This is a genomic window from Marivirga sericea (assembly GCF_900177665.1).
GTDB lineage: Bacteria > Bacteroidota > Bacteroidia > Cytophagales > Cyclobacteriaceae > Marivirga > Marivirga sericea.
In genome coordinates this window covers 1-57,671 of record NZ_FXAW01000011.1, presented here as the reverse complement: position 1 = coordinate 57,671, position 57,671 = coordinate 1, and the positions used below count along the sequence as shown (strand labels likewise).

Sequence of the window (57,671 nt, the reverse complement as noted above, 5' to 3'; positions counted from 1 at the left end):
ATCAATCTTTGAAGATCAGATTGAGGCCGTAGAAAAATCAAGTAAAAGCCGTGGTGACGAGCATGTAAATCTTGCCTTATTAACTGATGGCTTGAAAGCTGAGCGTGAGCAAGGCATCACTATTGACGTAGCCTACCGCTATTTTGCGACCCCAAAGAGAAAATTCATTATCGCCGATACTCCTGGCCATGTGCAATACACCCGGAATATGGTTACCGGTGCTTCTAATGTGAATTTGGCTATTATTTTAATCGATGCCAGAAAAGGAGTAATTGAGCAAACTAAAAGACACTCTTTTATTGCATCCCTTTTACAAATAAAGCATGTGATTGTTTGCATTAATAAAATGGATTTGGTCGACTACAAAGAAGAAGTATTCGAACAAATCAAAAAAGACTATCTAAGCTTTGATGCCAAATTAGAGATACCAGATATCAGATTTATTCCTATCTCAGCCTTAAATGGTGATAATGTAGTGGATAAATCTGAAAATATGGATTGGTATAAAGGCCCTTCTCTACTTTGGACCTTGGAAAATGTCCAAGTGGCGTCCGACAGAGACTTAATCGATGGAAGGTTTCCGGTTCAGTGGGTAATTCGTCCACAATCTAAAGAACATCCCGATTTCCGAGGATATGCTGGCTTAGTCAGTGGTGGAATTTTTAGAAAGGGAGAAGAAGTTGTAGTGCTGCCTTCTGGATTTACTAGCAGAATTAAGACCATAGAAACCATGGATGGTGAATTGCAAGAAGCATTTCCACCAATGTCTGTCGCTATGACTTTAGAAGACGAAATTGATATCAGCCGTGGCGATATGCTAGCGAAAATTAATAATCAACCAACGAAAGGTCAGGACATTGAATTGATGGTTTGTTGGTTAAATATTGATCCGTTAAAGCTTGGTGGTAAGTATACCATTAAGCACACTACTAATGAAACAAGAGCAATCATTAAAGAAGTGAAATACAAAGTGAATGTCAATACACTTGAAAAGCAAGAGCAAGACAAGGAAGTAGGAGCAAATGACATTGCCAGAATTACATTAAAAACCGCAAAACCGCTATTGTACGATGCTTACAGAAAAAACAGAAACACTGGATCATTAATTATAATCGATGAATTCAGTCAACAGACAGTAGGCGCTGGAATGATCATCTAAGTAGATCTAAACCCTTTTCCTAAGGCAACAGCTCGGGAAAGGGTTTCTCCTTTATTCCATCATGCTGTTAAAGATCTAAAGCATAATTACCATTTCTTCGAAATTTTGAGGTATTTAAGGTTATTCTTTTTCCTCCGTTCATATACCGATTCCTAGCCAGATGAAATAACTGCTTTATCACATCGGCCTCTGCACCATTTCCTTTCATTCTTTGACCCCAGTTGGAATCATTTACTTGGCCTTGATGGAGATTTTCAATCTGATGCCAGACTTTTTGAGATCGATTTGGATAATGATTCTCTAGCCATCCCTTGAAAATCTCTGCTACTCTCCCATTTAATCGAACTACCGAGTAACCCGCATCAATAGCTCCATGTTCAGATGCTATTTTTATGATTTCAGGAATCTCACTGTGATTTAGACCAGGTATAATAGGCGCAGTCATAATCGAAACAGGAACTCCCTTTTCACTCAGTATCTTAATAGCTTCTAATTTTTTCTTAGAAGAAGCTGTTCTTGGCTCCAATCTTGAACGTAATTTTTCATCTAAAGAAGTAATAGACAGGACTACTCGCACTAAATTATCTTTTGCTAAATCCTCCAATAGCTCTAAATCTTCCAAAAAACCTACATTTTTAGTGATGATGCCAACAGGATGACGGTATTTAGCCATCACCTTCAAAAGACCACGAGTAATTCTAAGCTTTTTTTCTAATGGCTGATAACAATCCGTATTACCCGAAAGAACAATAGGTTTTACCTTCCAATTCGAGTTTAATAACTCTCCTTCTAGTAAATTAGAGGCATTCTTTTTGACAATTATCTTTGATTCAAAATCTAATCCTGCATCCAGTCCCCAATATTCGTGTGAATTACGAGCATAGCAGTAAACGCAACCGTGCTCACAGCCCTGATAAGGATTGATAGAATATTCCATTCCCACATCTGGACTACTTATTTTATTGATGAGCTTTTTTGGGTTCTCATAAAATATCTGTGTAGTGGGTTTGTCTAAATGGGTATATTCGTCAATCCCTTCATCCCACTCCATTGTAAATTCTTGCTTAGAAAATGAATTAGGTAAATGTTTTTGTGCTCCACGGCCTCTTATAGTTTGTTCTGATTTCACAGTAGCTAAATTACTAACTTTTTTAGTTTTTTACTAAAAATAAAATCATAACTATTTTCTCAAAAAAAGAGAATAGCATCGTAACTTAAGGCATTAAATCATAGTAAACTTACCACATGAAAAACATATACTTTTCTATCCTTGCATTATTGTTGACCACTGGCCTTTTTGCACAGAATGAAATCCCTTCAAGGCCTAACCCTCCTAAGTTGGTCAATGACCTGACACAAACCTTAAGTAGTGGAGAACAGCAGCAACTGGAAAGAAAACTAGTAGCCTACAATGACAGCACTTCAACTCAAGTGGTGGTTTTGATTGTGCCTACTTACGGGCAGTATGATCCCAATCGGTTTGGAGTAGAGGTTTTTGACAGATGGAGAATAGGTCAGGCGGATAAAGACAATGGTCTATTAATAACCGTTGCTATGCAAGATAAAAAAATGTCGATCAATACCGGCTACGGATTAGAAGCAGTAGTGACAGACGGAGCAAGCAGCACTATCATCAACGAATACATGAAACCTGCTTTTAGAAACAACAACTATTATCAAGGCTTGGACGAGGCCACTACCATCATTTTTGAATTGGCAGCTGGAAAATATACCGCTGATAAAATAGCTAGCAATGACACAGGAAAAGGAATAGGCCTAGGCGCATTTTTAATTTTCTTTTTCATTATTATCACCATCATTTCTAGACTAAGAAGGGTTAGAAAGCACCATATGGGGGGCGGAAGTCTTGATATGATCACTTTGATGATGCTCTTAGGCAGTAGCGGAAGAAGCCATGGCGGAAGCTTTGGAGACTTCAATTCTGGCGGAGGAGGCTTCGGTGGAGGTGGAGGCTTTGGCGGCTTCGGTGGCGGAATGACTGGTGGTGGTGGTGCAAGTGGAAGTTGGTAAAATTATATTGTAAACTCTTTCTATTTTAAGCTGTTGTAAAAACTTAACAAAAGATCCCTAATATTCTGCATGTATAAATTTTTAGTCGTATTCTTCTGCTTTTTCAGTCTATCCAGTGAGACTATCGCTCAAGAAATCAAAAACGACTCTATTCTGAAAGTAGTCACGGTTACTGGTTTCAGCAAAGGAGAAAAAATTAATAAACAATCCGCTCCAATTGCTTACTTGAGCCCAGAAGAACTCAATAGCTTTTCGCCTAATGATCCAGTGATGGCATGGAATACCTTGCCAGGAGTCAACTTAGAGCAAAGAGCTGTAGCCAGCTACCGAGTAAGCATAAGGGGAAGCTCTATTCGCTCACCTTTTGGTGTTCGTGATGTAAAGGTATATTGGAATGGATTGCCATTCACAGAAGCGAATGGCTCTACGGCTTTAAATTTATTAAGCAACAGCCAAATGCAGGAGCTAGAAGTAGTTAAAGGCCCTGCAGGTAGTCTTTATGGAGCAGGTTTGGGAGGGGTTATGCAAATTAATAATTTCCCAAGTCAGAAAGAGAGTCCAGTGCAAGTACATTTGTCCGGTGGGAGTTTTAATCAATTTAACTTGGGCGTAAAAGGCCAGGTTGAACACGACAAGTGGAATACTTTTTATGCTATAGACCACCAGCAAAACGATGGCTACAGAGATCATAATAGTCTAAATCGACAGAACTACCAGCTTTCTTCTCGCTACCAGGTTAATGAAAATCATCAACTAGATTTTCATGTTTTATATAATGATTTGTTTTATGAAATTCCAGGTGGATTGACCGCAGAGCAATTTGCTGCGGATCCGACACAAGCCCGAAGCGGCAGCGCACCTCAAAACTCCTCTATTGACCAAAAGACTGTTTTTTATGGCCTTGGTTACACCAGTTTTTTTGGTGAAAATTTAAGTCAAAGCACGCATATCGCAGGAACTTATACTCAGTTTGAAAATCCTTTCATTCTCGATTACAAAGAAGACCAAAATAGAGAAGTGGCTTTACGGCATCAATGGACCTATGATATGGGATTGGAATCAATCGATTGGCAATGGGATGCCGGTTTAGAATGGCAATATGCTAATAATGCTGCCAATAATTACGGAAATGTAAACGGTAAAAAAGATAGCATTCGTTTCGCAGATGAATTGAATATCGATAGAAAATTGTTCTTTCTTCAAACTCAGATAGGTTTAGAAAATTGGCAGTTGACGCTGGGGTTGAGTAGTAATTTATTAAACTATACTGTCAACCGAAAGGTGAATGCATTTGCTGAACCATTCGAATTTAATAGAAATTTTGACAATGAAGTGATTCCGAGAGTGGCTGTAAAATATCAATGGACATCCCAAAATATGACTTTTGCCTCCTTGAGTGAAGGATTTTCAAGTCCTACTTTGGATGAAATAAGAACAAACGAAGGAAGTATTAATCGAAATCTACAGGCGGAAAAAGGAAGAACCTATGAATTAGGACATAAATACTATGGAAGTAGAATTCAATTGGATGCTACATTTTTCTACTCTTCATTAAGAGAAACGATTACAACTTACACCAATCCGGACGGGGTAGTTTTATTTCAAAATGCTGGAGCCACTAATCAGTTGGGTACAGAATGGGGCTTGAATGTAAATTGGTATGAAAACGAAAAAGGAATTCTAAATAATATCAATAGCAGAACGAGCTATAATTTTTATGAATTTACTTTTAATGATTACCAAAAGGAAGAAGAAGATTTTTCTGGCAATTTATTAACGGGAGTACCTCAGCATACTTTTAATCATGTCCTAAATTTATCTATAGCCAACAAAGTCAGTTTAAATCTCCACTATCGTTACGTCAGCGAAACCCCTCTAACGGATGATAATGTTATAGTTGCTGATCCTTATCACTTACTAAATGCCAATATTGATTTCAAAGTGCCTGGTTCATTGAAATTGAATCTTTTTGGCGGCATAGAAAATATTTTCAATACCACTTACAGTCTAGGTAATGACTTAAATGCCTTTGGTGGTAGATTTTTTCAACCAGCACCAGGAAGGAATTTCCATTTAGGGGCAAAATGGAGTCTTTGATAGTTTAAAAATTTTAGAGGGGTAACAAATTGATAAATCCCTTGATCTGATAGTGAATCAAGTAAAATGGCTTGGTTTACTTGGACTAAAATTTTTAAAGCAATGAAAAACTTAACACTAGCTGTAATCACACTACTTTCTTTAGGCTTCATGCTTCGCAGCCAACAAGAACGACTACAATCAATAAAACACATTGAGGCTAAAGACACCAAAACTGAAAACCAAAAGTCAGAGTACTCTGATTTTGAACGGATTGATATTGGTCCCAAACTTCCTGCAATTAAAGATCTAGTAAGAATACACCCAACCGGCCCTTGTGCAGATAGATATGAACAAAGTTTCCCGTTTAACCCTGTAGCAGAAACCAATATTCCATGTAGATTTCCTCATGGGGAAAGGTTCCAGAGTTATGATAATGGAAACCAGTTCGGCCAATATAAGGGGTACTCCTGCCACCTTTAGGGAAGGAGATATGGAATTTTAAAATCTCGCTAACTCAGACATAAATATTCTGAAAGAAGAGTAGGAATTAGAATATTCAGAGTGGCGTCCTGAAGGTTTTAAAAAAGCATTCCTAAAAACAATCAAAACCACTAACGCCTATTAGTGCTGGCTGTCAATTCAACCCTTAAATGAAAATTTAGACTTGATCATCGCGTTTTTATTTGTCATTTTCTATAATTAGTTCTACTTCGAATCATATAGAATGAAGAAATGTTACCTGTCTCCTATAAATTCCCTTAAATTTGTTCATTCAAATCAATGCGATATTTTTTTACCATAGCATATAAAGGGACTAACTACCACGGATGGCAAAAGCAGCCCAATGCCATTGGCGTGCAACAAAAAGTGGAGGAAGTCTTTTCTAGAATTTTAAATCGAGAAATAGAAATTGTAGGAAGTGGAAGAACAGACAGCGGAGTGCACGCTACTGCTCAAGTTTTTCATTGTGATGTATCAGAAACAATAAATCCTAAACAACTGTTATACAAAGCCAACAAAATGCTGCCGCATGACGTAGCTTTAAAGCATGTTCAGCATGTTAAAAACGATGCTCATTCTCGTTTTGATGCAACGTTAAGAGCTTATCAATATCACATTGTAACCGAAAAAAATCCCTTTGCAATTAATCAAGCTTACATTTTTACAAAAGAGTTGGACATTGTGAAAATGAATTTAGCATCTGAAAAATTGACGATCTATCAAGATTTTGAATGCTTTAGTAAGGTGAAAACAGATGTCTATACATTTAACTGCGATATATTTGAGGCATTTTGGAAACAAGAGCAAGACACTTTGGTTTTTCACATAAAAGCAAACCGATTTTTACGTGGAATGGTGAGAGCTATAGTAGGAACATTATTGGATGTGGGTCAAAATAGGTTAGATATTGAAGATTTTGAGCAGATTATAAGGAAAAGAAATAGAAAACTTGCAGGTAGAGCTGTACCTGCTAATGGGCTGTACCTAACTGAAGTCAAATACCCAGAAGAGATATATTTATAATAATAGGCAGTGAAGAAAGACAACATAAAAAGCGGAAATATCATAGATACCAACGTCCTCAAGCGTTTGTATAAATTTGTGAAACCTTACCAAGGTCGGTTCTACTTCCTGGTATTTCTAACTTTGGCTTTAGCTGTTTTAGCACCTACCAGACCTTTCATTATCCAAAAAGCAATTGACAACCCCATTGCTAACGGAGACTTTCAGGGTTTGATTAACATGACCCTTATTTTAGTAGGACTACTAATTATGCAAGCTATTGTGCAGTACGGACACACCTATTTGTCAGGATGGTTAGGACAATACATTATTCGAGACATCCGCTTAAAGCTTTATCGTCATCTGCTGAGCTTACGTTTAAAATTCTTTGATAAAACCCCTATTGGACGTTTGGTAACTAGAAACGTTTCTGACGTAGAGACGCTCTCAGATGTATTTAGTCAGGGTTTGGCAGCCATGATTGGCGACATCTTACAAATCCTTTTCATTTTAGGAATGATGCTAGCCATGAGCTGGAAACTTACCTTAGTTTCTCTTGCTACATTACCGCTGCTTTTTTTAAGTACTTATATCTTCAAAGAAAAGGTCAAAGTTGCCTTTAACCAGGTGAGAAATGCAGTATCCAATTTAAACTCATTCGTTCAGGAACATGTAACGGGCATGTCCATTGTCCAAATATTTACTGCTGAAAAAAGGGAGTACGATGAATTCAAAAAGATCAACAATGAACATAAAAAGGCAAACATACGATCTGTTTTGTATTATTCCATTTATTTCCCCGTAGCAGAAGTGATTCAAGCTACAGGAATTGGCCTATTAGTGTGGTATGGAGCCAGAGGAGTAGTAAATGAGGCGGAATCTGGCATCACCTTAGGTATGTTGATTGCTTTCATTCTTTATATTCAAATGTTCTTTCGTCCTATAAGACTCATCGCAGATCGCTTTAACACTTTGCAAATGGGAATTGTAAGTTCATCTAGAATACTCAATTTATTAGATAATAGTGAGCATATTCCAAATAACGGGAGCTTCAAACCTGAAAAGATAAAAGGAGACATTAGCTTTCAAAATGTGGAATTTTCTTATAATGAAGAAGAAGTGGTATTGAAGAACATCTCTTTTGAAGTCAAACAGGGACAATCTGTAGCCCTGGTGGGGGCAACTGGAGCTGGGAAATCATCTGTTATCAACCTCTTAAGTAGATTCTATGATATCCAAAAAGGTCAAATATCCCTTGATGGAAGAGACTTACAGGATTATGACTTATATTCATTACGCCAAAATATTGGGGTTGTATTACAGGATGTATTTCTTTTCTCGGACACCATACTTTATAATATAACACTGGGAAATCCCAACATTAGTTTACAACAAGTAAAAGATGCTGCTGAACTAGTTGGAGCCAGAAAGTTTATTGAACGACTTCCTGGAGCATATGAGTACAATGTAATGGAAAGAGGAGCAACACTTTCCGTAGGTCAGCGTCAGTTGATTTCATTCGTTAGGGCGGTCGTTTATAATCCTAAAATTATTGTTTTGGATGAGGCTACGTCCTCAGTCGATACTGAGACTGAAGAGTTGATACAGAACGCCATTGAAAAGATGATGAAAGGCAGAACCAGTATAGTGATTGCGCATAGACTATCGACCATTCAAGAAGCCGATAAAATCATCGTACTGGATAAAGGAGAGATCAAAGAAACGGGAACTCATCAAGAGTTATTAGACAAAGGCGGCTTTTATCATCAGCTACATAACATGCAATATAAAGAAGTTGCCTCTTAGGTAAGATCCTTTTTCTTGTCTAGATCTTCATAATAATCCCTTTCTCTGTACGGATGTTTTATTCCAAAAGCAGTGATTAATATGGTTTCAAACACAGGCCCCAACCATATTAAAACCAAGCCAGTTAACCCCAAAATAATAGATTCACCGTACAGTGTATCGAGATTTTGGATCCAAAATATTAGGTGCAATAGACTAGTCATAACCCTTAACCCTACCGTCCATTTCTTTCTCCAGGTTAACACAATTAGCATATTTTGTAAAAAAATTAGCAACCCAAATACAAGCACATAATCATTAAAAAACCAATCTAAAAATAAACTTTCAAAAACTGTTCGCTTCGCTTCTTCCCCAAAAAAAGCTTCAAATAAATATAGTAATTGGTATACACCATAAAACAATAACACTTGAGCTAAAGTAATGGCTAGACCTACAAAAATTCTTTTCTTGAGCATATTTTCCGATAATTAAAGTCAAAAGATACGAAAAGGCAAGAATATCACAAAGAAAAAATTAAGTGATAAATCTAGTTTTGATTATTAAAAGAGCAATAACTTACGACCACAAAATCACGTTAAAAATAGCATGGGAGCTAAAGAAACTAAAAAGTCAGAAAGTAAGAAGGATAATAAATCTATTCCAGTAGATACTAATAACGAAAAGGATCGTTCTGTGGATCAGGAACGAAATGGTGTTTTACCAGAAGGTATGGACTTCAAAAAGTTCTTAGGTTGTGGAGGTTGAAATAAACGGAACCTCTAAAACCAAAAAAGGCTTTCCCAATTCATGAGAAAGCCTTTTTCTATTATTTAAACGAATATCTATTACTTATTTCCTCCCGCTCTAATCATGGCACATCGGAAACCAATGGTCGCTGTAGAAGAATCTTGTTCTATAAATCTTCTAGTACCTGGTGATAACCAATACGCTACATCTGCCCATGAACCACCTTTATACACTCTAATATTATCATTAATTAAAGAGTTAATAGTATTTGGATCATTAGCACCATTATCGTAATCGCTTTGAGGATCTAAAGTTCCATCTCTTCTTACTGGATTTAAGTCTTCAAAATCTTGGAAAGAAAGCGGACGATACAAATCCCAAACCCACTCATTAACATTTCCAGCCATATTGTAAAGACCGTAATCGTTTGGTGGATAATTGTAAATGTAATCTGTTACGAAAGCACCGTCATTTAATTTTCCAGCTATACCACCGTAGTCACCTCTACCTCTTTTAAAGTTAGCCAAGAAGTAACCCATTTCTTTTCCGTAAGGGTTTCTTAAAGAATGACCATCCCATGGATAAATCCTTTTGTAAAGCTGAACTTCATCCACCCATTGAGTTCCAATAAGTGCAGTAGCTGCATATTCCCACTCAGCTTCAGTTGGTAATCTATAATCCGGTAACACAACACCAGTCTCCAATGGAATTCTACCACCTGATTCAGCAGGAACTTCAATTCCAGCCTCTTCAGCCAATTTGTAATTTACCATTACAGATCTCCATTTTGCGTATTCATTGGCTTGCTCCCAAGTTACCCCAACTACCGGGTGATACCTAAATCCTGGATACCTTAAATAATGATCTACATACGGATCATTATAAGCTAATTTCTTTGCCCAAACAGTAGTATCCGGCTTTACAGATTCATAATAATCTCTTGAGGAATCTAATTTTACATAATGTAAGAACTCCAACCAGTGAATATTAGCCACCTCTGTTTCATCCATGTAAAATGACGAAACTGTTACCGTTCTCTCAATATTATCTCTAGTATGAAGGATATCTTCTTCGAAAGAACCTAATACAGTTCTACCTCCTTCAATATAAACTAAGTTCGGTCCATCAGGTTGGCCGCGAAACTCAGCTACCTGAAAGCCTTCTTCGCTATTATACTCTAAACCTGTAGCCGTACTCAATACTCCCGGTCCTTTGGCTGTCGGGTTGCCACTGCCGCAAGCAAACAATAAAGCTACTGCTACTGCCAGCATGGCATTTTGGATTTTAAACACAAACTTTTTCATAACCTGTTATTGTATTCGTTTAATATACACTGTTTAATCACTTATATATCAATGCAATATATAAATAATTGGTAAATATAAGCTTACCAAACACTAAATTCAACTATTAAAATGAAATTTTAAAGTATTTTAGTACAAATTCGACCAATATGTAATAATTTTAAATCAGTTACAGTAAAACGTCTATCGGATTTGCTTTATTGTTTCACTCTTCAGTCCAAACTTTGGTGCCTTCTGTACAATTAGTACAAATATCGATTTCATTTCTAGATTTTAAAAGCTTATTTCTAAAATCCTCGTACGCACTACCTTCCCATATAGCCTTAAAACTATTCTGATTTAAATTACCCAATTGATGACTTGCATCCTTATCAAAACAACAAGGCACTACTCGGCCGTCCCATGTAACCACACAGCTGTGCCACATCTTCCAGCATTGATTTAATAATTTATTCTTAATGGCATAAAATCCATTTTGCATAAGTTGATAACGACTATATTTCGGGTTATCGGGTATCAGCGGAGACCCATTTTTATAATCATAGATCTGGGCTGTTTTTAATTTTACTTCATCTACTCCAAGTTCATCGGCCAATTCGTAAATCTGAGGAATATCTTGCTCATTAGGTTTTACTACTAAGAACTGGAAGATAATGTGGGGTGTATTAGATTTCAGTTTTTTCTTCCACTTAACAACATTCCTGGTTCCCTCCAACACTTTTTCAAGCTTACCTCCAATTCTGTAAGATTGATAAGTCTCTTGTGATGCTCCATCTATCGATATAATAAGTCTATCTAATCCACTTTCAACTGTTTTTTTTGCCGTTTCCTCATCTAAGAAATGTGCATTTGTTGAAGTCGCTGTATAAATGTTATGATTAGATGCGATTTTCACCAAGTCCAAGAAATTTTTATTTACATAAGGTTCTCCTTGAAAATAAAACAGCATGTAGATTAGATGTTCCTTCAATTGCAAGAGCATATTTTCGAATGTCTCTGCCTTTAACATCCCCACAGGTCTGGAAAAAGACCTCAGTCCACTGGGGCACTCCGGACATCTGAGATTACAGGATGTGGTAGGCTCAATTGCTATGGAAATTGGCTTCCCTTTAAGCTTAGAAACCCCTGCATTTTTTGATTGATGATAGCTCCACCACAGTGAAATTGTGTTCACTGCTTTTTTAAATGTCATCTTTTTCAGTAGATTAAGGCTATCTTTAAAATGCATAATTATTTTTAATGCTTAATGCAAAAACGAACTTAATAAATCCCCATGAACTTTAAAGCAATCCTTCGATTAATTCCGTGGATAATTGTATTAGTCCTATTAGCTTTTCTTTGGTTGAGAAGATTAGGAAATTATACTACTCCAGAACGCAGGCAGATTGAGAGCACTTTAGTGTTGCAAGAAATTGAAAAGCTGGGCAAATTGGAATTAGTAAAGTACAATTATAAGGAAGTAGTAGAGATGGAAAATGTAGCGAAGAGATATTTAGATTTGGGCTATTTCTACATTCCGGGAGGTCAAGACCAAAAAGCTATCTTAATAGCACAGGGCGAGGCCGTTGCATGTATTGATTTACAAAAGATTAAAAAAGAAGATATTGAATTAAGGCAAGATACTTTGATTGTTAATTTGCCTCAACCTGAAATTTGCTATTATAAAGTGAACTTGGAGAACAGTAAGTTCTATGATCTTAAGACCAGTTCAGATCACAAAAAAGCAGGCGCATTTGTGGATGAAGTATATGCCAAAGCTGAAGCGCAAGTAAAAGAAGCAGCCTTGCAATCGGGAATTTTGGCAGATGCTAAAATTATGAGTGGAAATGTACTCAAACCTTTTTTAGAAAATATTACCGGAGTAACTGTTATTCTTAATTTTTCTGAGAAGCCCGAAGCCATCCGATTCGAACTTGATTAATAACTAACTGTAAACTTTCTCTATAGCTTGGCAAAAGCCAGCAACTTCTTCTATGGTACCCGTGCTTATTCGTGCCCAGTCATACATGGGTGGAAAGGGTCGTCCGATAGCTACTCCTTCATTCAGCATTTCTGCGCTTAACTCATCGATATGTTTATTGGATTGAAAAAAGACAAAATTAGTATGAGATTCAATATATGAAAGTTTCAGTTTATCAAGGGTTTTATAAATCAAAGCTTTTCCTTCGTAATTTTTACTAATACTAAATTTATAAAACTCATCATCTTTTAATGCTTCATTTGCGGCAGCAATTGCCAAGACATTAGTCATAGCCATCACATTGCTCTTTAGCCTAGTGGCAATATCTGGTCTAGCTACTAAATACCCAATTCTAATTCCTGCCAATCCATAAACTTTAGAAAAAGTTTTAGACACTATGACATTTTTTCCCTCTTTTACCAATTCCACCATGGAAGGGTAATCAGGATCCGTTATATAATCGTAATAGGCTTCATCACTAAAGATCACTGCTTTGCTTTCAAGGGAATTACAGAAATCTCTCAATTTATCTTTATCCAGCAAGGTCCCGGTTGGATTATTGGGATTGCAAAGAAAGATTAGTCCAGTTTTGCTTGTTACTCTCATAGCCATCTCTTCCAAATCATGTTCCATTTTATCATTCACAGGAACTCGATGTACATAAGCACCAAAATTCTCGGCATATCTCAGCATGGCTTGGAAGGTCGGATCAGCTGCAATGATTTCCCTACCTCCGAGTCCGTAGGTTAATCCACTTGCTTTTAGTCCTTCTGTAGAACCTCCTGTTACAACAATACAATTTTCAGAAACCCCTTCTTTTTCGGCTATATTTTTTACTAGTTCTTTAAGATAGACAAAAGGATACCTACAAGTATGATCAAATGATGCAGTAATCGCTTTTCTAACCTTTTGTGAAGGACCGTAAGGATTTTCGTTTGAGGTTAAACTGATGAGATTGTTTTTTGATAGATATCCAGAATTTGTGGTATGATGTTTAGAGATCAATTCTGCTGGGTTCAGAAAAGCCATAGTGCTTACTAATCCAACTGATTTGAGCCACTGTCTTCTATCAATATTTTTCATTGCAAAGGAATTTAGTTTACCTAAGATAGGAATAAAAACTAATTAATTGACATTGAGAAAGATAGAATGTTTTTCTTTTAGAGATTTCACTAGAATCATCTCCAAAAGAAAAACAAATGAGCAATTACCTCTCTAGAAATTCACCTAACAATGACCCACCTTCTTTTCTGGAATTTTTACTGTAAGGAGCTATAGCTTGAATCAATTTTCTAATCGGCATGGACTGTAACCAAACTTTACCTGTTCCTTTTAGAGTGGCTAAAAATATGCCTTCTCCACCAAAAAGCATGGATTTAATTCCTCCACTGGTCTGAATATCAAAATCTAAAGATGACTCATATGCTACTACACAGCCTGTGTCCACCCTTAAAGTCTCATTATTCAACTCCTTTTCGATAACTGTTCCACCGGCATGGACAAAGGCTTTTCCATTTCCCTGGAGTTTTTGCATAATAAATCCTTCACCACCTAATAAGCCAGAACCAATCTTTCTATTTAAAGTAATTGACACCTTCGTACCCATAGCCGCGCATAAAAAGCCATCTTTTTGCACTATTACTTCATTGTTGTAATGGTTTTTTAAATCTAATGCAATGACAGTTCCAGGATAGGGCCCTGCGAAAGCTACATGGGCTTTACCTTGTCCTTGGTGGGTAAAATGCGTCATAAACAAGGATTCTCCAGTGAATATTCTACTTCCGGCAGACATTAATTTACCTAAAAAGCCTTCATTGGGGTTAGATCCATCTCCCATTTTAGTATCAAATTGAATGGAATCGTCCATATAAACCATAGCACCAGCTTCGGCAATGACGGTCTCTTGAGGATCTAGTTCAATTTCCACTAATTGAACGCCATCTCCTAAAATCTTGTAGTCTACTTCGTGTGATTGTGAATGCATAATTTTAAAGTTTAGAAGGCTAAAATAAGAAATTATTCATAATATATGAATGAGGTCATGCTAGCAATATTCTCGAAAGCAGCATTCCCATTTGTAAGGCGTATCTAAAAGCGCCAGAACCAGCTTCTTAGGCTTTGTACTTAAAAATGCTTAAATTGAGAATTACGCCTAGGCAAAATATATTTTTCCATTCAAAAAGTGCATTTTTTCTGCATGCTGTTCAAAACACAATAGCCTCATTGATACCTTGGTGTAAGTTGAATCAAATTCTAATTTAAAAAAACAGAATCATGTCAAACATTATTTCAAAAGTAGCAAAAGGAGTTAAAGGTGGGTTAAAAGGAGCAATAGAAGGAAGTGCCGATTTAGGCAGTTCCGTGGTAGCCTCTGTTAAGAATCTCACCGTTAATACAGTCAAGGGTGCAGGAGAACTAGTAGTAAAAGGCATTCAGATACCTGCTTCCATTGTTCAAGGGGCATTTGAAAGTCTAGGCGAAATCGGAAGCAGTAGCGTTAAATTGGTAAAAGGAATAGTAGATGGCGCAGTGCAAGGAGCCATGGAAACTGGTGTTGAACAAAAAGATGCTGTAAAAGGAACAGTATCGCAAGCTGTTCATAGTGCCAAAGAAATGGGAGGCGATATCGCTTCTATTGCAGTAGAAGCAGTAAAAGGATCGATAAGCGCTGTAAAGCAGGTAGGTGGTGACACTCTGGACGCCACCAAAGTATCGGTAATAGCAGCTCTTGAAGCAGCAGAAAGTATTGGAGGAGAAACTGCTGACTCTGTCAAGAATGCTTTAAGTAAGGGAGTTGATGGAGCAAAAGGAATTTTAGACGATATCAAAAAATAACAATCTACTAAGTAAGCGTGTTCGTAAATTGAAATGAATGAAAAACTGCCCAGTGATTGAAAAATCATTGGGCTAATTTTTAAACGTTAAATTTAAGTTATGCAAAAATTTACTAATCAAGTATTTGTAACATTGTTAAGTATAGTCATGCTGTCTTCATGTGATTCAGGTGGTGAATCCGGAGCAACAAGTGGTATTCAATATGATACCATTCAAGTGACGGCTACAGCATACAACTCGGTTGAGGCACAAACTAAAAAAGGAAATCCAGCCTTGGCAGCGTGGGGTGATACTTTAAAACCTGGTATGAAAGCCATTGCTATTTCTAGAGATTTTCTGAGAGAAGACCTCTTAGAACATAATTCCATAGTAAAAATCGAAGGCTTAGAAGGTAGTTATGTGGTGATGGATAAAATGAACAAACGATGGACGCGCAAAATTGATATTTACATGGGCCTAGATGAGCAGGCTGCAAGAAACTGGGGTAAACAACAGGTAGAACTTTATATCCCGATTAAAACAGACCCTCAACCGGAAGAACAAGTAAAATAAAGTAATATACCTTCCTACAGAAAAGGCAGCTTGAGCTGCCTTTGCTTTTCAGAATCACAGATTCTTACTCCTCCTCATCTCTCTTTTTCAAATCTTTAATATCCTCTCTATCCTTTAGTTTTTTATCCTCCACTTCTTTATTAAGAAACTGGTTGATTCTATCAATATCAAAGCTAGTTTGAATCTCACCAAAGGAATCGATTTTTACATCAAAGCCTTCTAACTTAGGGTTAACGCTGGGTTTTTTCTGTTTTTTATTATCGTCTTTATTTTTAGGCATTATTCAGAAATTTGATCCTTTAGCTTATCTAACGCTAAACGAATCCTTTCTGTTATTTCTTCTTTCCCTAAAATCTCAATAATCTCCATTAGGTCAGGTCCACCTGCTTCCCCTGTGATGCTTACTCTTAGGGATTGCATTACTTTTCCCATGCCTATTCCTTCTTTCTCTAATAAAGCGGCAAAAGTTGCTTTAGCATTGCCTGCATCCAAATGATCAACTTTTTCTAAGGCATCAGCATATAAGCTTAAGGCTTTATCAACATCTGCATTCCATTTTTTTCTAACTACTTTTTCATCATAGCTATCGGGCTTTAGGAAAAAGTATTGACCCTGCGTCCAAAACTCAGTTGGGAAAGTCACCCTTTCTTTTAATGCATGCACAATGCGTTCCAGTTTTGCTTGAGAAACTTCAATACCATTTGCTTCAACATCTTTTTTAAGATATTCTGCTAATTCAGCGTTAGGCTTACTTTTAAGATATTGTTCATTGAACCATTTGGCTTTCTGGATATCAAATTTCGCTCCTGCTTTTCCAATTCTTTCAATGGTAAAAGCATCGATTAACTGTTCCAGACTAAATATTTCTTGCTCATTGCCCGGGTTCCAGCCCAAAAATGCCAAGAAATTTAATAAAGCGTCTGGTAGATAGCCTTCTTCTCTAAACCCTGCTAAAAACTCTCCCGAAGCAGGATCTTTCCATTCCATGGGGAAAATTGGAAATCCATGCTTCTCAGCATCTCGCTTACTTAGTTTCCCATTACCATCTGGTTTTAATAACAAAGGCAAATGGGCAAATTCTGGCATGCTATCTTCCCAACCAAAAAATTGGTAAAGCAAAACATGCAAAGGAGCAGATGGCAACCATTCTTCTCCTCGAATCACATGAGTAATGCCCATTAAATGATCATCTACTACATTAGCTAGATGATAAGTCGGCATTCCGTCCGATTTCATTAATATTTTATCATCTATCTGAGTAGAATGCACCATTACCCAACCTCGAACCTTGTCATTTAGACGGACTTCTTCTTTTCTAGGAACTTTCAATCTAATTACATAAGGTTCACCTGCAGCTAGTTTTTCCTTTACCTCTTCTTTCGACAAGGTTAAGGAATTTTTCATTTGCATTCTCGTGATGGCATTGTATTGAGGTGTATCGACTCTGGCAGCTTTCAAGCGTTCACGCATTTCATCCAATTCCTCAGAAGTGTCAAAAGCGTAATAAGCTTTATCATCGTCCAGTAATTGCTGAGCATACTTAGCATAATGCTCTTTTCGTTCACTTTGACGGTACGGTCCGACTTCTCCTTTATCGTTCCAAGGGCTTTCGTCAGGCGTTATCCCCAACCATTTCAACGTTTGGTGAATATAGTCCTCCGCTCCTTCTACATAGCGGTTTTGATCAGTATCTTCTATTCGTAAAATGAATTGACCTCCTGTTTTCTTTGCAAAAAGGTAATTATATAAAGCCGTTCTAACTCCTCCGATATGAAGTGGACCTGTTGGACTAGGGGCAAAACGTACGCGTACAGCTTGACTCATGAAATTCTTTTTTTAATGCGATTTGGGGTGCAAAATTAATGAATTAAGTTTAAAAGTAGTATCATCCTATACAATACTTACAAGCAATCGATATGTTTAAGTATTGCCCGAGCCTAAACAAATATTTTCATGTAATCTATGAAATCGTTTTCTTCAAATAAGTAAAAGTACAAGGTCCACAATCAATAAAACTTGCATGACAAACACTAGGGTGCTCATTTTCTTTTTTAGCAGGTATGCTGTGCTCATAGTTATGAGTACCAAGATCGGCATTAGCATTCCAGTGATTAATCGCAAAGAATTGGTCTCACTATCCTCAAAACGAAGGAGTCTGTAGGTATTTACTTCATTAAAGATCCATGATACAGCATATCCTATTTTTTCATTGGCCTCAATTTCCTGAGCATAATCTCCTGAAATATAAAAATCATGCTGGCTGGTGGATACTTTGTAGGAATAATGAAAGTTTCTGGCTGCATTATAATACTGTTGCCGTTCTTTTTGAACCGATACTATCTCATCTACCACCTTTCTTCCAGGTAGGAAAAAGTCAAGCAATATTATTACAGAAGCCAAGGTGAACAGGCCATAAAAAAACAAACGAAACTTATCTTGACTTTTGCTCATTTTGCAGATTTTACCTCTATTTGAACGCTACTGATAACCAGCGGCCTGCAAATTAAATAATTCTGAATATAATTGCTCGTTTGCCATCAATTCTTCGTGCGTTCCAATTTCTAATACTCTTCCTCCTTTGAGTACCATTATCCGGTCTGCAATCCTGACAGTGCTAAATCGGTGAGAAATGATCACGGCTGTCTTGCCGTGGGTTAAGGATATAAAACGATTAAAGGTTTCGGATTCAGCTCGAGCATCTAGTGCCGAAGTGGGTTCATCCAGTATCAAAACATCGGCATCTTTCATATAGGCTCGCGCCATGGCTATCTTTTGCCATTGGCCTCCGGAAAGGTCTTTCCCATCTTTGAATCGTCTTCCTAATTTTTGATCGTAGCCATTTGGAAGCTCGTTAATAACCTCCTCTGCAAGGCTTTTCTCAGCCGCATTTTTGATACGATCTTGGTTGTCCAGTTCTTCAATCTCGCCAACCGCAATATTTTCTCTGAGGCTCAAGTCAAACTTTACAAAATCTTGAAAAATAACACCAAATCGATCGTGGTAGTCTACGGCATCGAACTTATAAATAGGGACGCCATCTAATAAGATCTCCCCTTCTGTAGGTGCATAAAACTGTAATAATAATTTAATTAGAGTTGATTTTCCGGCTCCATTCTCACCAACCAATGCTAGCTTTTCTCCAACCTTAAGGTGGAAACTCACATTGCGAATTACCCAATTGTCAGAATAGGGATATTTAAATCCTACGTTTCGAAATTCAAAACCCTCCTTAATATTTTCAGGCAGAGGAAGTTTCTCTTCAGCATCTGATTCCACCCTTTCATTAGGTCTTTTACCAAGGCGTAAATCCAGAAATTCAAAGTAGTCTTGCAAATATAAGGAGCGTTCAGTAATAGCAGTAAAGCGTATAAAAAGGCCCTGAAGTTTATTTCTTAGTCGATTGAATGAACCGGATAGAAAAGTGAGATCACCAATGGTGAGCACTCCTGCCACAGTTCGAAAAACAATTAACACGTAAGCTCCATAGTAAGCACAGGTACTGATGATGTTGAAAAATGATCCCCAGACCGCACGAGTGTAGGATAACTTTTTACTCTCTTGATAGTATTTCTGAGACAGCACACTAAAGCGATCGGCCAGGTAGCCTGAAAGACCAAAGAGCTTGACTTCTTTTGCTGTTACATCGCTAGCTCCAACATACCTTAAGTAGTCCAGTTCTCTTCTTTCCTGCGTCCAGCTTCTGGCCAGAGAATAGCTAGTGCCACTAAACTTAATTTCATTAAGAATAGTCGGTACGATTGATAACACCAATAAAATAATCAACCAGGGTTCGAACACCACCACCCCTGTAAGTAGTGAAGCAATCACGATTATATCCTGACCTTGGGTAAGTATATTGGACATCAGCCCCACACGGCCAGTTGTTTGTTGTCGAGCACGCTCCAGCTTATCGTAAAATTCCGAATCTTCTAATTGTGAGAGACTCAGTTCTGCTGTTTTCTTGATAATTTTTACGGATGACTCAATAGAATATTGATCGCCTAAAAGGGCATCTGTATGTGTAGTAAGTCTGCTCAATAGATCGGAAGCAATTGCCAAAGAAAACTCAAGGAGTATAAAAAGCCAAAGCTGGCTCATATCGTGCGTTTCAGCATTGATTTGCAAGACAATTTCATCAATGATAAGCTTACCTACCCACAGCATACTAACCGGGAGCAGTGCACTGATGACACGAGCAAGCAAGTTACTATAGAAAAGAAAGGGATTGACCTTCCTGATTTCTGTAAAGAAACGAGGAACAAATTTGAGAGTAGCGAAACTCTCTCTTAGACTTACGCGCTGAGGTTTGAAGGATTGAGATTGCAAAGGCGAGTGGTTTATCGATTACGACAGTCCGCTAAGTTACGATTTAAGGCAATATAATTTTAACTCAAGCTATTACTTTTTAAAATAAGCAATAGTTTTTTCTAATATGATAAAGTATAATTTACATTGGTGGTTAATACCTCATATGTCAAATTGGCGAGGACTCAATTACTCTTTGATTTAACGCATTATTTACAAATACCTTAAACCCGCCAACTCCTCTGCCTTTTCCCATAAGCGCTTGGCAATATCTTCATCTTTTGACAAATCGGTAGATGAAACCTTGCCGGGCTTTCCTTTGAACTCATTAAAACCGGTTGGTCCGAAATAGTCACCTCCCTCTGCCTTACCAATTGCAGCCAGAATGGTCGGTTTCGCACCTTCCTTTGGCGCATGTGTTAAGAAGGGCGCAACAGTATACTTTAAAATAACATAGACTAGCTTTGGCATATGCCTGGCTAACTCTGTTGTAGCAATTCCGGGATGGGCTGCAGTTGATATCGTTTGCTTATGACCTGCTTTTTCTAACCTTCTTTGCAATTCATAAGCGAACATCAAACAAGCTAGCTTCGACTGACCATAAGCATCTGAGGCGGAATATTTTTTCTCGCTTTGCAAATCATCAAAATTGATCTTGCCGTTTTTATGCGCTATCGAGCTCAAGCTGACCACTCTGGAATCTGGCGTTTTTAAGAGCTTGTCCAATAATAAGCCAGTTAAAAGAAAATGTCCTAGGAAATTTGCTTCGAATTGTAACTCCAAACCATCTTCGGTTTTTGTATATGGAGGCATCATGACCCCTGCATTATTAATCAGAACATCTAATCGGTCGTATTTTGACTGATAGGCTTTCGCAAAATTTCGAACAGAATCTAAACTACTTAAGTCGATTTCCATTACTTCAACATCTGCATTTGCCACTTCATTTTTTAAGGTTTCTTTAGCGGCTTTGGCTTTTTCCATGCTTCGACAAGCCATAATCACTTTAGCTCCTTTTTTTGCTAGTGTTAAGCTGTTTTCGTAGCCCAGGCCTGTATTGGCTCCTGTTACTATAAAGATGCGTCCATCTTGTTGCTGTAAATTACTAATCTCGTCCATATTTTGCGGTTTTTATTAAAGATAAGAAATCCTTGTCTCCACAAGCAGTATTTGACAAAAACCTTGATAAAGCTTATTACTTGTTAGTATGAGAACCTCAGGATAAAGGAAAGAACACGCACAAATTATATGTTTGTAAAATGCATTTTGCGAATCTATTCAGTCCTCTTTCATTTTAGTATCGTTGATTAAGATAGGCTCACCAAAACCTAAGTCTTTCATTCTATCTAGTCGCGTTTTTGCATTGCTAACCACCAGCCAAATCATTTTAGTTTCATCTAAATATTTATCAGATAATTCTTTGATACGATCCACTGTCATTTCATTGACAATTCTTTCGCGATCTTTTACATAATCATATTTCCAGCCATAGGCGCTTATGTTTTCAAGCATATTTAGCTTTGCACCCGCCGTTTCGAATGCTCGAGCATTGCTTTTAATAAAAAAATAATGTTTTTCAAAAGGATCGTATAATTATGCGATCCTTTTTTTATATTTTTCAGTCGTTTATTTATTAACTAACTCAATTTAATGATAAAATTTAGTCATTTCTTTATTTCTCTTTTTTCATAAAAATTCATTTAATTGCACAGCATGAATTAAATTCTGATACTTATAATACAATTGAAGAATTACTCATTGCTACAAATTATGATAGCGTATCCAGACAAATTTCATCTCTTCAAGCTATGCCTGATAAATACGTACTAGCAGGCGAGTTATGTAGCAGAAAATATTTTGAGGAACGCCTTCCCGAAGTAATGGAAATCTCTTTGTATAGAATCATTCAAGAATGGGTCAATAATTTAATCAAGTATGCACAAGCCAGCCAGATAGAGATACAACTCAAAAGGTACGATGACGCAATAAATGTCATCATTGAGGACAATGGGCCAGGTGTAAATAAGCAAACGCTTATACAATCTGAAGGAAATGGTTGGAAAAATATTCAGTCACGAATTAGTATACTTAATAGAACTATAGACATTGAATCGACTGCTGGAAGGTCTGGCACTTCTTTCATTTGCAAAGTAGCTGTTGCTATCAGTAAACACACTGAAAAAATAACATTGTAAACATTTTAACCTCACAGTATGAAAAGGCTAATCTTACTTTTTTTTTTCCTGAACACTGCTGCATGCATTGCTCAGGCAAATAATAATTTAGTGAATGGAATAACAAAGGGACCTGACTCTACCAGAGTTAATTTCATCTTAGAGAATTATTATAAAATATATGCACAAGGATTTGATGAAGCCGACACTACTATGCTTTATCTAATTGAATTAGCGCAAAAAAATAATTGGGAGGATAAAGTTGCTTATGGATACTTGTACAGAGGAGTAATAAACTATTTATCTGGCTCTTACGAGAATGCCCTAAAATTCTATCTGGTCGCATTAAAGAAATTCACCACTCTTAATAATGATAAAGGAATAGGTAGAACTTATAATGAACTAGCTGTTTTCTATCATAAAACAGGAGAAACAAATAAAGCCTTTGACGCCCTTTCGAAATCATATGAGCTCTGTAAAAACATTAAAGATTTAGAATGTTTGGGCACCTCACTTGCTCATAAGGTTACATTTCTTAAACGAAAAGGAGATTATGTGTCCGCTTATCCGATTATGATTCAGGTTTTAGACATCAGAAAACAGATGGGCGATAGCATTGGATTAGGTTATGCATACCTCGATTTGGCAGATTATGAAGCTCAAAAAGGGAACATTAATACTTCAATTGCCTATATCGAACAGTCTACTTCAATAAGGAAAGCTATTGGAGACAAACAAGGACTAGCAGTTAATAAAGTCATCGTAGGAGAAACCTACTTTACAGCGAATGAATTTGAAAAAGCAATTACCTATTTTCAACAGACCATCAAGCTGGCAGAGCCGATCGGTTATTTGGATCTTATAAAATTTGCTTATTCAATGATAGAACAATCCAGCTTATCATTAGGTGACTACAAAGAAGCACATCATGCTTTAAATCAAAGTATAATAATAAAAGACAGTATTTTTTCTATAGAAAAAGCAAAAACCATTGCAGCCTTAGATGCTCAATACGAGACAGAGAAGAAAGAACAACAAATAGCGCTTCAAACTGCCGAAATAGCCAAAAAAACAGCAGAAAACGAACGGAAAGTGCTGATGATAATTGCACTAGTAGCCATTTTGGTTTTACTGATTACTGTTTTCCTACTTTTCAGAAATAGGGCAAAGCGTAAACAACAATTGCTGATTAAAGAAAAAGATTTAAAAGTTAAAGAGGCTCAAATTGAAGCTACTTTAAACTCGCAAGAATCAGAAAGAAAGCGATTTGCTTCGGATTTACATGATGGTTTTGGTCAACTAATAAGTGCTCTGAGGCTTAACATGAATAACTTCAACCAAGAGAATGAAGATGACCGAAAACTTAAAGCTTTTGAACATTCCGAAAAAATATTAGACGATATGCATTCAGAAATACGTGCAATCGCATTCAACCTAATGCCAGTTACTTTAATTCAAGAAGGAGTTTTATCAGCCGTAAAGGAGTTTTCTGCTCGAATTAATAAAAGTGAACAGTTGAAAATCGAAGTGACTAGCTTCGAATTAAATACTAGGTTTAAGGAAGTTTTTGAAGTAGCAATCTATAGAATAATCCAAGAATGGGTGAATAATGTACTCAAATATGCTGAAGCGAGTAAAATTACCATTCAATTGGATCAGTATGAAACTGAATTAATCTTAATTATAGAGGACAACGGGAAGGGATTTGACAAAAATAAGCTCTTTAAAAGCAAAGGAAACGGTTGGAGAAATATACAGACCCGTACTAATTTAATTAAAAGTCAAATAGAAATTGATAGCGCCCCTGCTAGATTAGGAACTACCTTCATAGTAACTGCCCCAATACTTGCATTCATAAATGGTGAGAAACTAGTTAATACCACGAAATCCAATTAAAAAATACCTTGAAGAAGGGATATTATTATTGGCCATAGAAAGATAATTTTATGCCATGCAATTGTTCAGAAAGTGTCGTATATTATCAAGTGAAAAGAAGAAGATGCGGATGAAAATTCTATTAGTAGACGACCATATTATCTTGATGGATGGAATAAAGTCTTTACTCGACGGAGTAGAAGGCTTTGAAGTGGTGGCTGCTAAAAACACTGCAGAGGAGGCCTTGGAATATCTAAAAAATCACGAAATTGACATCCTAGTATCTGACTATAACTTGCCAGGCATGGACGGCCTCGATTTAGTAAAAACAGTAAAGCGCATTTTACCTCAAACCAAAATCATAATATTAAGTCAGCATGACGAAGTGCATTTGGTTAAGGAGATCCTTAAGGAAGGTGTTCAAGGATATATCCTTAAAAAGGATACACATAGGGAATTAGTATCCGCTATTACTCAAGTTTCAAGAGGCAAGATCTTTATGAGCAATGAAATTAATCAAATGTTGGTTGAAAGTTTGAACTTCCCTGAAGAGCATAAATTGCTAACCGACAGAGAAAGAGAAATTTTAAAACTGATAGCAAAAGAATATACGAATAAAATGATAGCCGAAGCGCTTTTCATCTCTGAAAGAACTGTTGAGACTCATCGAAAAAATATCTTCAGGAAAACCAAAACCAATTCGCTGGTCGGACTCATCAAATTTAGCTACGCCAATAATTTAATATAGATTTGTCCGTGCTAGTGGTTAGCATAATATGCTCCCTGTAGGGGTTGTTATAACCTTTTTATCAGTGTTATTTTTATGTCATAAAACTTAAAATAACGTAGAGATGAAAAAACTTTTATTCGCAGCCGTCTTTATGAGCATTGGCATCGGCCAAATATATGCTCAAACCTACCAAAACACAAATGCTTGAAGATGACCCTACAAAAGTGCTTGATAAATTTATTGTAGTAGACGTGCTGGCAGCTGACATTGATCTTGACTTTCTCAGTAGTAACTGAAATTTCGGTGCTTCTGCCTATTGGCCCATCACTGATAAACTGAGTGTCGATTCCAATATTAAACTTCCTTATTATCAAATTGGCAATAAAGGCTTCGTTATTACGCTTGAGCCAGGTGTATACTCTAAGCTTTTTTCTAAAGATAAAACTGATGAGGTTCCTGTGGTAATAAATAGAGTCTGTGCTAGGTGGTGGTGAAATTAAAAAGGACGATAAAACCTATAGTGTTGATACTTATAAATACCTAACAGCCAATCGTACCTATACCAATTCATATGGCGCTAGAGGAGGCCTTTAATTTATAAGAGCTCTCTTAAGCTATTAAGTTGATAGCTTGAGAAACTTACCCTTGAACGTTGGTCCTAAAACTAGGCAGACAAGTAAAATGTATGACAAACAGATAAACAAAAAAGACCAACATAGCCGTTGGTCTTTTAAAACCTGTTGTAAAGGTGGGTTTGTTATCCTGAAAATAGTAAGCTCTTATTTATCATTTGCCATTTCTTCGAAATTAGTAATTCCGGCAGCCATCATATCTTTGATTGCGCCTGAAGCAGCGGTCACATACGCCTCTTGGTCACATTCGGCAAAGTGGGATGCCACCGACTTTTCATCACCTGAGACCATGATCAATCGATTATATGCGGTTTTTTCAAATACTTCTACTTGTGCACTGGTTACCTCCTTAATTTTTTTGTCCTTAAAAACATCGTCAAATCCTACCGTCTTTTTCAACTCTACTTTTGCATCAAAAAATGGATTATTGGCAAAATCACCACCTGAAACGAAGCGTATTTGTGAACTCAATAGATCTGATGTGCCGGGACTTGTAAACCCACTTGCTAAACTCTTCCAAGAATCCTGTTCGTTTGTGATACTTGCGTTCATAAAAGATTCCATTTCTAGGCCTATTTTAGCTTTCACTGAGCTCATATTCGCTAAACTAGAAGATTTGGCTGAGAGCTCGACAAATGGAAAGATAAAGATGGCGTCAGCTACATATACGTCTCCCAATTCTTTCGATATTTTAGGTCCCAAGTCCATGAATGTTCCCTTTTCTTTTCCATTTTTTGAAATACGCTTCACCATGTAGTCGAAGCCTTGGGGGGTTACCATTACAAAGCCGGTTGCTTGGGCATCGGAAGAAGCTCCCCCTTGCACCCTTGTGTAATCGGAGTAGAGTTCAATTTTGCTGGCTTCCTCTATTGTCATAATTTCGAAGCCTTGCTCTTTTAGTTGATCAACAAAAGACTTATAAGCATCGTCAATGACTTTTTGAAAATCTTCCACATCTACTCCTGCAATCTGCACACCCATTCTTGTAGAGGTACCTGAGGTGAAAGTAGTCCGGTTTGCTCGCTCATTCCGCTTTCCCATAGTCGAGGCTTCGGCTTCTTCAAACACTTCAAACAGTGCTTTAAAACTTCTGATATAAACTTTCTTAGGAGCTTTTCGGTGTTGCTTTTTCTTAACGTAACTGGTTACTTTCATATCTTTCTCCGTTAGGAAAGGTTCTGAAAATACATTTGAAAATAGGAGTACGCAAACAAGCAGTAAATTTTTCATGATTTAAGATTTTTTGTATAAACAAATTTCACTTGCTTTAGGGAAGAAAGAAATACCCCTTTAGCGGTATTTTTTCTCCGTGCTAGCACGGATCGGAAATTACGAAATATAGGATTTCTATTACTTAGCCAACTCGTCAGCCAAGCCCTGCTGTGTCCAACCCTTTTCCTTTCGGAGATATTTTATATTCTTATTGATCAAGCTCATTTTTATCAGATTGTAGCGTCAAGAACCAAGACCCTATCATTATTTCCTAATATTTAGTATCAAGTGAAATTGCTAACAAAAAAGGTAGACTTTCGGCAACAAACTAAATACACTACACCGGTATATTTATTTTTCCAACTCCCCTGCTTCTAACTTCCTTAATTATCCGTCTCGGGTCTGACCTTTGTTACTTACCCTATTTCAACATGCAGATTAAGAATCCTAAACATAATCAAGCTTCCTTAAAAATCGTTAGATTATGTGCATCTATAATGTGGCTATTCAAATTGTACAATTCCTATTGATGCAAAGAAATCTTATCTTCTGCTCCGTTAAAACGATTTCTAATTCTACCAACCACCCTCACTTATGTATCCTGTGGTTCGGCTAAAGTATAGCCATACCAGCTACTGTCACCTGCCTTAGTTCTAACATGGGAATGTACCTGACGCCTACCCGAATCAAGACGTTTACTCGATAATCTAATTTTTACATCCATTCTATTAGTCTTAAAAAGCACCCATAACATAAATTACTATTTTATTTAGTATTAGTAATGCTTCCTTTAGAAATTATAAATATAAAAACGAAATAAACCTAATTAGTAGGTGTTTGAATTTCATAGTTTTACAGTTTCATTTAGTGAATACTTCTTTTGAGTTTATTATGAGCTGTACGTAGTGGGATGAAAAAATCGTGAAATCATTCTCTTGCTGCCTTGAATTCACTTCCTTCGTACCATTTTGGGAAGTACTCCTCATTGGCTATTTTCAAGCCGACCTCAAAAAACAGTTGTAGATCTAACTGAACACCGCTTAATTCGGTTTTACTTGCTACATAGTTATCGGAAACCTGGTGATAATCATTTTCCACATAGTGAGCAAAAAAGGCTTTTGTTTCTTCTATGCTATGATTAAAACCTTCATACGCACCACTTGAATATAGGGCTGGGATGCCTATTTTGGCAAAGTTGAAATGATCTGATCTAAAGAAATAACCTTTTTCAGCTTCCGGGTCTGGAATAATATACCGGCCTTGTTGCTCCGCCACAGCCTTAGCATATTCATCCATTTCAGATTGCCCAAAACCTACAATGGTGAGGTCTTTCATTTTACCCGGGTTAAAAAGAGCATCCATGTTAATATTGGCTACCGTTTTACCCGGCTCAAATATCGGTTTAGCAGCATAGTAAGCGGATCCTAATAAGCCTTGTTCTTCCGCAGTAACCGCTAAAAATACGATTGAACGCTTATTAGGCCCTTTTTTTTTAAAAGCTTCTGCAATAGCTAAAAGTCCGGCTGTTCCGGAGGCATTATCTACTGCTCCATTGTAGATGGAGTCTCCATCAACTAGGCTACCCACTCCTAAGTGATCCCAATGGGCAGAATAGATGATGAATTCATCCTTTTGAGTAGTACCAGGAATCATGGCTACTACATTTTTAGAAACGTCTTTTTTGATTTTATTCTCGATGCTTACACTCACCTCTAACCCTAAAGGAATAGCTTGAAAGTCCTTATTCCGTGCTAGTGTTTTATAGTCTTGTCCTTTCATAGTTGAAGCCTCAAATAACTTTTCCGTACTTTTCTGGCTAATCCAGGATTCTACCTCTGCTAATGGCTGCTCGCTTTCTATGACCATTCGAGCACCTGTCCAACTAGATTCTATCACATTCCAGCCATAAGAAGCTGGCTTGGTATCGTGAATAATGATGACGCCCGCAGCTCCTTGCCTGGCCGCTTCTTCATATTTATAGGTCCACCGGCCATAATAGGTCATGGCGTTACCTTTGAAAAGAGTGGAGTCACCTGACATAAAGCCCGGATCATTCACCAACACAACTGCCGTTTTTCCAGCCCAATCTATTCCTTCATAATCATTCCAATCATATTCAGGTGCCACGATGCCATAGCCAGCGAAAACTAATTCAGATTTCTCGAGGCTTACTTGTTCTTCCACCTTATTGGTAGTAGCGACAAAGTCTTTCAAGTAGTTTAATTCGATATTGATACCTTCGCCTGTGATGGTCATCTTTTCAGATGGAGTGCCAGTGATTTCTACCAAGGGTACATCCTGAAAATAGCTCCCGTTATTTCCGGGTTCCAGTCCTAATTTCTCAAATTCTGATTTTAAATAATTGACCGTCTTTACTTCGCCTTCAGTGAAGGGCATCCTTCCCAAAAAGTCGTCAGAAGCTAGTTCTGCAATGTGGTTTCTGAGTGTGCTTTCGCTTACTTCGGTAATAATAGTATTCTCTTTTTTTTCAGCCTCGCAACCCAATAGAAGGAGTACAGCTAAAATTTTATAATAGTTTTTCATTGTAGGTATAGGATTTTATCTATTAATGTACTCTTTTTTTATAAGGTTTTAATATTTTAAACTGTTAAGTGGACTTTTATTAGAAGTTCCCTTCCTAATATTTCTCTTCGCCTTGTTGCGATTGGCTTGCTACTTCATACTTAACTTCAGGAAAAATTGGTTTAATAAGTTCTAATCTCTTATGGTAGATAAGCTTTCATTGATATGATTAATAGAAGTCCGATGAATATAGTTAAGATTAATTTATTCGATTTCATGGTCAGTGGTTTCTTATCGGTTAATAATTTTTTGATGGCTGTATATCACAACAGCTTAAACTTAAATCAAATTAGGTTTAAAGAAGGAAAAAGAAAACCGATCGAGGACGAAGACCCTGTTCTACTGTCCGAAGGTGCTAGTTCGTTTCCCTAGGAAAATTTTGAGGCAAAATGAAGCTGTTTTCCGTAAAAAAGGGTGATTGAGCTTTTGATTAGAAATATTCTGAGTTCGATTAATAAAAAAATGACATCCGAATAAGGTGGGGCAGTCTATGCCGGGAGGATTTATTTTTTCACCTTGTTTCTAAAAAATCAGCTTCTACCGTATTATCGTCAGAAGCCATTTCACAAGTCCAGCTATCGATATACCATCTCCCATTTTCGTAATGCAACTGAATACTATTGAGTCCTCGGATATCTGTCGGGGTATCAAGCTCAGTCCTGATTTCAAACGCACTCCAGACTTGGGCCATATTGCCATATCTACTTACTACCCGCTTAAGCTCTTTTTCATAGAAATTCTCTCTTGGATTTAGGCCGACCGGAATGTATTCAGCCTCTAGGGAATGAACATCTGCCTTGCCATCTTTGTCCAGCCGAGTAATAACGACATTTTCAGAATGGATATATTTATCCCTTTCAAACTGCCACGGATCCTCACTTGAACCTGATACTACCTCGTAATAGGCTCCGATGATGGCGTCTATTGATGCTACATCTTTAGCATATTTTTCATCGAGTGTTTGGCCAAAAGCTGTTGAGCAAATGAATAGTCCTGCTATACTGATTATTGAAATTTTCATAAATTTATTTTTTTAGGTACGTATACTGAGTATTGAGAAATATCCGACTGGAGCTCTACAACTGTTTATATCACTTAAAAGGGAAGAGTAGAGCGCGTCAAGTTTGTTAAATAGTTTCATTACTCCTCCAATCGATTATATTTTTTAAGAACATCTCTTAGCAATTGATGGGGAATAGCATACGACTTATTGCCATTGATCCCTTCCATGGTTTCCGCAGCTACCATGGCATTGATGATAGCTTCTTCTACCACTTGTACAGTAGCTTCCAGCAATGGATCAATCAGATCATTGGGCAGCATTGTTACCTCCGAAAAGTTATAGCGCTGAAAAGCGTCAGGATTAGCGGTAGAAAAGGCAATGAAAATATCTCCAGAACCATTGCGCCCGTAGCCACCAGTTTTTCCTACGCCTAAGGAAATCCTTTGAGCTAATCTTTTTAACTGATGAGGAAGAAGAGGTGCATCCGTTGCAAGCACAACGATGATAGAGCCATCTCCTTGCTTCCGGTATGATTGTGGAGGAAGGTTGAGCTTATCATTTAAAGTGTCCTTTAATACCTGCCCAACTGGTACGCCCATAATCGTTAATGAATTTCTTTCCCCAAAATTGGCCTGGACTAATGCACCCACCGTAAAAGTTGAATCATCAATCTGTACAATTCTCGAAGAAGTACCTGTTCCTCCCTTAAACCCCAAACACATCATGCCGGTGCCTCCACCTACGTTGCCTTCCGCTATTTTACCAGCCTTTGCATTATCAATAGCTTCCAGAACATGCTTTTCTTCTACATGAAATCCATAAATATCATTCAAAAAGCCATCGTAGGTTTCTGCCACAACAGGATAGGTGTACCACCATTCCTCACCATTATACCAGTTTGTATCTACATACCATTTTAATACTGCATCACGAACCACCCCAACGCTATTGGTATTGGTAATCATAATTGGAGTTTCTAAAAAACCGGATTCCGTCACCCAGATGGTTCCCGTCATTTCACCGTTGCCGTTCAAGCTATACCAATTGGCAAACACCGGGCTAAATTTTTGCGCTTTCCCGCGTGGGAAAATAGCCGTCACTCCCGTTCTGATCGGCCCTTTGCCCACAATATTTTCTCCACTGCCTGAAATAATGGTACTATAGCCTACTTCCACACCTGTTACATCGGTGATGGCATTGAGCTCACCTGTTGTACCATTGAAAGGAACTCCTAAATCTCGCGCTCTGGGTTTTTGTCCGTATAATTGCGAAGAAGTGAGTATGATGACAAAAATTAAAAATATTCTGTTCATAGGAGTTTGGTGTTAAGTACTTATCATTGCTAATCAAAGTGCATGAATTAAAAAACTTATTTTTCTAATAGTGGATTTTGTCCTATTTCAAGATAGCTCGTGTTATTTTCAGGTAATATACCCACAATATTGACTGGATTTTCCCCTTTATTCATAAATGCATGAGGAGCGCCAGCTGGAATTTTCACGATGTAGGGTCCAATTGCCGTAAATCGTTTTTCATTGATCATGTACTCGATGGTACCCTCATACACTACATGCAATTCTTCCATGCCGTGTGAATGCAATGGAGGACCTCCATTTGGCAGTGCCATCGCCATTATTACTGATAAGGATTTAAAATCATAATCTTCACCCTGAGCTGTATAACCCAATTCGCCAGGGTGGTCATAATACTTCTTTAAATGCTTTGGCTCAATAATATAATCAGAAGTATCAAATTTTACCAGTGGCTGCATTACAAAACTTGAATCAGGGATTTGATTGAAACCAAAAGTTTTAACTGGCGTGTTTAATTTTTCATGTTTCTCAGAACATCCAAGCAGGAACAAATAAGATAGAAGGAATATAGTTTTATTCATAATAGCATTTTAATTGGTATAAGGTTATTCATCCAATTTCAAAAATCTAGCTGCATTACTGTAAAAGATCCCTTCTTTATCCTCCTCAGTGAGGAAGTCGAGACTGTTTAAAAAATCGATTGACTTTCCTATGGCATAAGGCCATATCATTTGGTCTGAGCCAAACATCACTCTGTCCAGGTAGCCGGCATGCTTGATGTTTTTGAGAAATTCTATAATATAACGTTGGGTATTGGGTTCCACCCAAAGCATTACTCCAAGATCGGTATAGAGCTGCGGATAATAGGCCATCAATCGGATAGCGTGCTCAGGCCAGTCTTCACCACCGGCATGCATCAAATAGATTCTGAGTTTCTGATAGTTGACCAGCACATCTTCAATCAAGTAAGGATCGCCCAATTTAAGCCTTGCTTTTGGGGCCCAACTGTAAGTGCCGCCAGGGTCTCCACCACCAGTATGCACGGCTACCGGAATATCATATTTTTCGCAAATCCGCAGGTAAGGTTGCCATTCAGGATCGCTTAGCGTGGTACCGCTGTAATAGGGTCCTAATTCTCCAAATATTTCAAGTTCTCCATCTTTTATCATTTGCTCAAAGCGGATGGTGTCCATGTCATAACTATCCGGAGCAAACTGCAAAATGCCCTTAATAACCCTGTCGGAATTATCCTTTTCTGCCCATGTTGCTACGCTCTCAGGGTTTCCGCTCACCATGGCTTTCATAATATTGTATTGCTCAAAAAACTTAAAAGTCTCCAGCCTATGTTCCTCAGCATTTGTTGATCCTTTCATGCCATAATGATCAGTCGCAGGTTCTCGCTCTCCAAAGTCGCTATCAGAGTAGGAATGCACGTGCATGTCAATAATTCTCGTTTGTGCTTCTGCGCAAGCAAAAGAAATCATTAGTGCAAGTAAAGTAAAATGGTATTTTTTCATATTTCAATCAGAATAAGAGTACTAGAACGAAGACTTTTCTTTACTTTATAAGGCGTCCAAAAATTTAAATATTTCCACATAGGCATCAACTAATTCTTCCTCTGTAGGACTATGCTTACCTTCAGGTATAAACATGATAAAATCCTTATTCTTTTTCATTAAGGAGGTAAATTCCTCAAAAGTTGCTGGCGGAATCTGGGCATCCTGGCCTCCATGCCACAGGAAAACTGGGGGGTCATTCGTATCAAAGTAGCTAACCGGCTCATAAACTGACAGTACTTCTTTGCTGGCATAACCGTCCGAAGGGAAGAGGGATTTTCCAGCCTCACTAAACAGCTCATATTCGTGATTTACAAATATTTTTTCTATAACATCTAAGTCATCTACGGGTTCAGAGATGTTAATTGCTCCAATAATCTCTATGCCATTTCGCAATGTATCGGGAAACTTCGGATTATTTTGGGCAAGGGCCACATTTATAGCAATTTGCGCTCCTGCCGAAAAACCCGTTACAATAATCTGTGTGAGATTTAAATTGTAATCAGGATTATTAGCTTTGAGAAAGTTGAGTGCATTGGTAAGGTCACTTGTTGCTACTGGAATTCCTCTTTTTAAGCGGTAATTCATATTGACTACATTGAGGCCTTTTTTGAGGTATGGTGCAATGTATCTTTCTTCTTTGCTTTTGTCGCTTAAGTAATAGGCTCCTCCATGAAGAAAAACGATTGTGTAATTTTTGTCTTCATAGGAATTTGCATCTTTTGATAAATAAATATCTAGTTTTTGTCCTGGGTCTGAGTCATATGAGACATCTTTCAAAACTTCATAAGTTGCAGCTATTTGTTCGCTCGTTTTGTCCGGAATTGAAGTTAATTTTTCCGTGGAACAAGATGTAAAAATAAGTAAGACTAAGATTGTTAAATGATGTAGTGACTTATTCATTATTATATGATTGTGTTTTGCTTGCTTTGATAAGTTTTCAGCTTCCCCTGATTTATTTGTTAGTTTCGTCTTGTGCGTTCGTACTTTTATTCCGCTTTATGCACTTCTAATTCTATTTCCACCATAAATTCAGGGAGTGCCAATTCTGTTACGCCAAGCCAGGAACCTGTTGGAAAGTTGTTTTTATAAATTTCGGCTCGATAGCCAGATTTCTCTAGCATTTGTGCCATATCGGTTGTGAAAATATTTTCTACCACTACATCGTCAAAAGTGCATCCGTAGTGTTTTAATATTTTTTCCAGATCAGCATAGCAGTTTTTCATTTGTTGCTCTATGTCGCCCACAGCAGTCGGATTTCCCTCATCGTCCATACTCACTGCTCCGGATATTTTAATGCTATTCCCAATCTTTACCGCATGGGAATATCCGTAAGCATTTTCAACTTCTGGCCTTAGCAGGAAATATTCGGGTTTTTCTGTTTCCAAAACTATTTTCTCTTCTGATGCCTCTACCTTTTGTTCGCAACTTTGGATAGCAAAACCTAAAGGGAAAAGGATTAACATAAGGGCTAATTGGTTTTTGTAAGAATTTAATTTTTTCATAAGTTTTTATTTTTTATAAGCCTGATCATTTTAAACTGCAGGTTTGATTGGTTTTTATTATTAGGTATATACTTTTGGTACGTCATCATTCGCCAAATCCATTCTAATGGGCCAAATCTGTAATATTTAAGCCATTGCGTGCTCAAAATAACTTGTATACTGTATATAAAAAGTGCCAAAACTATCACAGCCCATAAAGGCAGTTGGAAAGCAAGCCCAAATCCCACACCATAAAAAATAATGACTGAAATGAACGTTTGAAAAATATAATTACTCATGGCTGTTTGACCGACCTGGGCCAATAGCAGCAAGATTTTGTGCCTTCTTTGCATGAGCAAGGCGACACCTGCTGCATAGGCACAAGCCAGCGGAACCACACCAAATGCATAGCTTGTATAATTAATAATTGTCCAGATACCTTCTGCTTGTGTTTTGGCAATAGCCAGCACAATATTCATAGGCAAGCCAATCAAAAAGCCATATAAAACGATTTTCTTTAAGAAGCCTTTATTTTCTAATAAGCCTTCATGGAGGATCATCCTTCCGGCCCAGATGCCAATTAAAAAGCAAGCCAATACTTTGAAGATTCTTCCTTCCATCAGTATCTCCAGGTATCGAAGGATGGGTAAACCAAAATTAATAGTAAAAAACTGGCTCCAATTATTTACATTGAGGAAATTGTGGTCGAAAGCAAACCAATCTACCTCATTGATGTTCATCGCAATAGGAAAATTATTATGGTTAAGATAGCGGGCAAGCGGTTCAAAGAATGACAAAGGATAGAAAGCATCAAAGCCAATCATCAACAGTAAATGAATGATGGGAAACAATAGTAATATGCCTGCCCAAATCAGTAATTTTCTTTTTGACATATTCCTGAAAAGAATCAGTAAAAACCCTAATAAGGCATATAAGGTAAGAATGTCACCAATCCAAAAAAAGAATAAGTGTATTAAGCCAAAAAGCAAGAGCCCCAACATTCTTTTACTAAAGAAGAGTGGGAAAGATTTACCTATTTTTTTGGCATTTTCATATTGCATGATAAATCCAATACCAAAGAGAATGGAGAAAATAGAGTACCATTTTCCGTCTACCAGTACCACAGTTAATTTTTTGACGATTATATTCAAGTAGCCTCCACTAAACTGAGTGTACATTTCATCAGGCATGCCGTACCAACCGGAGAAGGCGTAGCTGTTCGCTACAAAAATAAATAAGATAGATAAGCCACGAAGAATATCTAAATAAATGATCCTATTGGAGTTGCTGACTGGTTTAATATTCATAGTTTCTAATAGCTTCGCTTCATTTAGTATAAAATTTTCAGCCCGCAGCTGTAAATCTAAATAAGCACTTAACTATGAACATAGAAACCGATCAAGGACGAAGCCTCTGAATTACTTCCCGAAGGGGGTGGTTTTCTGTCCGAAGGAAAATTATAGATTATTGGGAGTAGGATAGAGGCTGGGAAATATCCTTTATTTAGTTTTCATACATAAAATGCTCTTACTCTGACCTCAAAAGCTGCTCCTCTACATATTCGCCTCCACACAAACAGGTTTATAGAAGTAATTTTTATTTTGAAGAAGAGCTTGCACGGAAATTTTTGCTTTATACGGATTCATTTTGTTTCTACTTTTCCATTTCCATATAATCCACTACTAAATTGACCATGGCATTAATACCAGTAACAAAGCCGCTTTCATCAAGAAAAAATTCTGGTGTGTGATGCGGAGCCGAAGTTTCTGGATCTTTACCCTTTGGCAAACCACCAATGATAAAATAGAGGCCCGGTACTTCATTTGCAAAAAATGAAAAATCCTCTGCTCCAGTATCTGCTGGTACCAAAATAACATTCGATTCTCCAGCTGCTTTCTTTAAACTAGGGAGCATTTTGGCAGTAAGTTCAATGTTATTGAATGTAACAGGGTAATGTGATGAGTAGGGTAGCTCTATTATGGCTTCAGCACCATTTGCTTCTGCCGTTTTAGTTGCTATTTGGCGAATGCGTTCAAAAATGAGTTGCTCGTCAGATTCACTTAAAGTACGAACTGTGCCTAGCATTTCTACTTGTTCTGGTATGATATTAGAACGATTGCCACCATGAATGGCACCAATAGTAACAACCGCTGCATTTTCGGTAATTTTTAAATTGCGACTAATAATGGTTTGAAGATTATTGATGACTTGAGCCGATGTGACCACGGGATCAACAGATGCCCAGGGCTCAGCACCATGTGAAGATTTGCCTTTTACCGTTATCTTCATGTCAGCCACTCCTGCAAACATGCCTCCAGGACGGTAGGTGATTGTTCCCACTTCAACTTGGGCAATAACGTGCAATGCAAAAATAACATCTACTTTTGGGTTGTCTAAAGCACCTTCTTTTACCATCAATTCGGCACCGCCTTCTTCTCCCTTAGGAGCACCTTCTTCAGCAGGTTGAAAAATAAATTTAACAGTTCCTTTTAGCTCATCTTTCATGCCAGCTAAAATTTCAGCAACTCCCATTAGAATGGCCACATGAGCATCATGACCACAAGCATGCATTACCCCAGTTTCATTGCCGTCATAGACGGTTTTCACTTTAGAAGCAAAAGGGACAGGTGTCCGCTCTGTTACTGGCAAGGCATCCATATCTGCTCGTAAAGCTACAACCGGACCTGAGAATTTACCTTTTAGAATACCGATGACACCAGTAATGCCAACCTCAGTTTTTACCTCCATGCCCAAAGACTCTAAATGTTTTGCTACCATAGCTGCCGTTCGAAATTCCCGGTTTCCCAGTTCAGGATTCTGATGAATATCCCTGCGCCAGTCTATTACCTTCTGTTCTATTTTGTCGGCTTTTTTGGCAATAAGTTCGCTATAATTGCTTTTTTGGGCAAGCAGTTGGCCGGTGCATAGGCTTATCATAGTGATAAGTGCTATTGTTGTATTTCTGATTTTCATTATTAATCTTGATTTATAGATAAAAAGGTTTCTTTGCATATTTAATTCTATTTCACATTCAAAATCTCATATAAAATTTTATAAAATTCTGATGGTTGCTCGTACATTGGAAAATGTCCAGATTCGTTTATCCAGTGAATTTTAGCTTTTTCTATATCCTGTTTCAACTCGTATGAAAAGAAGCCCACAACATCTTGTCTTCCCGTAATCACATCAATTTCACCAGTATAGTTTTTTAGTGATTTGGAAACGTCATAGTTTGAGATAATATCATTATAAAGCAGTTTGCCAGTTTTACTATTAATCTCAGAATTGATTTTTTGAGACACGCTGTCTGGGATTGGATTTGCAAATATGTAGGCTCTTCTGAATAATTTTCTTGATTCAATAATTTCCAAAGAATCTGCTTCTTTATTAGCAATGAGTTCATTCAATTGGTTTAACCGTTGTTCTTCTTCAAAACTTCTTGTATGTCTTCGGTTCGTAAATAGTACATTAAATCCATTCTCTGCATCTTTATGAGGCCCAGGTGCAACTAAAATTAAATGGTTTACACTAGTGGGGTATTCAGAGGCAAAATTCATAGCCAACATACCGCCCCAAGAATGCCCAAGTATTATAGATTTTTCGAGTTTAAGACTATCCATCAATGTTTTGATATCCTTTGTAACAGCATTAATATTCACAGTCGTTGAATCAAATGGAATCGGAATTGATTTTCCAGTTCCCCTTTGTTCAAGTAAAATACTTCTAAATTTTGTGCTTTTGCTTTCAGCTAGACCTTCTAATTGATCATATGAATTACCAGGTCCACCAGTCAAAATAATTATTGGCGGTAGGTTGCTAGAACCGTATTCGTGATAGTGCAGGAAACCATTTTCATATTTTATGGAATCTGCTATTTGGGCATTACAAAGCGAAGTAATAAGCAATGAAACAGCCGTAAAAAGTAATGCTAATATATAGTTTTTGTTCTTCATTGGTTATTTTTCAAATCTTGTATAACAATTGGTTAGTGATATTACAGTTGTTATAATCAGTTTACAATCCATTCTTCCTTTACTCTGATCTTACATTGTCAATAGTTTCTTTAAAAATTTGATCCTTTATAAAATAGACTCACTTATCATCAGTTACTAGAATCACATTTGGTATTACCGGCTTCTCCAAAGGTTTTATATCATTAAGTTTCCTCGAATACTTTCTTCCGTTTAGGAACTCCCCAATAAAGGAGGATCTCACTAAATAGTGGTAGGTGAAAAAACAAATAAAGGTGGTAGCGGATGCAACTATGGCGAATTTGAGCAAGGCAGGAATTGCCCAGCCTTCCATTAGTCCGGGCAAAAATGCAGTTAAGGGAAGGTGAAGCAAATACACCCAGTAGGCAGAATCAGAAATGTAACGCATAAATGCAGAGTGCTTGCTAAAATACCTCAGAAAGAGTCCAGTGAAACCGAAAATAAAGAGCCAACAAGTCACCGATCTTATCCCTGCCGTTAGCGCATCGGAGAATTCTGTCCTATCCGCTAAAAAATACAGGGTAAAGATTCCCAAGCCTAATAACGTAAATAGCCTATCATACTGCATGAAGGACGATAATAAATGCTTTGATTTGAAAAGCAACCAGCCAGTTAAATAGAAGAAAAAGTAAAAACTAAAAGTGCCGCCATCAGGCACAAAACTTAGGGAGGTGGCCACCCAATACGAGTCTATTAGGAGCAGTAAAGAAAAGGTGATCAGTGCAAAGAAAACTAGCTTCAAGAGCGGTCTTCTCATAATTTTCTCAAAAACTATCTTAATAGGCTTAATAACAGATGGTAGGTTTTGAAATAGCTTTCCTAATCCAAATGAAGCAACAGAAAACATAATCAGGTAATATAAAAACCAAAGATGCATGGTGCGTTGCGGGATCAGATTAGATGGATTTTCGAAAAAACTAGAGAAGGTATAATTATGAGCAAGCCCAAAGATTTGTTGCGAGTATGAGAAACCTAGCATTACAAGTGGCCAGAGTAAGATAACAAAGACAATAAATGGGAGTACGATTCTCTTCACCCTGTTAACAATCATTTTATTGGGTGATCGCTCATAAAATAGGAGTGCTGCAAAGAAACCAGCTACCAGCATGAAAATAGGCATCCTGAAATTATGAATAGTATAGCCTAGCCATTTTAGCAATTCATTGCCTGCTTCTGGATCTTTTAAGGGCCAGCCAGGGGCTGGTTCACCACCGGTATAAGTGTTGGCAGTGTGTAAAACGATTCCCAGCATCATCATAATGGCTCGAAGAGAATCAAGGGAATGAAGTCGTTCGGATTTTTGAGTTAAAGTTTTCATCATAATGGTGGTTGTTTATGGTTTCAATGGGGAAGCTGTAGCGAAAAGGTCTTTTATGTCATTTTTATAAAGCATATCTAAAAAAAGGGGTTAATTTTCATTAACACCCTCTTTCCAGCTAACCTAATTAACTAATTCGAATACCAGTATTAATAAATGTAGTTACACTTTTGGTAATTCGCTTTTTTTTAATGCTTTTCAAAGTAATGCTAATCAACTGATATTCAACGAGAAATGAAAGTGATCTAGGACGAAGCCCCCATTTTTCTGTCCGAAGAAAGGCTTTTTCTGTCCGAAGGAATAAAGCTGGAATTTGTGCTACAGTTTTGCATAAACTTAAAAACCTTTCAGAAATATTGTTTATGCTAGTTTACCTTTCATACTTTTTCCAATGATGAAAAAGTATGCAAAAAATCTAGGTAAAATGATGCTACTACCCACAAAGGCCAGCGCTTGCCCGCCATTTTACCCTCCAGCCCGCTTTTTCGCTTCAGGCGAAAATGGGGGAGTTAGCTATTAATGAGTTTAGTAAAAAATCGAACATAGTTCGCCCTTGTTTTAAGCTCGTTTAAGACTTTCCTAATTATTTTAAAATAGTTGATTGAAAAATCAATGATTTCATTAATCAAGCTGTTCCAGCGAGGAAAACGTTTATCTAGGACAAAGTCCCGGTTTTTACTGTCCAAAGGAGAGAGTTTTCTGCCGAAGGAATTAAATGGTCTGTATCCGCTTTAGCAGCTCTTCCTTCAATGATTTGGTCACTGGCAGGGCCTTATTGCCTATTACTACATGAGTAGCGGCTATCTCTTTGATTTGCGATAAGTTTATGATGTAAGAACGGTGCGTTCTTAGAAAGTGCTTTGAAGGGAGCTTTTCGTCCATTTCCTTGAGCGACATGACCACCAAATATTCTTTAGCACTCGAAAATATACGGCAATAATTACGCTCTGCTTCAATGTAGAGAATGTCTTTTATATCAACCTTGACCATTGAATTTAAATGCCTTACAAAAATACAGTCACTTAATAGAAATGAATTGTTATTTTGCGATTCGATTTCAACACTTTTTTTGTCTTTCGACTCCATCTGGTTAATTGTCAACTCAATGGTACGTTGTAAATCCAATTTCTTAAATGGCTTTGATATAAACCCGAAAGGCTTCGTTTCTTTAGCCCGATTAAAATGTGCGTCATCGGTATTAGCCGTCAAATAAATAATAGGGATATTATGCGTTTTTTGCATCTCTATGGCAGTTTCAATACCGTCTAAATCTCCCTTAAGATTTATATCCAGCAGCATGATATCAGGAAGATGGTCCTCAATATGTTTCAGTGCTTCTTCCCCTCTTGGAATGATTCCAGTAACCTGATATCCTAATTCATTGAGCTGCAATGATATATTGGCTCCAATGAGCATTTCATCTTCAACAATTACTATTTTCAGCTTCTCACTCATCTAAGCACTTTTCTTTAGTAAGAAATCAAATTCAATATGGGTACCTTGGTTGCTATGCTCTTTCATTTGCCCATTGAGCTGCTGCGTTAATAATTGCACCAACTGCGAACCGAAACCAGTCCCTTTAGGAGCTATCCCTACTACTTTTCCTACACCATTATCATCCACTTTCAACTTCAAATTGTTATTAGCTGTTTTTGCTAAACTTATGTGGATAGTACCTTGTTCATTTTTAGGAAATGCATATTTGAGTGCATTTGTCAACAGCTCATTTACAATAAGTCCGATGGGAACGGCTGTATCTACATCTAAGTCTAGATTATCCATTGCAAACTCAATCTTCACTCGTTCTTCCGCATTAAAAGAGTCCAATATACCTTCACTAAGATTTAAGAAGTAATCTTTCATTTCGATACTTCCCAGATTTGTCCCCTGATATAGTTTTTGATGAATGATACCCATTGATTGTACTCTATTCTGGCTGGCAATCATAGCGTCTTTGGTGGCAGGGTCATCAATCTGAGCAGATTGCAAAGCAATCAGGCTTTTTACCATCTCCAAATTATTTTTCACACGATGATGTATTTCTTTGAGGAGCAGTTCGTTTTCTGCATTCCGTTTATCAAGTAATTCATTTTTATTAGCTAACTCTCCATTCAAAGCTTCTAATGTCTGATTACTTCTTTTCTTAAGCCTATAATTACGATATAATAGCACAAGTAATAAACCACCGATAGTTAAAGCAGCAATATAGATTATTTGCTTTTGCTGATTTGCAACAAGCTCCTGATCTTGTTTGAGTACATTCGCTTCCAATTCATTTTCACGGAGGCTTCTTTCATTTCTCTCTACTTCGATGATATTGTTGATCTCTGAAAATTCTTTGTAATATTCAAGGGCAGTCTTATAATCTTCTTTAAGCGCATATAAGGTGGATAGTTTTTCCATAAAATATGCTGTATTTGACTTAGTTTCTATTTCTATTGAGGCATTTTTGGCTATTTCACAGTACTCAATTGCTTGATCAAAGTTACCTTCAGCCTCGGCTGCATTGCTCAAGAGATAATGTGCAAACTGATAAATATCGATAGTGGTCAGATTATACTCTTCTAATAATCTAATAGATTTGAAAAGGTACGGTTTTGCCTCAGCATATTGTTCTTTTTCTACTAAAATATCTCCCATATTATAGGAAAACCAAGTGTGATGAAAGGGATTGGTTATTTCAGGTAGTAGTTCGGCAAATTGATTCATATAGTAGTCAGTTGAATCCGGCTTTTCAAATAAGTAGTGGTAAGCTAATAGTTTATATGCTAGCACCAATGCCTCAGTTCTCTCGGCATATTCTGAATTCTCATAACCCTCTATACTCTCCTTCAAATATTTAACTCCTATTTCTTCTTCCTCAGGTAAACCATATTGGTAATAAAACCTACCCTTATTTTTCAAAAGCTTTAGCTGAATTTCAGGCCTGGGATCATCTTCAAGCAAGTCTTGGGCATTTATAAAAAGTTCTAGCCCTGCTTTGGGTTCTCCTCTTATTATTTTTATTAAAGCCCAGTTGATCAATAAATCATAACCCAAAACCTTATCTTTCTTGCTTTCGGGGATTTTTTCGTAATACGACCACCCTATAGGAGCAAGGGAATCCACTACAATAAAGTTATGGGACCTATTCGCTCTATCGGTGATATCACGATATAAATCCGCTAAAAGTTCATATTGAAATGGTTCACTATTTTGGAGGAGTAATACAGCCCTGTCAAAATAAAAAACCGTACTGTCACGATTAAAATGCGGCATTTCTCTAAACCATAAAGCCTTGTCTTGATAGGCTCTACTGAGCGCAGCAGCTTGATCTGAAGAAAGGTTTTGGCTACTACTTTTTGTAAAACCAAAAAGAAGAAATGAAATCGTGAAAATTATATAACGCATACCAAAATTGAAAATCCTTTCAAGCACTAAAACCTATAGTAGTTTTAAATATACAACAGATTCTAAGTATAATACATATATATTATATAAAAATTGTACAAAAAAGATGTAATTTTTAGTATTTAATGTTGGAGTAGGGATAAGTTTCTCCATTACCAAATACTTTTTGCTATTCCTGAAAACAGTTCGATCTCGTATTGGATTAGTTTATGATCAGCAAAAAAAGAAAAGCATACCCAGAAATTCCATAATTTTCCGTAGCACTTTTCTCGAGGTCAAAACCATAATAGATAAAAAGAGCTTCTAGCCTCAAAAAGAATATCCGATGCCTATGGAAGGCACAGTAAAATTGGGTTTCTCGCCAAAAATTAAGTCCATTCCATAAATCACTGCGTTACCAATGGCCATTTCTATTAAATCATCAGAAGCGAAACCGAGTAAAGTGGTAGAGGTAATTCCTACTTGAAAAAATACGCTATGAGAAGGTTTTTGAAATCTATAATGCATTCCAAAAGTACTTGTTGGAATTCCGTAGTTTCTAACTTCTCCTTGATTGTTATTAAAAAATTGACCGTAATATCCTGCCCAACCAAAACCCATTACAAAAAGGTGACTTCTTCTTCCAACCAGCATATTAACTTCAAAGCTCGCGTTTGCTAATTTCAAGTCATTATATTGAGCTATAGGTATGTAGAATCCACCAATTTTGGCTGCAAAATTTATTAATCCATTTTTGGTTATAATTCTTTCATAATTAAAGGAAGCTGGAATTGATGGCCCTAGTATGTTTAGATAGAATGTGTTTCTACTAAATTTTTCTCCCTTTATCCTATATTCCTCAGGATTGAGATTTGCATTTGACTTTGGTTTAAAAATAGCTGGTTGTGTGCTTTGGGGTTTAGGTTCTGGTTTAGGTTTTGGAGTAATTTTAATTGTTGTCTGAGCTTGTGAAATAAAAAAACTTAGCACGAACAAAAGTGTAAATATCTTTCTCATATCCTTGTGTTTTTTGTAAAATATGTACTTAACAAATAGCGGACCAGAAACAATATTAAATGTCTTCGATTCGTTGTCTGAAATTACCTTTTCTCTTCTTTAAGTTCAAATATTATATAATTATTTCAATTATACTTGAATTATTTTGCCAAAAACATACATCGAATATAAATTTTCGATTAATAATGACTTTCCTCAGATAAAAAAAGCATGCTTGCAACAGCACGCTTTTTGATTTCAATTAAATATAATAATACTATTTCAACCCTGCTCTCTTGAGCAAAGCTTCAATTTTAGGTTCTCTTCCCCTGAATTTTTTATAGAGTTCCATGGGATGCTGGCTTCCTCCCTTCGAAAGGATGTTGTCTTTAAAAGATTGCGAAACCTCCTTATTAAATATCCCTTTTTCTTGAAATAAGGCAAAGGCATCTGCATCCAAAACTTCTGCCCACTTATAACTATAATAGCCAGAAGCATAACCACCAGCAAAAATGTGCCCGAATTGAGTGCTCATCAGTGTACCTAATACCTTTGGAAACAACTTGGTTGGTTCCATGGCTTTTTCTTCAAATTCTTCTATATCACTTAAGTTTTGAGCATCTTCTCTTTCTAACGTGAAGTAAGCCATATCCAAGAGCGCTAAGCTAACCTGTCTTACAGTGGCATAGGCTTCATGATAAGTGCTACTAGCTTTTATTTTATCCACATACTCTTGTGGTATCTTCTCTCCTGTTTCATAATGTCTTGCAAATAAATCCAGACATTCTTTTTCATAACACCAGTTTTCAAATATCTGAGAGGGCAATTCCACAAAATCCCAGTAGACATTGGCTCCGGTCAAACTACCATAGTGACCAGATCCTAACATAGCATGTAATGCATGGCCAAATTCATGGAATAGAGTGGTTACTTCGTTGAAAGTCAAAAGGCTCGGATTGCCCGGTGATGATGGCGTGAAATTGCAAACATTGGAAACCAATGGCCTCATGTCAGCTCCATTTTCTTTATATTGATCTCGGTATGTCGTCATCCAGGCACCCCCTCTTTTTCCTTCCCTAGGATGGAAATCAGCATAAAAAATGGCGACCAGCTCACCTGCAGTATTGCTCACTTCATAAGTGGTGACATCATCATGATAAACAGTTACATTGTTGACTTCCTTAAATCGAATATCATATAATTTTTCGGCCGATTGAAATACACCATCCAGCACATTTTCTAATTTGAAATAAGGTCTGAGCAATTCATCATCTATGGCATATTTTTTCTTTTTCAATTTTTCAGAATAGTATGCCCAATCCCAACGCTGAAGGTCAATATTCTCTCCCAGTTCCTTAACAAATGCTTCTATTTCGGCCACTTCTTCTTTAGCTTTAGGCAAAGATTGCTGTAAGAGGTCATCCAAAAATCTCTGTACTTTGTCTTTACTCTCAGCCATTCTTTCTTCAAGCACATAGTCGGCATATGTTTTATAGCCTAAAAGCGTAGCTTTTTCGCTTCTCAGATTTACGATTTCCTGCACAATGGCTTTGTTATCGCGCTCATCATTTTTGTTAGCTTTGGACATAAAGGCTTTGTAAAGCTGCTCTCTTAGAACTCGATTATCCGCATTTTCCATAAAGGGGACAAAACTTGGTGCTTGCAAGGTGAACACCCATTTTCCTTCTTTTCCTTTGCTTTTTGCCGTATTGGCGGCTTGACGAATGGCAGATTCAGGTAATCCACTTAAATCTTTTTCATCTGAAATGACCAATTCGTAATCATTGGTTTCAGCCAGAACATTTTCACCAAAACTGAGGCTCAACTGCGATAGCTCTTTGGTGATCTCCTTAAAGCGTGCTTTATCCTTTTCATTGAGGTCAGCACCATTTCTTATAAACGCTTTGTAGGTTTTGTTTAAAAGCATTTCTTGCTCATTATCAAGGCTTAGCTCGTTTTTTTTATTATAAATAGTTTTTACCCGATCAAATAATGTCTCATTTTGCCAAATCTCATTTCCAAATTCCGATAATATAGGAGAAGCTTCACGCATGGTGGCTTGAATTTCTTTGTTGGTCTCTGCGCTATTAAGATTCGATAAAATAGAAGCAACGGAGCTTAATCTCTTCCCCGCAAACTCCATTGCTTCGAGGGTATTTTCGAAAGTGGGTGCTGCACTTAGTGAGGTGATGTCCTCAATTTCCTGCTTGGCTTCTTTAATGGCTTCTTCTATTGCCGGCATAAAATGCTCCGACTTAATTTTATCAAATGGAGGAGTTTGAAAAGGGGTGTCAAAGTTTTTTAATAAGGGGTTATCCATGAAAATTATATCTTTTTAAAAATTTAAATGTAAACGTAAGTTGTTTATTACGGAATTAAGGGATGAGAAGATTAATAATAAGTGAAAAAGCATCACAATTCTAATCGTCTTTTATAGCTATTGAATAACATTTATAGCTTGAGTTTTCTTTTAATCTTTTTTCTTGATAAAAAAGATAGAAAAAATCAAGAAAGTTTAATGTTTCTACCCTCAAGGCCAACGCCTGCCCGCTAAACTTTCATCCCTCCTGCTTTTCCGAGTTCCTCGGAAGTGGTCGTGTTAGTTCTTTTTCAACTTATTAGTAAAAGCAGCAGTATCAAATCAAAAAGCTAAATTTATTCTGTGAGTTTTCCCCCTTTGGGGGAAATTAAAGGGAGCTACAATTTCTTTTTAATACTTCGTATAATTCCTCCCAAAATAGGCATGTTTTCATAGAAGAGTTCCCCAGCATCAAAATAGTCTCTTTGGTTGATAATTTTATCTTCAATAATCAGAACCGAAATACCTGATGCTTTCACATTCTTTTTCGGTTTTTTTAATTTCAGATTCATTTCCCATGATAAATAGGCTTTGTTATCCACTAGGGATTCATCCGTGAAATGAAAAGTACCTTCTATCAGGTTTTCGTTTAATTTTTGAAAATACGACTTGAGATTTTCAACTCCATGTATTTCGTGAATTGGGTCTTTGAAAACAATATGGTCTGAATAGATTTCCTTTAAAATAGATTGGCCATTGAAATTTATTGGAGAAAAATAGTGCTTAAATTTTTCAATAATGACAGTATTCATAACTGTTGACTTTAAAATATAATTAAGATAGTGAAAATACGGAAAAAGTACAGAAACAACTCCTTTTTATAATATCCTATCTTCAAAAATTATTTAACCTCCCTTTCAAATTTATAAGACTCCGTTTTATTAGTGACCACAATTTCATAATCCCCTCTCTTTAAAGCAAGATGGCATTTCTCAGTACTTTTTTCTACTTCTACAATATCGATGGGCACTGCTGCATTTATGTCTTCTCCCTTCTTATAAGCCAAAACCATAACCGGAAACTCAATTGGAATGTCATTTAAGTCTACAGAAACATTTTTATTCCCATTTTCAAAAAGCCAATCAGGCCTACCATCTAAATATTGGGTATTGGGATGTAAAATGGCTACGTCAGTCCATGCTTCTCCTCGCTCATATCTCAAAGGCGTTTTACTAGTTTTATCAATTAAAACAGCTGATTCTTCAGTTACAATGGCTTTTAGAAGGGGATCATTAAATTTTGCATTACTTTTCTCAGTGTAAAAATCTTGATTAATGGTTGAAGGATCTATTCCTGTATATTCTTTTAGTCTTGCTGCCATTGCTTTTCCCCAAGAAGGGTAAGATCCTTCCATTGCATGGTCAAAGCCGCAGTGAATTAAGAATTTTTCATCAGGCCTAGATTCCATTTCTTTTTGAATATTCCTAGCTTGATCGATTTCTCTCTGCTTTCCGAAGAAAATACCAATTCTTTCATAAGCAAATACATTATAACCAATCTCTAAAGCTTGTCTTACTAAATCACCGAATTGGGGATCTTTTGTATAATAACCGGTCCTTTGTATCGGATAGCCACGACTATTAAGCGCTGAGTCTAGATTATTTCCAATATCTAAAGCTTCCAAACCTAAATTTTTGTAGCCTTTCTCGTATAATTCTGATAAGAGCGATTTTGTAAATGCTCTATGCATAGAATTGTGGTGCGCCTCATTAATAATAACCACTTTATGATTTTGAGCTTCCTCAATGATATAATCTTTGGCGTTCACCACTGAATATTTTTCCCTAATTGAATCTTCTTCCTCATGACTATATTTTCTCTCATAGATACCCATTGCAGAATCCCAGTGTATTAAAGCATTTCTGTAGTCTGCTTTTTGGGCATAAACTCCAGCAGACCTCTGATACTTCGAAGCGATTGTATCCGTTTCCAACTGCTTCTCTATTTCTGAAGAGAATTTATAGGTGGTCGAAAAATCAATTTGCTGAATTTTTAATTTTTCATTTTGACAAGCAGCCAAAAAGATGATCGATACTATTAGTTGAAAGGATCTTATTTTCATCAAGAGTAATGATTTTTGGTTTGCAATATACAACTAGACAGTAAACGTATTACTTTAGCTATACTGTTAATTTCAATAATTCTCATTGGTCAATTGCACCCTTTAAAATTCGGACTTCCTTTTGTTTCCAATCCTCATACTTCCGGACCGCCTAACGCTTTAATGCTGAGCTACCTATAACTCAAAACTTCTTTGGATTTATTGACTTCCGAATTTTAGCAATTTAACCAAAAGACATAATTAGATCGAATACCAACTCAGTATTTTTAGTGATTAAAAACTAAAACGAAATCCAGCTGAGACCCTTACTTTATTATTGTAAAAATCATTCCCTCCTAAAAAGCTTTCATATCCATAGGTATTGATATAGGCTGCTCCTAACATTAGCTGGATGTGATCATTCTTACTGCTTAACTGATACAGGAACTGTGCCCCAAATTCAGAACATAAGCCAAACCCCGCATCCGAACCACCTTGAAGCCTGTCTTCCCAAACGCTAGTTCTTTCTCCATCTGGAGTAAACCGGTCTTCTCCTCGCAGGTAAAAACCCGCTCCTAATTGTCCGAAAGATAAAGGGATTCTAATTGCTAGTCGTTCATTTTTCAGTATGATGGTGTAGGCTGCTTCCAAGCCAAGATACCCATGATCTGCACCTAGCGTTATAGTAGAGCTTCCCTTATAGGTCTCTCCTGCCGGCAATACCAGTTCGTAATCATCTTGCAAATTAATTGGGCCGCTTCGTCCGTAATAACGGATTCCTATATCCCACTTTCTGTTTTTTGAGCTGATGCCTAGTCCAAAGCCAACGGCATTACCGATATGATTATTGAGAAACATAGCTGAATATTCGGGCTGGAAATAGAATCCAACAGATTCATCCGTTGTTTCATTAATTTCCTGAGCGAATCCGGTAACACTGATAAAAGCTAGGATGATAATTAATATGATTTGTTGAGTTTTCATTACGCTTAATTTAAGTAGAATTAAAAGTTAAAAAATGAGAATTGATTGGACTTCTCTCCTAAAGAGAACTGATAGCCTAATGATATTTGATTAAAATACTTCATGGAGTCACCAGTAGCTCCATTCATAGGGCCAGTATATACCCGTAAGGCTATGCTGTGACTGTTTACCTTATACGATATGGCTGCAAGAACAATTGCTGAGGGCAGCTGTTCATTTAAAATAGGCGTTTCGCCAAACTGCATCGCAGTACGAAGCATGGCACCTGTATGTAGTTTAAATCTATCCGATAGCTTCATGCTAAGAATGATATTTGGATCGATTTCCAGACCACTGGTTGACTCAGCCAGCTCTGGTTTTTCGTCATTTGACAAATAGCGATAACTGCTTGTCAAATTAAAATCTAGGCGATACTTTTCTACTTCTTTTAACTTAAATCCCAGCACTAATCCACCAAATGCAGTACTGCCATCCTTTATCGCAATCGCATCTACAAATCTATATCTGACTTGACTATAGCGGAGTTGGAAGCCTGCGCTAAACCTATCCGTAAGTTGATGCTGAAACCAAAGGGTTTCCATGTGAGTGTCATTATTACTGACTCCTATGCTAAGGCCAGCGTAGGATTGTGATCTTGCCTCCAATGTTCCTAAAAGCACAAATGCAATCAATAGTGTTTTCTTAAAATCCATAATCTCTTTTTTAGTATGGATCAAATAGACAGCTTTAACAGAACAGTTCTCTGAACCTATGTTAAGAAAGGAATTTTAAGAGGAAACTTTCTTCCTAATTCTGCTTAGTGCTACATCAGTAATTCCTAAATAGGATGCAATGAGGTATAGTGGTATTTCAGAAAGCAGTCTTGGCCTGCGTTCCAATAATTCCAAGTATCGCTGTTCAGCAGACAAAGTAATTAACGACTCCATCCTTCTCGTGACATTCAAATAAGCTGCTTCAGTTTGCTTGGCAGCTAATGCCTTTAGCTGAGGAATGCTTTCATACGCACTTTCTAAATCGTGAAGCGTAATAGATTCAAATTTACAGTGCGTTACAGCTCTTAAAGAATATCTAGCTGGTGCAGAAGTGATGAAACTCTCATAAACGGAAGCAAAACTATTTTCAAATATGAAATCTTTAATAAAAGACTTGTTGTCCCTTTCGTAAACCATAGACATACATCCTTCCTCCAAAAAAAGCAATTTCCTACAAACCTCTCCCTCTTGTATGACATAATCGCCTGCCTTTGCCGATTTGGAGCTGAGTTTAGAGCAATATTCAGAAATCTGTGCGGACGACAATTGAGTGTTCTTAGTAAGGTATTCGTAGAGTTTCATTGATGAAATTTTTAAAATGCTCTCAAAGGCTCGTATCTGAAAAGTTGGGGATTTGAAAGCGAACACTTTCGTTAAAAATACAAAGTTTTATAGGAACCAAAAAGTTATCGCTCACATCTAACTCGACTATTTGTTAACTACCGAGTTGGCTTTAGAATGACATCCTAAAATAACGTATTGAAAATAATCAACAACTTGAATATTTGAGCTAAATGAAAGTAGGCTTTCTGAAGGTCCAAAATTAAAATACCGAGAGAGGTTTTTCAGTAATTTTTAAGAAACATAAATTGGAACAAAGTGCTCATGACTATGGCCTTAAAATTCACACTTCATTTATAGCATCTCCCTTTGTGGATAAGCCAGAATGATTCCAATTACAAACAACAAGAACGCTCGCCTTAGCTCTTCAGAACAGTTTCTTTCAATTAGATCGTGACATTCTTCCCAGTTTTTCTTAACTTATAAATACTAACTGCGAATTTTAACGAACTGCTATGAAGTATTTATATCTCATTCCGATCATTTGCCTGCTTATTATTAGCTCGGGATCAGGCCCGAAAAAGGTGGGTTTCTCTGGAGAACTTCTATTAGAAATAGACGACAAAAAATATACTTATGATGCGATGACTCGTAGTGGTTCCAGACTGTCGTTTCAGAAGAAGGGGGTGTCCATTTATATTGTAAATCCTGAAGGAAAAGGCACAATAGCCCAAATCACCTTATTGTCAACCAAGATATACGAGAGTAAATCTCATACCTACGAGTTAGGAGCTGAAGATGCCCAGCCCCAAAGCATTCAGGATCTTTACAATAAAGATGCAAGTAAAAAGAAGGATATCCTCAGCTTTAAATTTCGAAGAATTGACAAAATGGAAGAAGAAGAATATATCCGGCTTTCAAAAGGGACAGTGGACCTTGAATACGATGATGAAGCGCCTTATCTAAAAATTACCTTTCAAGGGCAAGACAAAAATGGTACTTCGCTATCTGGTTCTTTAGAATTAGATGATCCGTATGTGATCGATAGAAGAGACTGATTGGGTAAAAATGTGCAGCAACTTACACTTTTTGTGTTCTGAGATAAACTTCCATTTGGGGTAAACAAAAAGAGCACTTGCCTGATATGACAACTGCTCTTCAGTTTCTGCTTGGTAGTTAAAGCACTTATAATCCAATGGGTACTCTTACCATGGTGTCATCCCACCCAATAATCATATGAGCGCCTGGATCGGCTTTTTCGAACATGATACTCATATATTCTACTGTACTTTCTGTCTCTTGCTTAGGAACCGTAACCTTCGCTACTGTACTTTCTTCTGGTTTGAAAGCATAATGTCCCCATCCATCTGTATCAGTACTGAAATGAACTGTCCAATTCTCTTCTCCTAATGCGATGTACATTGTATATCGCCCAGCTTTTACTTTTTTACCGTCAATTGTTACATCCTGGAAAAACATAATTTCGGTGGATTCATTAGCTCCAACTCTCCAAATACTTCCAGGCTTTTCAAGCTCAGTAAATACCGCTCGTTCTTTCGCTTGAGGTCTTGAGTAAATCACGCGTATCAAAGGCTTTACGTTTCTTTCTTCCTCTGTTTTGCCAAAAGCTCTAAAAGCTGCTCTTTCAGGATAGTAAGCCATATCCATTGGGCTACCATCTACTTCTGGAAACTTTTGCGCATTAGCTGTAAAGCTCATGGCAATAATGGCAACGGCCATTATCATTAATGATAAATTTTTTTTCATGGTAATTATTTTAGTTTATAAATTGAGCCTATCCGCAGATTGGCTTTCCGAAGCTAATTTACACATTTATTAACTGCTTACCAGTAATCTCTTTCACATTAAAATTGTTCACTATACAACGGTTAGATAATAGATAACTATTGACCAAAAGGTGCTTTTACAATACAAAAAGCTGTGACAAAGAGATTTTTTTGAGAGCACCACCGCTGAAAGAAGAGGCTAATCATACGGAGCGTTGGGCGTTTGAATTGTTCGAACCCCAAAATCTCATACTATTTCATTTAATTTTAAGCATTTTCAACTTTAGCTCTATCTCCGCAATTGCCTATAGTTGGCGTTGTAAAGCCTTATTTATTTTATTTGTAAATTCAATCTTTTTGTCTATGCACAATGTCAAATTCTTGTATGTCCTTTTAATTCCATAAAGTCCTGTCAGCATATTTTCTTCTTTCAAACGAATAACAATATTATGACTTTCTAATTCTCCCAAAATTGATAATTTCCGCGTTTCTTTGTTGAGTTCTAGATCTTTTGATGAAACCTCAATGCTTTCAATATTTCTTAGGTCAATTACAGTTTCGTTCATAATCCCATAGCGAAGGAGCAATTTGCCATTTTCGATTGCTATTGGTCTTTTAAGCATGGACTTTAAAAATCCAAAAAGTTGAACTCCTGAATAAATACTTAAACATGTCAAAATCCAAGCCGCAATGTTGCTCCATTTTGAAAGATAAATATGGAGAACGATTGTTTCTACTGCAATAATAAATATTGTTACAGCTAACAAAGCTATGGTTCCGCTTTCTTTATGATAAGTAAATTCATTTGCTTTCAGTTTCCTTTTTTTCCAATAAATGAACCCATAATAGAAAACAGCAATTTCAGTCACTACAGGTATAACTATACTTTTTGGTAGCATTTCATAACAAGTGGTTTTAAGTGCATCTAAAAAATCAGGTGTAGACCCTTTTACTGTTCTATATTTCCTAATCGCTGTGCGAACTTTAATTGTTATAAAAAGTAATATTGAGATTTCAATTACTGGTAAAGCCCAAGTTTTGAAAAGCGCTAGATATGTTTGGCTTTCTTCGGGTAAAAAATATGACCCAATTACTAATCCGATTACCATAACAGGAACTACTGTTGTTTTTGGAATGGCAGATTTGCGAATCAGGAGAAAATAAACAAGGGGAACCGTCAAAAGTAAGTCTGCAGTTATGGCAAAGTTCAAAATATCATTCTGGCTTAGCACATTCAGGAATGAAGAATTCATTAACAATATTAGAGTTCCCAATAAGGCAAGAGGAATTCCAAAATTGATAAGATTTCGGTTTAATCGAATTGTTTGATTCATATCGTCTGTTTTAATTCTTTCCTGTATTTTGCCCTAAAATGGGCTTGTAGGGTTAGCTATATCTAAAGTTCCTTAACGTTCAACTATGTGCCGTCTCCCGAAGGGCATTACACATAGGTTTTGCTTCAAGCATTTTTTATTCTATCTAAATTGTTTTGGTTTCAAATTTCTACTTGCGCTTTCGACAATTTCTAGAATTCTTTTTTGTCTTGTTTCTTGTCGTTTAGCAGATATGACCCAATACAATAATTCCTTTTTTACAGACTTGCTTAGACTGTCAAAGAATTCCATTGAGCCTTTGTAATTGGCAAATTCAATTTTTAAACTCTCTGGAATTACAAGTGCCTCAACTTCATCTAAAATGGTCCAAGAACCATTTTTTTTTGCAATTTCAATGCTTCTGTAACCTTCTTTTTCCATCAGTCCTCTGTCAATCAAGATTTTTACTTTATCCTTATTTATTTTAGACCAATTGCTTGTTTCTTTTCGTTTACTGAAATATTGCTTGTATTTAGTGCTGTCTATTGCTCTTTTGGTGCTATCAATCCAACCAAAACACAGGGCTTCATCAACTGATTCGCTCCAACTTAAATTATAATTTGAATATTTTTTCTTATTAAATATGAGCCAAACCCCCTCTTTTTTTTTGTGGTTCAATTTGAGCCATTTTCTCCAATCATTTTTATCACAAGGACAATAGTCTTCCGCATCTTTCATACTGTAACTTGGTCTTTTTTCAATGGCTTGCAATGTTTTGTCTTAGCGAAGTTGGTCTTTTTTGCTCTTTATTTACTTTTAAACACTGACCCTACAATTGCTTTTAGCTGTTGTTCCGCGTTTGTTATTTTATTTTTATCCATTCAGTCAATTCCCCTTGTTTTAATATGCACTTGCTTACAGAGCCATCTATAGCTTTAACAAATTCCATGGTTGCTTGTGGCTTTACAATATCGACAACAAATTTAGAATTATTCAAAGCCGTCAATTTAGAGCTCCATTTCCCTTTTTCCGATAATACTAACTCTCCTTTTTTTAAAGTAACATTAATTTCTCTGTTCTCTAAAGAATACGTTCCAATATATTTACTTAAATCATTATCATCGAGTATTAATTGGGATGAGGCCACTAACTTTTCAAAACCTGCCCAATTATAAACTGATGCTACGCTTCTTATAATTTCTTCAATGATTATTGTATTTGCACCATTCACCATTACTACTACTCCATTTCCATTATCTGAACCAAAAAACAACTTCCCTCTATATCCTCTATTTGAACCTGAATGCTGTAAATATAATGCTCCATCTTCTTGTTGAGTAAATAATCCTAATGCCGAATTACTGTTATCTAAGGTAGGCTTAATAAGTACTTCAGTTGATTTGCAAGAAAGGATTTGACTTGGTTCAGCTTTTAAGCCCCGTTGAATATCGATAATTAGCTTTGCTAAATCGGTTGGTGTTGTCCATAAACCTGCAGCAGCGGATTCGGGATAGAAATTATAATTATTCTTTAACGTTTTGCCGTTGCCTTTATGTCCCAGAGCCAAGTTCTTGGGATATTTTTCCAACTCTATTGAGTAAAAAGAATTACTCATTCCCGATGGTCTGAAGATGTTTTCATCCACAAAATCCTCATAAGTTGAATTTGTGTTATCTAATAAAATAAGTTGAGAAATGATTGTCCCTCCGCCAGAATATTTGAAGTTTTTGTTGGGCTGCTGAATTTGCTTTACTTCATCTGAATTCGCTGGATTTTTTCCCTCTAAAGTTTGAATTATTGATGGAAGTCTATTTGTGGTTTTATATCCGTTAAACCCGTGTGTTGATAATCCAGCTGTATGGCTCAAAAGTTGACGAATTGTAATTGGGTTAGGATCAACATTTTTATCGTAAGGAAATTTCCAAGAGGTCAAATAATTATTAACATCTCCATCTAAACTTACTTTTTTATCTTCCGCCAACTTCATCATAGCAACTGCATTTACAAATTTACTCATCGAGGCAGCTTGAAAAACAGTTTGTTCAGTCACGTTTAATATTTCCTTACCACCAGTTATACCATAACCTTTAGCCCAATCAATTTCGTAGTTGTTTATTACTGCAATGCTAAGCCCAGCAATATTGTATTTCTGCATTTGTTTTTCAAGATTCCAAAGCGATTCTCCTTGATTTAAAACGAGTGGTCTAAGACTATTTTCAACTTTTTTTATTCTCTGCTGAGTAGTGTCAATTTTGCTAGCTTTATTAGTCTGCGCATTAGAAACAATTATAATGTTACTAATGAAGAGTAGGGTTAGTAGTAGTTTTTTAAATTTCATTGGAACGGTTTTGCATATCCTTACAAAGATTGTTCCGTAATTAATGGCAACGCGAAGCTAAAATGCATTTGCTACACTTCGCTGATGAAATACTAAAGTGGCGAAGCCAAACCATAACCACAATTATTGAAAGAGAAAAGGAGAAAACCTTCCTGAATGCTTGACCTACATCTAAATGAAATCATCAGTTTGGTTTTGTCGAGAATTACCTTCACACTTTGCTAGTACCAGTATGCAAATGCATTTTTAGCAAATGTTGGCAACTTTATATTATTATTCCAGTGATATCCTGTCGTCCAATGATTGCCATAATCTCAACAATATTGTCATTATCATTGATTCTAAAATAGATGCTGTCAGCCCGGCAAACACAACGTCTATATCCTTCTTTAATGTAGTCTACTGATTCGTGTGAAAATGGTCTCTCGGCAATCATGTCAAAGTAGTCGAAAAAAGTATTGAAGTAGCTGTCGGCTTGTACTTCTCCAAACTTTTTTACTCCGTATTGGTGTATTCTGATTAGGTCGTTTTTGGCTTCTTTACTAAGTCTGTAATCAGCCATTCAGATCAGACTTAGATTGTGCTAAAATCTGCTCTTTAGTAGCATTTGTAAAACCACTTTTCTCAGCTTTCTCCAGTTTTGCCCTGATCCAATCGATTTGCTTTTGCTGGTTTCTTGCTTGTCGGATTAAGTCGTTAACTAATTCACTCTTACTTGAATATTCTTGACTGTCGATTTGAGATTTTAACCACTTGTCATTAGGTTCCGTAAATGATATACTTTGACGTGCCATAATTTTTTATTTGATGTAAATATACACCAAATACGAATCAGCTGCAAAGATGGTTATTGTTGTTAACGATATGGCTAAAAAACTTTGGCGGAATAAAAGGACTTACATTGAATCTCAGATAAAGGTAGCAAATAGTGAGAATTTTTAAATTACCATCTAACCGCCATTGTTTTTAGCTAATGTTGCCAACTTTATTATTTTATTAGCTTGTAGTCGTTTATTAGAATTTGCGCTGATAGATTTAA

The 57,671-nt window shown here is 36.8% G+C and carries 55 protein-coding genes (1 of these 55 running past the window's edge); 15 read left to right on the top strand and 40 right to left on the bottom strand.

Going from position 1 to position 57,671, the window contains the following annotated elements:
* Window positions 1-1,159, top strand: partial view of a sulfate adenylyltransferase subunit CysN gene (gene cysN / locus B9Y84_RS19535; RefSeq protein ID WP_085519092.1) — the 3' portion only. Its footprint begins 134 nt before the window's first position; 1,159 of the gene's 1,293 nt are visible here — the last part of the coding sequence; its start codon lies beyond the left edge, outside the window; it ends in the stop codon at window positions 1,157-1,159.
* A gap of 67 nt (window positions 1,160-1,226) precedes the next feature.
* On the opposite strand, the gene B9Y84_RS19530 is transcribed toward cysN, so the two are convergent.
* Window positions 1,227-2,288 (bottom strand): PA0069 family radical SAM protein, encoded by a 1,062-nt coding sequence (locus B9Y84_RS19530; RefSeq protein WP_085519091.1) that lies wholly within the window; start codon window positions 2,286-2,288, stop codon window positions 1,227-1,229.
* Between the two features lie 116 nt (window positions 2,289-2,404).
* Between B9Y84_RS19530 and B9Y84_RS19525 the strand changes: the two genes are divergently transcribed.
* The 5 genes from B9Y84_RS19525 (at window position 2,405) to B9Y84_RS19505 (ending at window position 8,578) form a co-directional block, all read left to right on the top strand.
* A complete protein-coding gene (locus B9Y84_RS19525) occupies window positions 2,405-3,190 on the top strand; it encodes a TPM domain-containing protein (protein ID WP_085519090.1) in 786 nt (261 codons plus the stop codon).
* A 69-nt stretch (window positions 3,191-3,259) separates the two neighbouring features.
* Window positions 3,260-5,287: a TonB-dependent receptor gene (locus B9Y84_RS19520; protein WP_085519089.1), complete on the top strand. Its 2,028-nt coding sequence runs from the start codon at window positions 3,260-3,262 to the stop codon at window positions 5,285-5,287.
* Window positions 5,288-5,389: 102 nt separating this feature from the next.
* Window positions 5,390-5,749 carry a hypothetical protein gene (locus B9Y84_RS19515; RefSeq protein WP_139828110.1) on the top strand — a complete coding sequence of 120 codons (360 nt, stop codon included), beginning with the start codon at window positions 5,390-5,392 and terminating at the stop codon, window positions 5,747-5,749.
* Between the two features lie 300 nt (window positions 5,750-6,049).
* On the top strand, window positions 6,050-6,793 hold the full coding sequence (truA, locus tag B9Y84_RS19510; RefSeq protein ID WP_085519087.1) for a tRNA pseudouridine(38-40) synthase TruA: 744 nt from the start codon (window positions 6,050-6,052) through the stop codon (window positions 6,791-6,793).
* 9 nt (window positions 6,794-6,802) lie between these two features.
* On the top strand, window positions 6,803-8,578 hold the full coding sequence (locus B9Y84_RS19505; protein WP_085519086.1) for an ABC transporter ATP-binding protein: 1,776 nt from the start codon (window positions 6,803-6,805) through the stop codon (window positions 8,576-8,578).
* Here the strand turns inward: B9Y84_RS19505 and B9Y84_RS19500 are convergent.
* A complete protein-coding gene (locus B9Y84_RS19500; RefSeq protein WP_085519085.1) occupies window positions 8,575-9,033 on the bottom strand; it encodes a hypothetical protein in 459 nt (152 codons plus the stop codon). The two genes, B9Y84_RS19505 and B9Y84_RS19500, sit on opposite strands and share 4 nt — an antisense overlap.
* Before the next feature lie 130 nt (window positions 9,034-9,163).
* Here B9Y84_RS19500 and B9Y84_RS20680 point away from each other — a divergent pair, with 130 nt between their 5' ends.
* Complete coding sequence (locus B9Y84_RS20680) at window positions 9,164-9,322, top strand: hypothetical protein (RefSeq protein WP_176223851.1); 159 nt, start codon at window positions 9,164-9,166, stop codon at window positions 9,320-9,322.
* Window positions 9,323-9,402: 80 nt separating this feature from the next.
* On the opposite strand, the gene gldJ is transcribed toward B9Y84_RS20680, so the two are convergent.
* Together gldJ and B9Y84_RS19490 are read right to left on the bottom strand one after the other, a co-directional pair.
* Entirely contained in the window at window positions 9,403-10,608 is a 1,206-nt protein-coding gene (gene gldJ, locus B9Y84_RS19495) for a gliding motility lipoprotein GldJ (protein ID WP_085519084.1), read from the bottom strand.
* Between the two features lie 205 nt (window positions 10,609-10,813).
* On the bottom strand, window positions 10,814-11,800 hold the full coding sequence (locus tag B9Y84_RS19490) for a radical SAM/SPASM domain-containing protein (RefSeq protein WP_245830896.1): 987 nt from the start codon (window positions 11,798-11,800) through the stop codon (window positions 10,814-10,816).
* A gap of 81 nt (window positions 11,801-11,881) precedes the next feature.
* On the opposite strand from B9Y84_RS19490, the gene B9Y84_RS19485 reads away from it, so the two are divergent.
* Window positions 11,882-12,529: a DUF4230 domain-containing protein gene (locus B9Y84_RS19485; RefSeq protein ID WP_085519082.1), complete on the top strand. Its 648-nt coding sequence runs from the start codon at window positions 11,882-11,884 to the stop codon at window positions 12,527-12,529.
* Between the two features lie 3 nt (window positions 12,530-12,532).
* On the opposite strand, the gene B9Y84_RS19480 is transcribed toward B9Y84_RS19485, so the two are convergent.
* Window positions 12,533-13,651 carry a pyridoxal phosphate-dependent aminotransferase gene (locus B9Y84_RS19480; RefSeq protein WP_085519081.1) on the bottom strand — a complete coding sequence of 373 codons (1,119 nt, stop codon included), beginning with the start codon at window positions 13,649-13,651 and terminating at the stop codon, window positions 12,533-12,535.
* 124 nt (window positions 13,652-13,775) lie between these two features.
* A complete protein-coding gene (locus B9Y84_RS19475; RefSeq protein ID WP_085519080.1) occupies window positions 13,776-14,552 on the bottom strand; it encodes a TIGR00266 family protein in 777 nt (258 codons plus the stop codon).
* A 290-nt stretch (window positions 14,553-14,842) separates the two neighbouring features.
* Between B9Y84_RS19475 and B9Y84_RS19470 the strand changes: the two genes are divergently transcribed.
* Window positions 14,843-15,403, top strand: a complete 561-nt coding sequence (locus B9Y84_RS19470) for a hypothetical protein (RefSeq protein ID WP_085519079.1) — start codon at window positions 14,843-14,845, stop codon at window positions 15,401-15,403.
* Between the two features lie 99 nt (window positions 15,404-15,502).
* The gene (locus B9Y84_RS19465) at window positions 15,503-15,955 is read left to right on the top strand and encodes a 3D domain-containing protein (RefSeq protein ID WP_085519078.1); all 453 of its coding nucleotides are present in this window, start codon (window positions 15,503-15,505) and stop codon (window positions 15,953-15,955) included.
* Window positions 15,956-16,019: 64 nt separating this feature from the next.
* Here B9Y84_RS19465 and B9Y84_RS19460 read toward each other — a convergent pair whose 3' ends face one another.
* The 6 genes from B9Y84_RS19460 to B9Y84_RS19435 all read right to left on the bottom strand — a co-directional run bounded on the left by B9Y84_RS19460 (window position 16,020) and on the right by B9Y84_RS19435 (window position 21,772).
* Window positions 16,020-16,235 carry a hypothetical protein gene (locus tag B9Y84_RS19460; protein WP_176223850.1) on the bottom strand — a complete coding sequence of 72 codons (216 nt, stop codon included), beginning with the start codon at window positions 16,233-16,235 and terminating at the stop codon, window positions 16,020-16,022.
* Window positions 16,235-17,779 (bottom strand): glutamate--tRNA ligase, encoded by a 1,545-nt coding sequence (gltX, locus tag B9Y84_RS19455; RefSeq protein WP_085519076.1) that lies wholly within the window; start codon window positions 17,777-17,779, stop codon window positions 16,235-16,237. The genes B9Y84_RS19460 and gltX overlap by 1 nt, the downstream gene beginning before the upstream one ends.
* A gap of 153 nt (window positions 17,780-17,932) precedes the next feature.
* Window positions 17,933-18,406 (bottom strand): hypothetical protein, encoded by a 474-nt coding sequence (locus B9Y84_RS19450; RefSeq protein ID WP_085519075.1) that lies wholly within the window; start codon window positions 18,404-18,406, stop codon window positions 17,933-17,935.
* A gap of 27 nt (window positions 18,407-18,433) precedes the next feature.
* Window positions 18,434-20,281, bottom strand: coding sequence for an ABC transporter ATP-binding protein (locus B9Y84_RS19445; protein ID WP_085519074.1), 1,848 nt, complete (start codon window positions 20,279-20,281; stop codon window positions 18,434-18,436).
* Between the two features lie 192 nt (window positions 20,282-20,473).
* Window positions 20,474-21,379 (bottom strand): oxidoreductase, encoded by a 906-nt coding sequence (locus B9Y84_RS19440; RefSeq protein WP_085519073.1) that lies wholly within the window; start codon window positions 21,377-21,379, stop codon window positions 20,474-20,476.
* 159 nt (window positions 21,380-21,538) lie between these two features.
* Entirely contained in the window at window positions 21,539-21,772 is a 234-nt protein-coding gene (locus B9Y84_RS19435) for a hypothetical protein (RefSeq protein WP_085519072.1), read from the bottom strand.
* 296 nt (window positions 21,773-22,068) lie between these two features.
* On the opposite strand from B9Y84_RS19435, the gene B9Y84_RS19430 reads away from it, so the two are divergent.
* The 3 genes from B9Y84_RS19430 (at window position 22,069) to B9Y84_RS19420 (ending at window position 25,057) form a co-directional block, all read left to right on the top strand.
* Window positions 22,069-22,455, top strand: a complete 387-nt coding sequence (locus tag B9Y84_RS19430; RefSeq protein ID WP_085519071.1) for a sensor histidine kinase — start codon at window positions 22,069-22,071, stop codon at window positions 22,453-22,455.
* Window positions 22,456-22,473: 18 nt separating this feature from the next.
* On the top strand, window positions 22,474-24,330 hold the full coding sequence (locus tag B9Y84_RS19425; RefSeq protein WP_085519070.1) for a tetratricopeptide repeat-containing sensor histidine kinase: 1,857 nt from the start codon (window positions 22,474-22,476) through the stop codon (window positions 24,328-24,330).
* Between the two features lie 109 nt (window positions 24,331-24,439).
* Window positions 24,440-25,057: a response regulator gene (locus B9Y84_RS19420; RefSeq protein WP_245830895.1), complete on the top strand. Its 618-nt coding sequence runs from the start codon at window positions 24,440-24,442 to the stop codon at window positions 25,055-25,057.
* A 761-nt stretch (window positions 25,058-25,818) separates the two neighbouring features.
* Here B9Y84_RS19420 and B9Y84_RS19415 read toward each other — a convergent pair.
* From B9Y84_RS19415 to B9Y84_RS19410, 3 genes are all read right to left on the bottom strand, one after another.
* Window positions 25,819-26,901 carry a hypothetical protein gene (locus B9Y84_RS19415; RefSeq protein WP_085519068.1) on the bottom strand — a complete coding sequence of 361 codons (1,083 nt, stop codon included), beginning with the start codon at window positions 26,899-26,901 and terminating at the stop codon, window positions 25,819-25,821.
* Between the two features lie 574 nt (window positions 26,902-27,475).
* Window positions 27,476-27,607 (bottom strand): hypothetical protein, encoded by a 132-nt coding sequence (locus B9Y84_RS20960; protein WP_262494129.1) that lies wholly within the window; start codon window positions 27,605-27,607, stop codon window positions 27,476-27,478.
* A 203-nt stretch (window positions 27,608-27,810) separates the two neighbouring features.
* The gene (locus B9Y84_RS19410; RefSeq protein WP_085519067.1) at window positions 27,811-29,427 is read right to left on the bottom strand and encodes a M28 family metallopeptidase; all 1,617 of its coding nucleotides are present in this window, start codon (window positions 29,425-29,427) and stop codon (window positions 27,811-27,813) included.
* A gap of 222 nt (window positions 29,428-29,649) precedes the next feature.
* Between B9Y84_RS19410 and B9Y84_RS19405 the strand changes: the two genes are divergently transcribed.
* Window positions 29,650-29,838: a hypothetical protein gene (locus B9Y84_RS19405; protein WP_085519066.1), complete on the top strand. Its 189-nt coding sequence runs from the start codon at window positions 29,650-29,652 to the stop codon at window positions 29,836-29,838.
* A 139-nt stretch (window positions 29,839-29,977) separates the two neighbouring features.
* On the opposite strand, the gene B9Y84_RS19400 is transcribed toward B9Y84_RS19405, so the two are convergent.
* The 19 genes from B9Y84_RS19400 to B9Y84_RS19310 form a co-directional block, all read right to left on the bottom strand.
* On the bottom strand, window positions 29,978-30,487 hold the full coding sequence (locus B9Y84_RS19400; protein WP_085519065.1) for a hypothetical protein: 510 nt from the start codon (window positions 30,485-30,487) through the stop codon (window positions 29,978-29,980).
* Window positions 30,488-30,606: 119 nt separating this feature from the next.
* On the bottom strand, window positions 30,607-31,782 hold the full coding sequence (locus tag B9Y84_RS19395) for a DmpA family aminopeptidase (RefSeq protein WP_085519064.1): 1,176 nt from the start codon (window positions 31,780-31,782) through the stop codon (window positions 30,607-30,609).
* 56 nt (window positions 31,783-31,838) lie between these two features.
* Window positions 31,839-32,363, bottom strand: coding sequence for a cupin domain-containing protein (locus B9Y84_RS19390; RefSeq protein ID WP_085519063.1), 525 nt, complete (start codon window positions 32,361-32,363; stop codon window positions 31,839-31,841).
* Between the two features lie 24 nt (window positions 32,364-32,387).
* Entirely contained in the window at window positions 32,388-33,299 is a 912-nt protein-coding gene (locus B9Y84_RS19385; RefSeq protein ID WP_085519062.1) for an amidohydrolase family protein, read from the bottom strand.
* Window positions 33,300-33,344: 45 nt separating this feature from the next.
* A complete protein-coding gene (locus B9Y84_RS19380) occupies window positions 33,345-34,241 on the bottom strand; it encodes an alpha/beta hydrolase (RefSeq protein WP_085519061.1) in 897 nt (298 codons plus the stop codon).
* Between the two features lie 86 nt (window positions 34,242-34,327).
* Window positions 34,328-34,843 (bottom strand): RidA family protein, encoded by a 516-nt coding sequence (locus tag B9Y84_RS19375; RefSeq protein WP_085519060.1) that lies wholly within the window; start codon window positions 34,841-34,843, stop codon window positions 34,328-34,330.
* Window positions 34,840-36,129, bottom strand: a complete 1,290-nt coding sequence (locus tag B9Y84_RS19370) for a DUF418 domain-containing protein (protein ID WP_085519059.1) — start codon at window positions 36,127-36,129, stop codon at window positions 34,840-34,842. The genes B9Y84_RS19375 and B9Y84_RS19370 overlap by 4 nt, the downstream gene beginning before the upstream one ends.
* Window positions 36,130-36,475: 346 nt before the next feature.
* Window positions 36,476-37,795 (bottom strand): amidohydrolase, encoded by a 1,320-nt coding sequence (locus B9Y84_RS19365; RefSeq protein WP_085519106.1) that lies wholly within the window; start codon window positions 37,793-37,795, stop codon window positions 36,476-36,478.
* 47 nt (window positions 37,796-37,842) lie between these two features.
* Window positions 37,843-38,775 carry an alpha/beta fold hydrolase gene (locus B9Y84_RS19360; RefSeq protein ID WP_085519058.1) on the bottom strand — a complete coding sequence of 311 codons (933 nt, stop codon included), beginning with the start codon at window positions 38,773-38,775 and terminating at the stop codon, window positions 37,843-37,845.
* Between the two features lie 139 nt (window positions 38,776-38,914).
* Window positions 38,915-40,135 (bottom strand): acyltransferase family protein, encoded by a 1,221-nt coding sequence (locus tag B9Y84_RS19355; RefSeq protein WP_245830894.1) that lies wholly within the window; start codon window positions 40,133-40,135, stop codon window positions 38,915-38,917.
* Between the two features lie 708 nt (window positions 40,136-40,843).
* Window positions 40,844-41,587: a LytR/AlgR family response regulator transcription factor gene (locus B9Y84_RS19350; RefSeq protein WP_085519057.1), complete on the bottom strand. Its 744-nt coding sequence runs from the start codon at window positions 41,585-41,587 to the stop codon at window positions 40,844-40,846.
* Window positions 41,588-43,522: a histidine kinase dimerization/phosphoacceptor domain -containing protein gene (locus B9Y84_RS19345; protein ID WP_085519056.1), complete on the bottom strand. Its 1,935-nt coding sequence runs from the start codon at window positions 43,520-43,522 to the stop codon at window positions 41,588-41,590. It lies immediately after the preceding gene.
* Window positions 43,523-43,831: 309 nt separating this feature from the next.
* The gene (locus tag B9Y84_RS19340; protein WP_085519055.1) at window positions 43,832-44,518 is read right to left on the bottom strand and encodes a hypothetical protein; all 687 of its coding nucleotides are present in this window, start codon (window positions 44,516-44,518) and stop codon (window positions 43,832-43,834) included.
* Between the two features lie 256 nt (window positions 44,519-44,774).
* Complete coding sequence (locus B9Y84_RS19335) at window positions 44,775-46,817, bottom strand: M3 family metallopeptidase (RefSeq protein WP_085519054.1); 2,043 nt, start codon at window positions 46,815-46,817, stop codon at window positions 44,775-44,777.
* Window positions 46,818-47,194: 377 nt separating this feature from the next.
* Window positions 47,195-47,608, bottom strand: a complete 414-nt coding sequence (locus B9Y84_RS19330; RefSeq protein WP_085519053.1) for a nuclear transport factor 2 family protein — start codon at window positions 47,606-47,608, stop codon at window positions 47,195-47,197.
* Window positions 47,609-47,697: 89 nt separating this feature from the next.
* Window positions 47,698-48,918 (bottom strand): hypothetical protein, encoded by a 1,221-nt coding sequence (locus tag B9Y84_RS19325; RefSeq protein WP_085519052.1) that lies wholly within the window; start codon window positions 48,916-48,918, stop codon window positions 47,698-47,700.
* 273 nt (window positions 48,919-49,191) lie between these two features.
* Window positions 49,192-49,881: a hypothetical protein gene (locus B9Y84_RS19320; protein ID WP_085519051.1), complete on the bottom strand. Its 690-nt coding sequence runs from the start codon at window positions 49,879-49,881 to the stop codon at window positions 49,192-49,194.
* Window positions 49,882-49,901: 20 nt separating this feature from the next.
* Window positions 49,902-50,573: a hypothetical protein gene (locus tag B9Y84_RS19315; protein ID WP_085519050.1), complete on the bottom strand. Its 672-nt coding sequence runs from the start codon at window positions 50,571-50,573 to the stop codon at window positions 49,902-49,904.
* 75 nt (window positions 50,574-50,648) lie between these two features.
* Window positions 50,649-51,215, bottom strand: a complete 567-nt coding sequence (locus B9Y84_RS19310) for a Crp/Fnr family transcriptional regulator (protein WP_085519049.1) — start codon at window positions 51,213-51,215, stop codon at window positions 50,649-50,651.
* A 494-nt stretch (window positions 51,216-51,709) separates the two neighbouring features.
* On the opposite strand from B9Y84_RS19310, the gene B9Y84_RS19305 reads away from it, so the two are divergent.
* The gene (locus B9Y84_RS19305) at window positions 51,710-52,252 is read left to right on the top strand and encodes a hypothetical protein (RefSeq protein ID WP_085519048.1); all 543 of its coding nucleotides are present in this window, start codon (window positions 51,710-51,712) and stop codon (window positions 52,250-52,252) included.
* 127 nt (window positions 52,253-52,379) lie between these two features.
* Here the strand turns inward: B9Y84_RS19305 and B9Y84_RS19300 are convergent, their stop codons facing one another.
* The 6 genes from B9Y84_RS19300 to B9Y84_RS19275 form a co-directional block, all read right to left on the bottom strand.
* Window positions 52,380-52,961: a DUF2911 domain-containing protein gene (locus B9Y84_RS19300; protein ID WP_085519047.1), complete on the bottom strand. Its 582-nt coding sequence runs from the start codon at window positions 52,959-52,961 to the stop codon at window positions 52,380-52,382.
* 325 nt (window positions 52,962-53,286) lie between these two features.
* Window positions 53,287-54,192 (bottom strand): hypothetical protein, encoded by a 906-nt coding sequence (locus B9Y84_RS19295; RefSeq protein WP_245830893.1) that lies wholly within the window; start codon window positions 54,190-54,192, stop codon window positions 53,287-53,289.
* Between the two features lie 264 nt (window positions 54,193-54,456).
* Complete coding sequence (locus tag B9Y84_RS19290) at window positions 54,457-55,032, bottom strand: YdeI/OmpD-associated family protein (protein WP_085519045.1); 576 nt, start codon at window positions 55,030-55,032, stop codon at window positions 54,457-54,459.
* Window positions 55,033-55,156: 124 nt separating this feature from the next.
* The gene (locus tag B9Y84_RS19285) at window positions 55,157-56,632 is read right to left on the bottom strand and encodes a serine hydrolase domain-containing protein (protein WP_085519044.1); all 1,476 of its coding nucleotides are present in this window, start codon (window positions 56,630-56,632) and stop codon (window positions 55,157-55,159) included.
* A gap of 265 nt (window positions 56,633-56,897) precedes the next feature.
* Window positions 56,898-57,194, bottom strand: a complete 297-nt coding sequence (locus tag B9Y84_RS19280) for a type II toxin-antitoxin system RelE/ParE family toxin (protein ID WP_085519043.1) — start codon at window positions 57,192-57,194, stop codon at window positions 56,898-56,900.
* Window positions 57,187-57,426 (bottom strand): ribbon-helix-helix domain-containing protein, encoded by a 240-nt coding sequence (locus tag B9Y84_RS19275; RefSeq protein WP_085519042.1) that lies wholly within the window; start codon window positions 57,424-57,426, stop codon window positions 57,187-57,189. Before B9Y84_RS19275 ends, B9Y84_RS19280 begins: the two co-directional genes overlap by 8 nt.
* Window positions 57,427-57,671: the final 245 nt, after the last annotated feature.

Coding starts and splice junctions, on each gene's coding strand:
- B9Y84_RS19450 (WP_085519075.1), bottom strand. CDS start 18,406: ATGAGCAAAAGTCAAGATAAGTTTCGTTTGTTTTTTTATGGCCTGTTC.
- B9Y84_RS19355 (WP_245830894.1), bottom strand. CDS start 40,135: ATGATGAAAACTTTAACTCAAAAATCCGAACGACTTCATTCCCTTGAT.
- B9Y84_RS19485 (WP_085519082.1), top strand. CDS start 11,882: ATGAACTTTAAAGCAATCCTTCGATTAATTCCGTGGATAATTGTATTA.
- B9Y84_RS19440 (WP_085519073.1), bottom strand. CDS start 21,379: ATGGACGAGATTAGTAATTTACAGCAACAAGATGGACGCATCTTTATA.
- B9Y84_RS19460 (WP_176223850.1), bottom strand. CDS start 16,235: ATGCCTAAAAATAAAGACGATAATAAAAAACAGAAAAAACCCAGCGTT.
- B9Y84_RS19330 (WP_085519053.1), bottom strand. CDS start 47,608: ATGAATACTGTCATTATTGAAAAATTTAAGCACTATTTTTCTCCAATA.
- gldJ (WP_085519084.1), bottom strand. CDS start 10,608: ATGAAAAAGTTTGTGTTTAAAATCCAAAATGCCATGCTGGCAGTAGCA.
- B9Y84_RS19280 (WP_085519043.1), bottom strand. CDS start 57,194: ATGGCTGATTACAGACTTAGTAAAGAAGCCAAAAACGACCTAATCAGA.
- B9Y84_RS19400 (WP_085519065.1), bottom strand. CDS start 30,487: ATGAAAATTTCAATAATCAGTATAGCAGGACTATTCATTTGCTCAACA.
- B9Y84_RS19350 (WP_085519057.1), bottom strand. CDS start 41,587: ATGAGTGAGAAGCTGAAAATAGTAATTGTTGAAGATGAAATGCTCATT.
- B9Y84_RS19465 (WP_085519078.1), top strand. CDS start 15,503: ATGCAAAAATTTACTAATCAAGTATTTGTAACATTGTTAAGTATAGTC.
- B9Y84_RS20960 (WP_262494129.1), bottom strand. CDS start 27,607: ATGGATGTAAAAATTAGATTATCGAGTAAACGTCTTGATTCGGGTAGG.
- B9Y84_RS19470 (WP_085519079.1), top strand. CDS start 14,843: ATGTCAAACATTATTTCAAAAGTAGCAAAAGGAGTTAAAGGTGGGTTA.
- B9Y84_RS19320 (WP_085519051.1), bottom strand. CDS start 49,881: ATGAAAACTCAACAAATCATATTAATTATCATCCTAGCTTTTATCAGT.
- B9Y84_RS19375 (WP_085519060.1), bottom strand. CDS start 34,843: ATGAAAAAATTAAATTCTTACAAAAACCAATTAGCCCTTATGTTAATC.
- truA (WP_085519087.1), top strand. CDS start 6,050: ATGCGATATTTTTTTACCATAGCATATAAAGGGACTAACTACCACGGA.
- B9Y84_RS19305 (WP_085519048.1), top strand. CDS start 51,710: ATGAAGTATTTATATCTCATTCCGATCATTTGCCTGCTTATTATTAGC.
- B9Y84_RS19325 (WP_085519052.1), bottom strand. CDS start 48,918: ATGAAAATAAGATCCTTTCAACTAATAGTATCGATCATCTTTTTGGCT.
- gltX (WP_085519076.1), bottom strand. CDS start 17,779: ATGAGTCAAGCTGTACGCGTACGTTTTGCCCCTAGTCCAACAGGTCCA.
- B9Y84_RS19515 (WP_139828110.1), top strand. CDS start 5,390: ATGAAAAACTTAACACTAGCTGTAATCACACTACTTTCTTTAGGCTTC.
- B9Y84_RS19475 (WP_085519080.1), bottom strand. CDS start 14,552: ATGCATTCACAATCACACGAAGTAGACTACAAGATTTTAGGAGATGGC.
- B9Y84_RS19520 (WP_085519089.1), top strand. CDS start 3,260: ATGTATAAATTTTTAGTCGTATTCTTCTGCTTTTTCAGTCTATCCAGT.
- B9Y84_RS19425 (WP_085519070.1), top strand. CDS start 22,474: ATGAAAAGGCTAATCTTACTTTTTTTTTTCCTGAACACTGCTGCATGC.
- B9Y84_RS19435 (WP_085519072.1), bottom strand. CDS start 21,772: ATGCTTGAAAACATAAGCGCCTATGGCTGGAAATATGATTATGTAAAA.
- B9Y84_RS19345 (WP_085519056.1), bottom strand. CDS start 43,522: ATGCGTTATATAATTTTCACGATTTCATTTCTTCTTTTTGGTTTTACA.
- B9Y84_RS19525 (WP_085519090.1), top strand. CDS start 2,405: ATGAAAAACATATACTTTTCTATCCTTGCATTATTGTTGACCACTGGC.
- B9Y84_RS19360 (WP_085519058.1), bottom strand. CDS start 38,775: ATGAAGAACAAAAACTATATATTAGCATTACTTTTTACGGCTGTTTCA.
- B9Y84_RS19310 (WP_085519049.1), bottom strand. CDS start 51,215: ATGAAACTCTACGAATACCTTACTAAGAACACTCAATTGTCGTCCGCA.
- B9Y84_RS19290 (WP_085519045.1), bottom strand. CDS start 55,032: ATGAAAGATGCGGAAGACTATTGTCCTTGTGATAAAAATGATTGGAGA.
- B9Y84_RS19410 (WP_085519067.1), bottom strand. CDS start 29,427: ATGAAAAACTATTATAAAATTTTAGCTGTACTCCTTCTATTGGGTTGC.
- B9Y84_RS19395 (WP_085519064.1), bottom strand. CDS start 31,782: ATGAACAGAATATTTTTAATTTTTGTCATCATACTCACTTCTTCGCAA.
- B9Y84_RS19420 (WP_245830895.1), top strand. CDS start 24,440: ATGAAAATTCTATTAGTAGACGACCATATTATCTTGATGGATGGAATA.
- B9Y84_RS19275 (WP_085519042.1), bottom strand. CDS start 57,426: ATGGCACGTCAAAGTATATCATTTACGGAACCTAATGACAAGTGGTTA.
- B9Y84_RS19390 (WP_085519063.1), bottom strand. CDS start 32,363: ATGAATAAAACTATATTCCTTCTATCTTATTTGTTCCTGCTTGGATGT.
- B9Y84_RS19490 (WP_245830896.1), bottom strand. CDS start 11,800: ATGACATTTAAAAAAGCAGTGAACACAATTTCACTGTGGTGGAGCTAT.
- B9Y84_RS19315 (WP_085519050.1), bottom strand. CDS start 50,573: ATGGATTTTAAGAAAACACTATTGATTGCATTTGTGCTTTTAGGAACA.
- B9Y84_RS19380 (WP_085519061.1), bottom strand. CDS start 34,241: ATGAATAAGTCACTACATCATTTAACAATCTTAGTCTTACTTATTTTT.
- B9Y84_RS20680 (WP_176223851.1), top strand. CDS start 9,164: ATGGGAGCTAAAGAAACTAAAAAGTCAGAAAGTAAGAAGGATAATAAA.
- B9Y84_RS19480 (WP_085519081.1), bottom strand. CDS start 13,651: ATGAAAAATATTGATAGAAGACAGTGGCTCAAATCAGTTGGATTAGTA.
- B9Y84_RS19500 (WP_085519085.1), bottom strand. CDS start 9,033: ATGCTCAAGAAAAGAATTTTTGTAGGTCTAGCCATTACTTTAGCTCAA.
- B9Y84_RS19365 (WP_085519106.1), bottom strand. CDS start 37,795: ATGAAAATCAGAAATACAACAATAGCACTTATCACTATGATAAGCCTA.
- B9Y84_RS19340 (WP_085519055.1), bottom strand. CDS start 44,518: ATGAGAAAGATATTTACACTTTTGTTCGTGCTAAGTTTTTTTATTTCA.
- B9Y84_RS19405 (WP_085519066.1), top strand. CDS start 29,650: ATGAATATAGTTAAGATTAATTTATTCGATTTCATGGTCAGTGGTTTC.
- B9Y84_RS19285 (WP_085519044.1), bottom strand. CDS start 56,632: ATGAAATTTAAAAAACTACTACTAACCCTACTCTTCATTAGTAACATT.
- B9Y84_RS19370 (WP_085519059.1), bottom strand. CDS start 36,129: ATGAATATTAAACCAGTCAGCAACTCCAATAGGATCATTTATTTAGAT.
- B9Y84_RS19385 (WP_085519062.1), bottom strand. CDS start 33,299: ATGAAAAAATACCATTTTACTTTACTTGCACTAATGATTTCTTTTGCT.
- B9Y84_RS19300 (WP_085519047.1), bottom strand. CDS start 52,961: ATGAAAAAAAATTTATCATTAATGATAATGGCCGTTGCCATTATTGCC.
- B9Y84_RS19430 (WP_085519071.1), top strand. CDS start 22,069: ATGCCTGATAAATACGTACTAGCAGGCGAGTTATGTAGCAGAAAATAT.
- B9Y84_RS19415 (WP_085519068.1), bottom strand. CDS start 26,901: ATGAAAAATTTACTGCTTGTTTGCGTACTCCTATTTTCAAATGTATTT.
- B9Y84_RS19335 (WP_085519054.1), bottom strand. CDS start 46,817: ATGGATAACCCCTTATTAAAAAACTTTGACACCCCTTTTCAAACTCCT.